55 protein-coding genes (1 of these 55 running past the window's edge) are annotated in these 57,671 nt (G+C 74.8%); 45 read left to right on the forward strand and 10 right to left on the reverse strand.

Annotation, left to right across the window (positions count from 1 at the left end; all coding sequences use genetic code 11):
- A partial coding sequence (locus BM242_RS16640) for an AAA family ATPase (protein WP_093839648.1) occupies positions 1-904 on the forward strand: 904 nt, incomplete at its 5' end.
- A gap of 157 nt (positions 905-1,061) precedes the next feature.
- On the opposite strand, the gene BM242_RS16645 is transcribed toward BM242_RS16640, so the two are convergent.
- Positions 1,062-1,877, reverse strand: coding sequence for a DUF2470 domain-containing protein (locus BM242_RS16645; RefSeq protein ID WP_245834189.1), 816 nt, complete (start codon positions 1,875-1,877; stop codon positions 1,062-1,064).
- Positions 1,878-1,932: 55 nt separating this feature from the next.
- Between BM242_RS16645 and rpsD the strand changes: the two genes are divergently transcribed.
- From rpsD to nusB, 15 genes are all read left to right on the forward strand, one after another.
- On the forward strand, positions 1,933-2,547 hold the full coding sequence (gene rpsD, locus BM242_RS16650; protein WP_093839649.1) for a 30S ribosomal protein S4: 615 nt from the start codon (positions 1,933-1,935) through the stop codon (positions 2,545-2,547).
- A 271-nt stretch (positions 2,548-2,818) separates the two neighbouring features.
- A complete protein-coding gene (locus BM242_RS16655) occupies positions 2,819-3,247 on the forward strand; it encodes a DUF948 domain-containing protein (protein ID WP_093839650.1) in 429 nt (142 codons plus the stop codon).
- Between the two features lie 7 nt (positions 3,248-3,254).
- On the forward strand, positions 3,255-3,623 hold the full coding sequence (locus tag BM242_RS16660; RefSeq protein ID WP_093839651.1) for a DUF6167 family protein: 369 nt from the start codon (positions 3,255-3,257) through the stop codon (positions 3,621-3,623).
- Complete coding sequence (gene alaS / locus BM242_RS16665) at positions 3,623-6,292, forward strand: alanine--tRNA ligase (protein ID WP_093839652.1); 2,670 nt, start codon at positions 3,623-3,625, stop codon at positions 6,290-6,292. The genes BM242_RS16660 and alaS overlap by 1 nt, the downstream gene beginning before the upstream one ends.
- Positions 6,292-6,756, forward strand: a complete 465-nt coding sequence (gene ruvX, locus BM242_RS16670; RefSeq protein ID WP_093839653.1) for a Holliday junction resolvase RuvX — start codon at positions 6,292-6,294, stop codon at positions 6,754-6,756. The genes alaS and ruvX overlap by 1 nt, the downstream gene beginning before the upstream one ends.
- Before the next feature lie 125 nt (positions 6,757-6,881).
- Complete coding sequence (gene mltG / locus BM242_RS16675; RefSeq protein WP_093839654.1) at positions 6,882-8,792, forward strand: endolytic transglycosylase MltG; 1,911 nt, start codon at positions 6,882-6,884, stop codon at positions 8,790-8,792.
- Positions 8,770-9,660, forward strand: coding sequence for a shikimate dehydrogenase (locus tag BM242_RS16680; protein WP_093839655.1), 891 nt, complete (start codon positions 8,770-8,772; stop codon positions 9,658-9,660). Before mltG ends, BM242_RS16680 begins: the two co-directional genes overlap by 23 nt.
- Before the next feature lie 125 nt (positions 9,661-9,785).
- Entirely contained in the window at positions 9,786-10,970 is a 1,185-nt protein-coding gene (gene aroC, locus BM242_RS16685; protein ID WP_093839656.1) for a chorismate synthase, read from the forward strand.
- Positions 10,967-11,509, forward strand: a complete 543-nt coding sequence (locus BM242_RS16690) for a shikimate kinase (protein ID WP_093839657.1) — start codon at positions 10,967-10,969, stop codon at positions 11,507-11,509. Before aroC ends, BM242_RS16690 begins: the two co-directional genes overlap by 4 nt.
- Entirely contained in the window at positions 11,506-12,630 is a 1,125-nt protein-coding gene (gene aroB, locus BM242_RS16695) for a 3-dehydroquinate synthase (protein WP_245834191.1), read from the forward strand. The genes BM242_RS16690 and aroB overlap by 4 nt, the downstream gene beginning before the upstream one ends.
- Positions 12,627-13,112, forward strand: a complete 486-nt coding sequence (gene aroQ / locus BM242_RS16700; RefSeq protein ID WP_093839658.1) for a type II 3-dehydroquinate dehydratase — start codon at positions 12,627-12,629, stop codon at positions 13,110-13,112. The genes aroB and aroQ overlap by 4 nt, the downstream gene beginning before the upstream one ends.
- Before the next feature lie 242 nt (positions 13,113-13,354).
- Complete coding sequence (locus tag BM242_RS16705; RefSeq protein WP_245834193.1) at positions 13,355-14,044, forward strand: AAA family ATPase; 690 nt, start codon at positions 13,355-13,357, stop codon at positions 14,042-14,044.
- A 95-nt stretch (positions 14,045-14,139) separates the two neighbouring features.
- Positions 14,140-15,261 (forward strand): aminopeptidase P family protein, encoded by a 1,122-nt coding sequence (locus BM242_RS16710; RefSeq protein WP_093839826.1) that lies wholly within the window; start codon positions 14,140-14,142, stop codon positions 15,259-15,261.
- A 71-nt stretch (positions 15,262-15,332) separates the two neighbouring features.
- Entirely contained in the window at positions 15,333-15,899 is a 567-nt protein-coding gene (efp, locus tag BM242_RS16715; protein ID WP_093839660.1) for an elongation factor P, read from the forward strand.
- The gene (nusB, locus tag BM242_RS16720; protein WP_093839661.1) at positions 15,900-16,325 is read left to right on the forward strand and encodes a transcription antitermination factor NusB; all 426 of its coding nucleotides are present in this window, start codon (positions 15,900-15,902) and stop codon (positions 16,323-16,325) included.
- A gap of 102 nt (positions 16,326-16,427) precedes the next feature.
- On the opposite strand, the gene bldD is transcribed toward nusB, so the two are convergent.
- Complete coding sequence (gene bldD / locus BM242_RS16725; protein ID WP_093839662.1) at positions 16,428-16,928, reverse strand: transcriptional regulator BldD; 501 nt, start codon at positions 16,926-16,928, stop codon at positions 16,428-16,430.
- Between the two features lie 277 nt (positions 16,929-17,205).
- On the opposite strand from bldD, the gene pyrR reads away from it, so the two are divergent.
- The 14 genes from pyrR (at position 17,206) to BM242_RS16795 (ending at position 34,105) form a co-directional block, all read left to right on the forward strand.
- Positions 17,206-17,784 carry a bifunctional pyr operon transcriptional regulator/uracil phosphoribosyltransferase PyrR gene (gene pyrR, locus BM242_RS16730; RefSeq protein WP_093839663.1) on the forward strand — a complete coding sequence of 193 codons (579 nt, stop codon included), beginning with the start codon at positions 17,206-17,208 and terminating at the stop codon, positions 17,782-17,784.
- Between the two features lie 120 nt (positions 17,785-17,904).
- Positions 17,905-18,915 carry an aspartate carbamoyltransferase catalytic subunit gene (locus BM242_RS16735; protein ID WP_093839664.1) on the forward strand — a complete coding sequence of 337 codons (1,011 nt, stop codon included), beginning with the start codon at positions 17,905-17,907 and terminating at the stop codon, positions 18,913-18,915.
- A gap of 1 nt (position 18,916) precedes the next feature.
- Entirely contained in the window at positions 18,917-20,242 is a 1,326-nt protein-coding gene (locus BM242_RS16740; RefSeq protein ID WP_093839665.1) for a dihydroorotase, read from the forward strand.
- Positions 20,239-20,898 (forward strand): PH-like domain-containing protein, encoded by a 660-nt coding sequence (locus BM242_RS16745; RefSeq protein WP_245834195.1) that lies wholly within the window; start codon positions 20,239-20,241, stop codon positions 20,896-20,898. Before BM242_RS16740 ends, BM242_RS16745 begins: the two co-directional genes overlap by 4 nt.
- Positions 20,895-22,058, forward strand: coding sequence for a glutamine-hydrolyzing carbamoyl-phosphate synthase small subunit (carA, locus tag BM242_RS16750; protein ID WP_093839666.1), 1,164 nt, complete (start codon positions 20,895-20,897; stop codon positions 22,056-22,058). The genes BM242_RS16745 and carA overlap by 4 nt, the downstream gene beginning before the upstream one ends.
- Positions 22,042-25,371 (forward strand): carbamoyl-phosphate synthase large subunit, encoded by a 3,330-nt coding sequence (carB, locus tag BM242_RS16755; RefSeq protein ID WP_093839667.1) that lies wholly within the window; start codon positions 22,042-22,044, stop codon positions 25,369-25,371. Before carA ends, carB begins: the two co-directional genes overlap by 17 nt.
- 137 nt (positions 25,372-25,508) lie before the next feature.
- A complete protein-coding gene (locus BM242_RS16760) occupies positions 25,509-26,654 on the forward strand; it encodes a quinone-dependent dihydroorotate dehydrogenase (RefSeq protein ID WP_093839668.1) in 1,146 nt (381 codons plus the stop codon).
- Positions 26,651-27,550 carry an orotidine-5'-phosphate decarboxylase gene (gene pyrF, locus BM242_RS16765; RefSeq protein WP_093839669.1) on the forward strand — a complete coding sequence of 300 codons (900 nt, stop codon included), beginning with the start codon at positions 26,651-26,653 and terminating at the stop codon, positions 27,548-27,550. Before BM242_RS16760 ends, pyrF begins: the two co-directional genes overlap by 4 nt.
- A 309-nt stretch (positions 27,551-27,859) precedes the next feature.
- A complete protein-coding gene (locus tag BM242_RS16770; RefSeq protein WP_093839670.1) occupies positions 27,860-28,183 on the forward strand; it encodes an integration host factor in 324 nt (107 codons plus the stop codon).
- 37 nt (positions 28,184-28,220) lie between these two features.
- Positions 28,221-28,814: a guanylate kinase gene (gene gmk, locus BM242_RS16775; protein ID WP_093839671.1), complete on the forward strand. Its 594-nt coding sequence runs from the start codon at positions 28,221-28,223 to the stop codon at positions 28,812-28,814.
- Between the two features lie 128 nt (positions 28,815-28,942).
- The gene (gene rpoZ / locus BM242_RS16780; RefSeq protein ID WP_093839672.1) at positions 28,943-29,215 is read left to right on the forward strand and encodes a DNA-directed RNA polymerase subunit omega; all 273 of its coding nucleotides are present in this window, start codon (positions 28,943-28,945) and stop codon (positions 29,213-29,215) included.
- Between the two features lie 6 nt (positions 29,216-29,221).
- Positions 29,222-30,484: a bifunctional phosphopantothenoylcysteine decarboxylase/phosphopantothenate--cysteine ligase CoaBC gene (coaBC, locus tag BM242_RS16785; protein ID WP_245834197.1), complete on the forward strand. Its 1,263-nt coding sequence runs from the start codon at positions 29,222-29,224 to the stop codon at positions 30,482-30,484.
- Positions 30,485-30,675: 191 nt separating this feature from the next.
- Positions 30,676-31,884, forward strand: a complete 1,209-nt coding sequence (gene metK / locus BM242_RS16790) for a methionine adenosyltransferase (RefSeq protein ID WP_093839674.1) — start codon at positions 30,676-30,678, stop codon at positions 31,882-31,884.
- An 85-nt stretch (positions 31,885-31,969) separates the two neighbouring features.
- Complete coding sequence (locus BM242_RS16795; protein ID WP_093839675.1) at positions 31,970-34,105, forward strand: primosomal protein N'; 2,136 nt, start codon at positions 31,970-31,972, stop codon at positions 34,103-34,105.
- A 115-nt stretch (positions 34,106-34,220) separates the two neighbouring features.
- On the opposite strand, the gene BM242_RS16800 is transcribed toward BM242_RS16795, so the two are convergent.
- Positions 34,221-34,679: a hypothetical protein gene (locus tag BM242_RS16800; RefSeq protein WP_093839676.1), complete on the reverse strand. Its 459-nt coding sequence runs from the start codon at positions 34,677-34,679 to the stop codon at positions 34,221-34,223.
- A 352-nt stretch (positions 34,680-35,031) separates the two neighbouring features.
- On the opposite strand from BM242_RS16800, the gene fmt reads away from it, so the two are divergent.
- The 12 genes from fmt (at position 35,032) to BM242_RS16860 (ending at position 50,076) form a co-directional block, all read left to right on the forward strand.
- Complete coding sequence (fmt, locus tag BM242_RS16805; RefSeq protein WP_093839677.1) at positions 35,032-35,964, forward strand: methionyl-tRNA formyltransferase; 933 nt, start codon at positions 35,032-35,034, stop codon at positions 35,962-35,964.
- A 206-nt stretch (positions 35,965-36,170) separates the two neighbouring features.
- Positions 36,171-37,664 (forward strand): RsmB/NOP family class I SAM-dependent RNA methyltransferase, encoded by a 1,494-nt coding sequence (locus BM242_RS16810; RefSeq protein WP_093839678.1) that lies wholly within the window; start codon positions 36,171-36,173, stop codon positions 37,662-37,664.
- Positions 37,665-37,754: 90 nt separating this feature from the next.
- Positions 37,755-38,426, forward strand: coding sequence for a ribulose-phosphate 3-epimerase (rpe, locus tag BM242_RS16815; RefSeq protein ID WP_093839679.1), 672 nt, complete (start codon positions 37,755-37,757; stop codon positions 38,424-38,426).
- Positions 38,427-38,747: 321 nt separating this feature from the next.
- Complete coding sequence (locus tag BM242_RS16820; RefSeq protein WP_175541457.1) at positions 38,748-39,734, forward strand: sugar-binding transcriptional regulator; 987 nt, start codon at positions 38,748-38,750, stop codon at positions 39,732-39,734.
- A gap of 184 nt (positions 39,735-39,918) precedes the next feature.
- The gene (locus BM242_RS16825; protein ID WP_093839681.1) at positions 39,919-41,355 is read left to right on the forward strand and encodes a GuaB1 family IMP dehydrogenase-related protein; all 1,437 of its coding nucleotides are present in this window, start codon (positions 39,919-39,921) and stop codon (positions 41,353-41,355) included.
- Between the two features lie 43 nt (positions 41,356-41,398).
- The gene (locus BM242_RS16830) at positions 41,399-42,112 is read left to right on the forward strand and encodes a class I SAM-dependent methyltransferase (RefSeq protein WP_093839682.1); all 714 of its coding nucleotides are present in this window, start codon (positions 41,399-41,401) and stop codon (positions 42,110-42,112) included.
- Positions 42,113-42,157: 45 nt separating this feature from the next.
- Positions 42,158-42,637: an Lrp/AsnC family transcriptional regulator gene (locus tag BM242_RS16835; RefSeq protein WP_093839683.1), complete on the forward strand. Its 480-nt coding sequence runs from the start codon at positions 42,158-42,160 to the stop codon at positions 42,635-42,637.
- 199 nt (positions 42,638-42,836) lie between these two features.
- On the forward strand, positions 42,837-43,655 hold the full coding sequence (locus tag BM242_RS16840) for a carbon-nitrogen hydrolase family protein (protein ID WP_093839684.1): 819 nt from the start codon (positions 42,837-42,839) through the stop codon (positions 43,653-43,655).
- Between the two features lie 49 nt (positions 43,656-43,704).
- Positions 43,705-45,429, forward strand: coding sequence for a flavin monoamine oxidase family protein (locus BM242_RS16845; RefSeq protein ID WP_093839685.1), 1,725 nt, complete (start codon positions 43,705-43,707; stop codon positions 45,427-45,429).
- 178 nt (positions 45,430-45,607) lie between these two features.
- On the forward strand, positions 45,608-46,771 hold the full coding sequence (locus BM242_RS16850) for a MalY/PatB family protein (RefSeq protein ID WP_425443877.1): 1,164 nt from the start codon (positions 45,608-45,610) through the stop codon (positions 46,769-46,771).
- A gap of 316 nt (positions 46,772-47,087) precedes the next feature.
- Entirely contained in the window at positions 47,088-49,025 is a 1,938-nt protein-coding gene (locus BM242_RS16855) for an ABC transporter ATP-binding protein (protein ID WP_093839687.1), read from the forward strand.
- 130 nt (positions 49,026-49,155) lie between these two features.
- Positions 49,156-50,076, forward strand: coding sequence for an alpha/beta hydrolase (locus tag BM242_RS16860; protein ID WP_093839688.1), 921 nt, complete (start codon positions 49,156-49,158; stop codon positions 50,074-50,076).
- Here BM242_RS16860 and BM242_RS16865 read toward each other — a convergent pair.
- Both BM242_RS16865 and BM242_RS16870 read right to left on the reverse strand, forming a co-directional pair.
- Positions 50,053-50,703 (reverse strand): TetR/AcrR family transcriptional regulator, encoded by a 651-nt coding sequence (locus tag BM242_RS16865; protein ID WP_093839689.1) that lies wholly within the window; start codon positions 50,701-50,703, stop codon positions 50,053-50,055. The genes BM242_RS16860 and BM242_RS16865 overlap by 24 nt on opposite strands.
- Positions 50,704-50,798: 95 nt before the next feature.
- Positions 50,799-51,200, reverse strand: a complete 402-nt coding sequence (locus tag BM242_RS16870) for an NUDIX hydrolase (protein WP_093839690.1) — start codon at positions 51,198-51,200, stop codon at positions 50,799-50,801.
- A gap of 150 nt (positions 51,201-51,350) precedes the next feature.
- Between BM242_RS16870 and BM242_RS16875 the strand changes: the two genes are divergently transcribed.
- Entirely contained in the window at positions 51,351-52,073 is a 723-nt protein-coding gene (locus BM242_RS16875; protein ID WP_093839691.1) for a hypothetical protein, read from the forward strand.
- 49 nt (positions 52,074-52,122) lie between these two features.
- Here the strand turns inward: BM242_RS16875 and BM242_RS16880 are convergent, their stop codons facing one another.
- Positions 52,123-52,515, reverse strand: coding sequence for a VOC family protein (locus BM242_RS16880; RefSeq protein WP_093839692.1), 393 nt, complete (start codon positions 52,513-52,515; stop codon positions 52,123-52,125).
- A gap of 55 nt (positions 52,516-52,570) precedes the next feature.
- The gene (locus tag BM242_RS16885; RefSeq protein ID WP_093839693.1) at positions 52,571-53,653 is read right to left on the reverse strand and encodes a DUF2332 domain-containing protein; all 1,083 of its coding nucleotides are present in this window, start codon (positions 53,651-53,653) and stop codon (positions 52,571-52,573) included.
- 98 nt (positions 53,654-53,751) lie between these two features.
- Between BM242_RS16885 and BM242_RS16890 the strand changes: the two genes are divergently transcribed.
- A complete protein-coding gene (locus BM242_RS16890) occupies positions 53,752-54,414 on the forward strand; it encodes a ThuA domain-containing protein (RefSeq protein ID WP_093839694.1) in 663 nt (220 codons plus the stop codon).
- 19 nt (positions 54,415-54,433) lie between these two features.
- On the opposite strand, the gene BM242_RS16895 is transcribed toward BM242_RS16890, so the two are convergent.
- From BM242_RS16895 to BM242_RS16905, 3 genes are read right to left on the reverse strand one after another with little or no spacing between them, the layout of a single operon-like run.
- Positions 54,434-54,889, reverse strand: coding sequence for a PPC domain-containing DNA-binding protein (locus BM242_RS16895; protein ID WP_093839695.1), 456 nt, complete (start codon positions 54,887-54,889; stop codon positions 54,434-54,436).
- Positions 54,886-55,467: a hydrogenase maturation protease gene (locus BM242_RS16900; RefSeq protein ID WP_093839696.1), complete on the reverse strand. Its 582-nt coding sequence runs from the start codon at positions 55,465-55,467 to the stop codon at positions 54,886-54,888. Before BM242_RS16900 ends, BM242_RS16895 begins: the two co-directional genes overlap by 4 nt.
- The gene (locus BM242_RS16905) at positions 55,464-57,212 is read right to left on the reverse strand and encodes an enoyl-CoA hydratase-related protein (protein ID WP_093839697.1); all 1,749 of its coding nucleotides are present in this window, start codon (positions 57,210-57,212) and stop codon (positions 55,464-55,466) included. Before BM242_RS16905 ends, BM242_RS16900 begins: the two co-directional genes overlap by 4 nt.
- Before the next feature lie 268 nt (positions 57,213-57,480).
- Here BM242_RS16905 and hypB point away from each other — a divergent pair, with 268 nt between their 5' ends.
- Positions 57,481-57,671, forward strand: partial view of a hydrogenase nickel incorporation protein HypB gene (gene hypB / locus BM242_RS16910; protein ID WP_093839698.1) — the 5' end (the start) only. It continues 643 nt past the right edge of the window; the window shows 191 of its 834 coding nt (coding positions 1-191); the start codon lies at positions 57,481-57,483; its stop codon lies beyond the right edge, outside the window.

Here is a 57,671-nt window from a genome sequence, read left to right on the forward strand (position 1 = left end):
CGCCACCACCGAGAATCCCTACTTCTCGGTGATCTCCCCGCTGCTCTCCCGTTCCCTGCTGCTCACCCTGGAGCCGCTCACCGACGAGGACATCCGCGCCCTGCTGCACCGGGCGGTGGCCGAGGAGCGCGGTCTGGGCGGAGCGGTCTCCCTTCCCCCGGACACCGAGGCCCATCTGCTGCGGCTGGCGGGCGGCGACGCCCGCCGCGCGCTGACCGCCCTGGAGGCGGCGGCCGGCGCCACCCTGGACCGGGGCGGTACGGAGATCGGGCTGGCCACCCTGGAGGAGACGGTCGACCGCGCCGCCGTCACCTACGACCGGGCGGGCGACCAGCACTACGACGTGGCCAGCGCGCTGATCAAGTCCATCCGCGGCTCGGACGCCGATGCCGCGCTGCACTACCTGGCCCGGATGGTCGAGGCCGGGGAGGATCCGCGGTTCATCGCCCGGCGGCTGATGATCTCGGCCAGCGAGGACATCGGGCTGGCCGATCCCACCGCGCTGCCGACGGCGGTGGCTGCGGCCCAGGCGGTGGCGATGATCGGCTATCCGGAGGCCCGGATCGTGCTCGGGCAGGCGGTGCTCGCCCTGGCGCTGGCACCCAAGTCCAACGCCGCCTATCTGGCCATCGACGAGGCGCTCGCCGATGTCCGGGCCGGGCTGGCCGGGCCGGTGCCGGCGCATCTGCGGGACAGCCACTACCGGGGCGCGCAGCAACTGGGCCACGGCCAGGGCTATCGGTATCCGCACGATCTGCCCGGCGGCATCGCCGCCCAGCAGTACGCGCCGGACGCGGTGCACGGCAAGCGGTACTACCGGCCCACCGGTCGGGGCGCCGAGGCCCGCTATGCCGAGGTGGTGCAGCGGGTCCGGGAGCGCCTGGCCGGCGGCGACCGGGACTGATCCGCGGAGCCGCCGGGCCGGGCCCGCCGGGTCGGCGACGGCGTCCGCCGGGTGCGGGTGTGCGCTGCTTCCGGGTGGCCGCCCTCTCCCGGTGGCGGCCGCCGTCCCCGGCCCGGCGGGGGAGCGCCGCTGCTCTGCCGCCGGGGCGGTCCGGCGGCTATGACAGGGCGGTGGTGAAGAGGTGATGCATGGCGTGGCGCAGCGCGGTGGTGTCGGCCACCGGGGCGGCGAAGTCGAAGCGGGCGTCGAAACCGGAGTCCCCGGCCCAGAACCGGACCCGCAGTCCGAAGCGGTCCAGCGCCACCGGGGCCATCCGCTCCCACCGGCCGCGGCGCCGGCCGTCCAGCAGCACGCACAGCCGCGCAAGCCGGTCGCCGTGCGCCGCGGCGAGGTGCTGGAGCAGCTCGGCCTCGTGCGGCGCCAGCGGATCGGCGACCGCGGCGGCGAACTCCTCCGGCTCCACCGCCGACTCCCCCCACAGATCGTGCACATGGCCCTCGCCCGCCTCCAGGCGCAGCACCACGCCCGTGGTGTCCGGCGCCGCGTCCAGCAGCCGCAGGGCGGCGGCCCGCTCCCGGTCCGGCACGGCGGTCAGCCAGCCCGCCAGGGCGGCCCGGCCGCGCACCCGGTGCGGTACGGCGACCGGGGCCACGTCGGTGAGGTTGAGCACCCCGGCCGGCTCGCCCCCGGGGCCGGCGCGCAGTGCCCGGGCGGCCGGGGAGTCCCCGGCGACCAGCAGCAGCACCCGGCCCGCCGGGTCCACGGCGCGGGTCTCGCACCGGGTCTCCGGGAAGTCCTCCGGCCCGCCGAGGCCGTCCGGGCCCGTCGGCTCCCCGGCGCCCGGAATCACCAGTACGCCCGAGGCGTTCGACTCCGCGAGGGTGCGCAGACGCTCGGCGGCGGACGGACGCTGCTCGTCGTCGCCGTCCAGGGGGCGCGGCCGGCCCGGAACAGGGACCCCAGGTCGATCCATGCATCCTCCTCGGATAAGGTAAGCCTTGCCTAACTTACACGGAGGTCTCCCGCACGTGAACCAGTCGCGTCCCAAGGTCAAGCAGAGCCGCGCGCTCGGCATCGCGCTGACGCCCAAGGCCGTCAAGTACTTCGAGAAGCGTCCCTTCCCGCCGGGCGTGCACGGCCGGGGCCGCAAGCAGACCAGTGACTACAAGGTCCGGCTGCTGGAGAAGCAGCGGCTGCGGGCCCAGTACGACATCAGCGAACGCCAGCTCGCCCGCGCCTACGAGCGCGCCCGCAAGGCCAAGGAGGGCAAGACGGGCGAGCACCTGATCGTCGAGCTGGAGCGCCGCCTCGACGCCCTGGTGCTGCGTTCCGGTCTGGCCCGCACCGTCTACCAGGCCCGCCAGATGGTGGTGCACGGCCATATCGAGGTCAACGGCCGCAAGGTCGACCGCCCCTCCTGCCGGGTCCGCCCCGGCGATGTGGTGCGGGTCCGCGAGCGCAGCCGGGAGAAGCACCCCTTCCAGGTGGCCCGTGAGGGCGGCTGGGCGGGTGACGGAGCGGCGCCGCGCTATCTGGAGGTCAATCTCCCGGCGCTGGCCTTCCGCCTCGACCGCGACCCGCAGCGCCGCGAGATTCCGGTGATCTGCGACGAGCAGCTCGTGGTGGAGTACTACGCCCGCTGACCCGGCGCACCGAGTGCACCGACCGCACTGCACCGCACCCCACGGCCGCCGGCCCCGGACCGCCACCACCGCCCGGGGAACCGGCGGCCCGGCGCGTTCCGCCCGGCGCGCCGGGCCGGGCGCCGGAATACGGTTCGGCCCGGGCCTTCGGGCGCGATAGGGTCGTGGTCTGCCGTCCCTTCGTCCGCGGGCTCTGCCCGGTGAGCGGCGGCCGACCCCACGAACCCTTGATCTGCCCAAGATCATGTCGTCTCAGGGAAGCGGTGCAGCGTTGTCCGGTGGAGAAGTGGCCGGTCTCCTGGTGGCCGTGTTCTGGGCCATCCTGGTGTCGTTCCTCGCCGTGGTGCTGGTGAGGCTGGCCCAGGTGCTCAGGGCGGCGAGCCGACTGGTGACCGGCGTGACCGAGCGGGCCGTACCGCTGCTCGCCGAGGCGTCCGACACCGTGCGGTCCGCCCGGAGCCAGCTCGACAAGGTGGACGCCATCGCCACCGATGTGCAGGAGGTCACGGCCAACGCCTCGGCTCTGGCCGGCACCGTCTCGTCCGCCTTCGGCACCCCGCTGGTCAAGGTCGCCGCCTTCGGCTACGGCGTCCGCCGCGCCCTGGCCCGCCGCCGCGGCGCCCGCGGCGCCGATCCCGGCGCCGCCCGTCCGCGCACCACCGTGCTGATCGCCCGGCCGCGCCGGGGCGGAAAGGACTGAGGCCGCCATGTTCCGACGCGTCTTCTGGTTCGGCGCGGGAGCCGCCGCCGGCGTCTGGGCCACCACCCGGGTCCAGCGCACGCTGCGGGAGCTGAGCGCCGATTCGCTCGCCCTGCGCGCGGCCGGCCGGGCCGTCGACACCGGCCGCCGGCTGCGGGACTTCGCCCAGGAGGTGCGCGGCGGCATGGCGGAGCGCGAGGCCGAACTGCACGACGCGCTGGGCCTGGCCGCCCCGCCCCCGCCCGGGCTCCCGCGCCCGGCAGCGGCCCGGCGCCCGGCGCCGGGCATCCCCGCCCCGTCCGGCCGCGGCCCCGGGGCCGCGGCCACCGACCGGAACACCCCGACTGCCCCGAACCCCCGAAAAGAGGACCACTGATGGAGTCGGCCGAAATCCGCCGCCGCTGGCTGAGCTTCTTCGAGAAGCGGGGGCACACCGTCGTCCCGTCGGCGTCGCTGATCGCCGACGACCCCACCCTGCTGCTGGTCCCCGCCGGCATGGTGCCGTTCAAGCCCTACTTCCTGGGTGAGGCCGCCCCGCCCGCGCCCCGCCTGACCAGCGTCCAGAAGTGCGTGCGCACCCCGGACATCGAGGAGGTCGGCAAGACCACCCGGCACGGCACCTTCTTCCAGATGTGCGGCAACTTCTCCTTCGGCGACTACTTCAAGGAAGGTGCCATCAAGCTCGCCTGGGAGCTGCTCACCGCCCCGGCCGCGGACGGCGGTTACGGCCTGGACCCCGAGCGGCTGTGGATCACCGTCTACGAGAAGGACGACGAGGCGGAGCGCATCTGGCGGGATGTCATCGGGGTGCCCGCGGTGCGGATCCAGCGCCTGGGCATGGGCCCCAACTTCTGGTCCATGGGCGTGCCCGGCCCGTGCGGCCCCTGCTCGGAGATCAACTACGACCGCGGCCCCGAGTTCGGTCCCGAGGGCGGCCCGGCCGTCAACGACGAGCGCTATGTGGAGATCTGGAACCTGGTCTTCATGCAGTACGAGCGCGGTCCGGGCCATGGCAAGGAGGACTTCGAGATCACCGGGGACCTGCCGGCCAAGAACATCGACACCGGTCTCGGCCTGGAACGCCTCGCCATGATCCTCCAGGGCGTGCGCAACATGTACGAGACCGACACCCTGCGGGTGGTCATGGACCAGGCCACCGGGCTGACCGGGGTGCGCTACGGGGACGCCGAGGCCGGCGACATCTCGCTGCGGGTGGTCGCCGACCATATGCGGACCGCGGTGATGCTGATCGGCGACGGCGTCACGCCGGGCAACGAGGGACGCGGCTATGTGCTGCGCCGCATCATGCGCCGGGCCATCCGCAACATGCGCATTCTGGGCGCCACCGGTCCGGTGACCGGCCGCCTGGTGGACACCGTGATCGACACCATGGGCAAGCAGTACCCGGAGCTGATCACCGACCGCAGCCGGATCCAGACCGTGGCCCAGGCCGAGGAGGCCGCCTTCCTCAAGACCCTCAAGGCCGGCACCAACATCCTGGACTCCGCGGTCACCGAGACCAAGGCCGCCGGCTCCACCGTGCTGCCGGGCGACAAGGCGTTCCTGCTCCACGACACCTGGGGCTTCCCCATCGACCTCACCCTGGAGATGGCCGCCGAACAGGGCCTGTCCGTGGACGAGGCGGGCTTCCGCCGGCTGATGCGCGAGCAGCGGGAACGCGCCAAGGCGGACGCCAAGGCCAAGAAGACCGGCCATGCCGACATGTCCGCCTACCGTTCGGTGGCCGACACCGCGGGGCCCACCGAGTTCACCGGCTACACCGGCACCGAGGGCGAGGCCACCGTGGCCGGCCTGCTGGTGGACGGCGTCTCCTCGCCCGCCGCCACCGAGGGCGACGAGGTCGAGGTGGTGCTGGACCGTACCCCCTTCTACGCCGAGGGCGGCGGCCAGCTGGCCGACACCGGCCGGATCAGGCTGGACAACGGCGCCGTGATCGAGGTGCGGGACGTCCAGCAGCCGGTCCCCGGGGTCAGCGTGCACAAGGGCGTGGTGCAGGTCGGCGAGGTGACCGTGGGCGCCCCCTGCCACGCGGTCATCGATGTGCAGCGCCGCCGCTCCATCGCCCGCGCGCACAGCGCCACCCACCTCACCCACCAGGCGCTGCGCGACGCGCTCGGCCCGACCGCCGCCCAGGCCGGCTCGGAGAACGCGCCCGGCCGCTTCCGCTTCGACTTCGGCTCGCCGTCCGCCGTGCCGGGCTCGGTACTGGCCGATGTGGAGCAGAAGATCAACGAGGTGCTGGCCCGCGATCTCGATGTCTCGGCCGAGATCATGTCGCTGGACGAGGCACGGAAGCAGGGCGCCATCGCCGAGTTCGGCGAGAAGTACGGCGAACGCGTCCGGGTGGTCACCATCGGTGACTACTCCAAGGAGCTGTGCGGCGGCACCCATGTACACAACACCGCCCAGCTCGGGCTGGTCAAGCTGCTGGGGGAGTCCTCCATCGGTTCCGGGGTGCGCCGGGTGGAGGCCCTGGTGGGCACCGACGCCTACCGCTTCCTGGCCCGCGAGCACACCGTCGTCTCACAGCTCACGGAGCTGCTCAAGGGCCGCCCGGAGGAGCTGCCGGAGCGGATCTCCGGCATGCTCACCCGGCTGAAGGAGGCGGAGAAGGAGATCGAGCGGTTCCGCGCCGAGAAGGTGCTCCAGGCCGCCGCCGGGCTGGCCCGGGAGGCGAAGGACGTGCGCGGGGTGGCGCTGGCCTCCGGCCGGGTTCCGGACGGCACCACCGCCGAGGACCTGCGCAGGCTGGTGCTGGACGTGCGCGGCCGGATCCCGGGCGAGCGGGCCGCCGTGGTGGCGCTGTTCACGGTGGTCAAGGGCCGTCCGCTGACCGTGATCGCGACCAATGAGGCGGCCCGTGAGCGCGGCATCCGGGCCGGTGAGCTGGTCCGCGCCGCGGCCGGGGCGCTGGGCGGAGGAGGCGGCGGGAAGCCGGACATCGCCCAGGGCGGCGGCCAGGACCCGGCCGCGGTCGACGACGCGCTCGCCGCGGTCGAGCGCCTGGTGTCGGAAGCCGTCTGATGCGACGGGGCCGGCGGCTCTCCGTCGATGTGGGGGAGGCCCGGATCGGGGTCGCGTCGAGCGACCCCGACGGGCTGCTGGCCACGCCGGTGGAGACGGTCCCGGGCCGTGACGTCCCGGCCGCCCACCGGCGGCTGGCCGCCCTGGTGACCGAGTACGAGCCGCTGGAGGTGGTGGTCGGGCTGCCGCGTTCGCTCAGCGGGCGGGAGGGTCCGGCCGCCGGACGGGTGCGGGTCTTCGCCCAGGAGCTGGCCCGGCGGATCGCGCCGGTGCCGGTGCGGCTGGTCGACGAGCGGCTGTCCACGGTGACCGCGGCGCAGCGCATGCGCGACTCGGGCGTTCCGGCCAGAAAGGGGCGCGGCCGGATCGACCAGGCCGCGGCGGTGGTGATTCTCGAAGCGGCACTGGAGACTGAACGGGTGTCCGGCAGTCCTCCGGGGCAGTGCGTCGAAGTGGTTGTCTGATCGCAATACGGTAACGTTCCTGCGCAAGATGACAGTCATTCGAACATCAGCGGCTGCGCGGTAGTGTTCGAACTCCCGGTCCGAAGGTGCGGGACCGACGGAGACCCGGCGTCGCAAGGGGATCGATGAGTGAGTATGGCCGGGGCCATGGCTCCGAACCGTGGCACCCGCAGGACCCGCTCTACGGAGACGGGTCCTGGGCGGAAGGCCGCAGCGATGCCTACGGGGATTCCTACGGCGCCTCCTACGACGGGTCCTACCGCGGCTCCTACCCGGACGGCTCCTACCCGGACGCCTACGGCGGGGCGCAGCAGGGGTCCTGGGAGACCTACGGCGGCGGGCCGCAGCACCAGCAGCACCAGCCGTACTACGACGGCGGGCGGTACCAGCAGGACCACCAGCAGTACCCGCAGCAGCACCAGCAGTATCCCCAGCACCAGGAGCAGTACCCGCAGCACCGGCAGGCGGCGGACGGCCGGGGCTGGCCGGGGCAGGGCTACCAGGGCGACTGGGACGGGTCCGGCACCGGTCAGCACCCCGCCGGCCCCTACGGCGGCGGCCAGGGCCACCAGGACCCGTACGCCGCCGGGGGACAGCAGGGCTACCCGCCGCCGCGCCCGCAGCAGCCGCACGACCGGCAGCCGCCCGCCCGGGAGCACACCGGCGGCTACGGCTTCCCCGACGGCGGCCGTCCCGATGTCCGCCCCGGTCCCGGCCCGGATCCCGAGACCGGCTGGGACCCCGGCCCCGACCAGGGCGAGGCCGAGTTCTTCGCCTCGCGGGACGACGATGACGAGGACCGGGGCAGCGGCCGGACGGCCCGCCGCGGCCGGGGCGCCGCCCGCCGGGGCCGCGACGGCCTCCGCGCCGACGGTGCCGACGCCGACGCCGACGGCGACCGCGGCTTCGGGCCGCCCGGCGACGACGACGAGGACTGGGAGCCGCGCTCCCGCCGGGGCCGGGACGGCGCACGTCCGGCGAAACGCCGCGGCGGCCTGGCCTGCCTGGTGGTGGCCGTGGTGCTGCTCGGCAGCCTGCTGGCCGCCGGCTACTACGCCAAACAGTTCTACGACGACCGCTTCGGGCCGCCCCCGGACTACGCGGGCGAGGGCCACGGCGAGGTCCAGGTGGAGATCCCCGAGGGCACCATCGTTTCCCAGATGGGCAACATCCTGAAGGAAGCCGGCGTGGTGAAGAGCGTGGCCGCCTTCACCCGGGCGGCCGAGGGCGAGGTCATCCAGCCGGGCTTCTACGTGCTGCGGCTGGAGATGTCGGCCGAGTCCGCCGTCGCGCTGATGACCGACCCGGCCGCGCTGAACACCCTGATCGTGCCCGAGGGCATGCGGGCCGAGGCCATCTACGCCCTGATCGACGAGAAGCTCGGCCTGGAGGCGGGCACCACGGCGCAGGTCGCGGCCGGCGGCGACTGGCCGCTGCCCGAGTGGGCCCAGGGCCGCCCGGACGTCAAGGACCCGCTGGAGGGCTTCCTCTTCCCCGCCCGCTACGACGTCGGCGAGGGCGTCACCCCGGAAGCGCTGCTGTCCGAGATGGTCGGCCGCGCCACCGCCAAGTACAGCGAGTACGGACTGGAGGAGAAAGCCGCCGGCCTGGGGCTGGAATCCGCCTACGACCTGGTGACGGTCGCCAGCCTGGTGCAGGCCGAGGGGCTGACCTCGGAGGACTTCCAGCAGATGTCCGAGGTGATCTACAACCGGCTCCAGCCGGACAACGACATCACCAACCGGAAGCTGGAGTTCGACTCCACCTTCAACTACCTGCGCGGCCAGAGCGAGCTGAAGATCAGCGAGGAAGAGATCCACAACGAGCAGGACCCGTACAACACCTATGTGCACGCCGGTCTGCCGCCCGGACCGATCGGCAGCCCCGGCGACGCCGCGCTCGACGCGTCCCTCAACCCCACCGCCGAGGGCTGGATGTTCTTCATCTCGATAGACGGCACGACCACCTTCACCAAGACCCTGGAAGAGCACGAGCGACTGCGGGAAGAGCTGAATGAGCAGCTTGGCATCGAGTGAGCCGACCGGTCCGGCCGACGCGTCCGGCCCGCCTCCGCCCGCCCGGACCAGGGCGGCGGTGCTGGGCTCGCCCATCGCCCACTCCCTGTCCCCGGTCCTGCACCGGGCCGCCTATCAGGCGCTCGGTCTGCGGCAGTGGACCTACGGGCGCTACGAGACCGACGAGCGGACCCTGCCCGGCTTCCTGGCGGGCCTGGGCCCCGAATGGGCCGGGCTCTCGCTGACCATGCCGCTCAAGCGCGCGGTGATCCCGCTGGTGGACGCCATCAGCCCGACCGCCGCCTCGGTGGAGGCGGTGAACACCGTGGTGTTCGCCGAGGACGGGCGGAAGCTCGGCGACAACACCGATATCCCCGGCATGGTGGCCGCACTGCGCGAGCGCGGCGTGGAGAAGACCGACCACGCCGCCGTGCTGGGCGCCGGCGCCACCGCCTCCTCGGCACTGGCCGCGCTGGCCCGGATCTGCGGCGGCGAGGTCACCGCCTATGTCCGCACCCCGGCCCGGGCCGCCGAGATGCGCGGCTGGGGCGAACGGCTCGGCGCCGGCGTGCGGGACGCCCCCTGGGACGCCGCGGCCGAGGCGCTGCGCGCCCCGCTGGTGATCGCCACCACCCCGGCCGGCGCCACCGACGCGCTCGCCGCCGCCGTGCCGGACCGGCCCGGAGTGCTCTTCGACGTGCTCTACGACCCCTGGCCCACCCCGCTGGCCGCCGCCTGGGCGGACCGCGGCGGCCGGGTGGTCAGCGGCCTGGACCTGCTGATCCATCAGGCGGTGCTCCAGGTCGAGCAGATGACCGGCCGCGCCCCCGCGCCGCTGGCCGCCATGCGGGCGGCCGGCGAGGCGGCGCTGGCCGGCCGTCCCGGCTGACCGCCGCCGGACGTCCGCAGGCTGGGATGGGGCCGGGCACCACCGGGGGGCGTGGCAGGATCGGGGACGGCACGGGGGCGGCCCGACTGCCCCTTGCCTGCCCCTCCGACGACTAAGGAGAACCGTTGAGCAGGTTGCGCTGGCTGACCGCGGGGGAGTCGCACGGCCCCGCACTTGTCGCAACGCTGGAGGGGCTGCCCTCCGGTGTCCCGGTCACCACCGACCTCGTGGCCGACGAACTGGCGCGGCGGCGGCTCGGCTACGGCCGCGGCGCCCGGATGAAGTTCGAACGCGACGAGGTCACCTTCCTCGGCGGCGTGCGGCACGGCCGCACCCTCGGCTCACCGGTGGCCGTCATGATCGGCAACACCGAGTGGCCCAAGTGGGAAAAGGTCATGGCCGCCGACCCGGTGGACCCGGCCGAGCTGGCCGAGCTGGCCCGCAACGCCGCCCTGACCCGCCCCCGCCCGGGCCACGCCGACCTGGCCGGCATGCAGAAGCACGGCTTCGACGACGCCCGCCCGGTGCTGGAACGCGCCTCCGCCCGGGAGACCGCCGCCCGCGTCGCCCTGGGCACGGTGGCCCGCTCCTACCTGCGCGAGACCACCGGCATCGAGATCCTCTCCCATGTGGTGGAGCTCGGCGGCGCCAGGGCCCCGCACGGCCTGGTCCCCGCCCCCGGCGACCTGGCCGCGCTGGACGCCGACCCGGTGCGCTGTCTGGACGCCGACGCCTCCAAGGCGATGGTCGCCGAGATCGACCAGGCCCACAAGGACGGCGACACCCTCGGCGGCGTGGTGGAGGTGGTCGCGCACGGCGTGCCGGTCGGCCTCGGCTCCCATGTGCACTGGGACCGCCGCCTCGACGCCCGGCTGGCCGCCGCCCTGATGGGCATCCAGGCCATCAAGGGAGTCGAACTGGGCGACGGCTTCGCGCTCGCCCGGGTGCCCGGCTCCCGGGCGCACGACGAGATCGTCACCACGCCGGACGGCATCGGCCGGGCCACCGGGCGCTCCGGCGGCACCGAGGGCGGCATCTCCACCGGCGGACTGCTGCGTGTCCGGGCCGCCATGAAGCCCATCGCCACCGTGCCCCGCGCGCTGGCCACCGTGGACACCGCCACCGGCGAACCGGCCCGCGCCCACCACCAGCGCTCCGACGTCTGCGCGGTGCCCGCGGCCGGGATCGTCGCCGAGGCCATGGTGGCGCTGGTGCTGGCCGACGCGGTGGCCGAGAAGTTCGGCGGCGACAGCGTCGCCGAGACCCGGCGCAACGTCCGGGGCTACCTGGACGGTCTGGAGATCCGGTGACCGCCGCCGCAGCCCCCGGCCGCGCCGCCGCCGGACCCGCGGTGATCCTGGTGGGCCCGCCCGGCTCCGGAAAGACCACCGTCGGCACCCTGCTCGCCCGGCGGCTCGGCCTGGCCTTCCGGGACACCGACGCCGATGTGGAACGGACGGCCGGCAAGCCGATTCCGGACATCTTCCTGGCCGACGGCGAGGAGGCGTTCCGCGAGCTGGAGGCCGCCGCGGTGCGCACCGCCCTCGCCGAGCACCCCGGGGTGCTCTCCCTCGGCGGCGGCGCGGTGCTGCGCCCGGCCACCCGGGCCCTGCTGGCCGGGCAGCCGGTGGTCTTCCTGGACGTGGAGCTGGCCGACGCGGTCCGCCGGGTCGGGCTGGACGTCCCCCGCCCGCTGCTCGCGGTCAACCCGCGGCAGCAGTGGCGCACCCTGATGGAACAGCGCCGGCCGCTCTACACCGAGGTGGCCCGGGCCGTGGTGGCCACCTCCGGCCGCACCCCCGAGGAGGCCGCCGAGGCCGTGCTGGACGCATTGGAGCTCAAGCAGTGACCATTCCCCCCTCTTCCGGCACCCCGTCCGGCCAGGCCGCTCCGGTCCGGGTCGCGGTCGGCGGCAGTGCCGGCAGCGCGCCCTACGAGGTGCTGATCGGCCGCCGGCTGCTGGGCGAACTCCCCGCGCTGACGGGCACCGACGCCCGCCGGGTCGCCGTCATCCATCCCGAGGCGCTGGCCGAGACCGGCCGGGTGCTGCGCGAGGATCTGGCGCAGCAGGGCTACGAGGCCATCGCCGTGCAGGTGCCCGACGCCGAGGACGCCAAGACCGCCGAGGTCGCCGCCTACTGCTGGTCCGCGCTGGGCCGCTCCGGCTTCACCCGCACCGATGTCATCGTGGGCGTCGGCGGCGGCGCCACCACCGACCTGGCCGGTTTCGTGGCCGCGAGCTGGCTGCGCGGGGTGCGCTGGATCGCCGTCCCCACCACCGTGCTGGGCATGGTGGACGCCGCGGTCGGCGGCAAGACGGGCATCAACACCGCAGAGGGCAAGAACCTGGTCGGCGCCTTCCACCCGCCGGCCGGGGTGCTCTGCGACCTGGCCGCGCTGGAGTCCCTGCCGGTCAACGACTATGTCTCGGGACTGGCCGAGGTGATCAAGGCCGGCTTCATCGCCGACCCGGCGATCCTGGACCTGGTCGAGTCCGACCCCGAGGCCGCCCGCTCCCCGCGGGGCCCGCACACCGCCGAGCTGATCGAGCGCTCGGTGCGGGTCAAGGCCGAGGTGGTCTCGGACGACCTCAAGGAGGCCGGCCGCCGGGAGATCCTCAACTACGGCCACACCCTGGGCCATGCCATCGAGAAGAACGAGCGCTACCGCTGGCGGCACGGTGCCGCGGTCTCCGTCGGCATGGTCTTCGCGGCCGAACTGGGCCGGATCGCGGGCCGGCTGGACGACGCCACCGCCGACCGGCACCGCAGGGTGCTCCAGGCGGTCGGCCTGCCGGTCACCTACCGCGGCGACCAGTGGCCCCGGCTGCTGGAGACCATGAAGGTGGACAAGAAGACCCGCGGCGACCGGCTGCGCTTCATCGTGCTGGACGGCCTGGCCCGCCCCGCGGTGCTGGAGGCCCCGGATCCGTCCCTGCTGCTGGCCGCGCACGCGGAGATCGCCGCGTGAGCGGCGGGCGCCGGGAACCCCGCCGGCGGGTCCTGGTCCTCAACGGGCCGAACCTGGGCCGGCTGGGCTCCCGCGAGCCCGATGTCTACGGTGCCACCTCCTACGCCGGACTGGTGGCGCGCTGCACCGCCCTGGGGGAGGAACTGGGCATGGCGGTGGAGGTGCGGGAGACCAACGACGAGGGCGAGCTGGTGCGCTGGCTGCACGAGGCCGCCGACGCCCGCCTCCCGGTGGTGCTGAATCCCGGCGCCTTCACCCATTACTCCTACGCCATGCGGGATGCCGCCGCGCAGCGCACCGCACCCCTGATCGAGGTGCACATCTCCAATCCGCACGCCCGGGAGGAGTTCCGCCACACCTCGGTGGTGGCGGCGGTGGCCAGCGGCACGGTCGCGGGCTTCGGCATCGACTCCTACCTGCTCGCCCTGCGGGCGCTCGCCGCGGAGCCGGCCGGGTCCGGCGCCGCCGCCGGCCGCCCCTGACCGCCACCGGCCGTACCGGGCCGTGCGGTGCCCGGCCGCGCGGCCCGGTACCGTGTGACCGGTACGGACCCGTGACCCTCCGGGCAGGGCCGCCGGGAGGCCCTCCCGCCGGCCTCCCGGACGGGCCCGCGGCGGCCCGCACCGCGCCCCCCGGGGCCCGGCGGCCCCGGGCGGCGGCCTGCACGGCTTTCGTGACACCTCGTGACACCTCGTGACACCTCATGACAACGGAGTGGCAGCGGATGCATCAGCCCGGCGGAGTCCCCGTTCCGCCCCCCGCACCGCCGGACGGCAGCACCACCGGGAACATCCCGCTGCCGCCCGGCGGGATGCGCCCGATGACCGTCCAGGGCGCCGCCCCGGTGGACGCCTCGCGCGCCGGGGTGGCGGTCCTGCTGATCGGCCCGGCCGGCGCCGGCAAGACCACCGTGGCCCGCCACTGGGCGGACCGGCGCCGGGTGCCCACCGCGCACATCAGCCTGGACGACGTCCGCGAGTGGGTGCGGGCCGGTTTCGCCGATCCCCGGGCCGGCTGGAACGAGAACTCCGAGGCCCAGTACCGGCTGGCCCGCCGCACCTGCGGCTTCTCCGCCCGCAACTTCCTGGCCAACGGCATCTCCTGCATCCTGGACGACGCGGTCTTCCCGGACCGCCCCGCGGTCGGCCTGGGCGGCTGGAAGCGGCATGTCGGGCCCGGGCTGATCCCGGTGGTGCTGCTGCCCGGCCTGGACGTGGTGCTCCAGCGCAATGCCGAGCGCAGCGGCACCCGGCGGCTGGCCGACGAGGAGGTGGCCGCCATCCACGGCCGGATGGCCGGCTGGTACAGCTCCGGTCTGCCGATCATCGACAACTCCCGGCTGGATGTGCCCGCCACCGCCCGGCTGCTGGACGAGGCGGTGGCCCGCTCCCTCACCAACCCCCCGCAGTGGTGAGCCGCCCGCCGGGCCGGGGCCGCCGACACCCCGAGCGGACCCGCTGAACGGGACAACCGGCGGCCCGGCTGCGTACCCTCGGCCCCATGGCCACCATCTCGGAAGCTCACGCGGTGCGGCGCGCCCGGCTGCGCGCCCGCCGCGCGGCGGCGGGCGACGCGGCCCTGCTGGTCTCCCGGCCCGCGAACGTCTGGTACCTGACCGGGGCCGCGCCGTCCGGCGCGGTGCTGCTGGTGCTGCCCGGGCAGTCCGCGCCGGACGCCGATGTGCTGGTGGTGCCGCCCCGGGGGGCGCTGGCCGGCGGAGCGCCGCCGGAGGCGGACGACGCCCTGCGGCTGCTGCCGCTCACCGACGACAGCGACCCGGCCCTGGTCGCGGCCGGGCTGGCGGCCGACGCCGGGGTGACCTCGCTGGAGGTGGAGGAGCACCATCTCACCGTGGCCCGGCACCGGGAGCTGGCGGCCCGCGCCGCCGGTCTGAAACTGGGCGACCTGGACTGTGCGGTGGAGCACCAGCGGCTGGTCAAGGACGAGGAGGAGATCGCGGCGCTGCGCACCGCCGCCGAGATCACCGACCGGGCGCTGGGCGAACTGCTGGAGTCCATTCTGGTCGGCCGCACCGAACGCCATCTGGCCCTGGAACTGGAGCGGCGGCTGATCGACCACGGCGCCGAGGGCGCGGCCTTCCCCACGTCGGTGGCCACCGGCAGCCATGCCGGCGTCCCGGGCCACCGTCCCACCGACCGCCGGGTGGAGGAGGGCGATTTCCTGACCGTGCGGATGGGCGCCCGCTACCGCGGCTACCGCTGCCAGATCGGCCGCACCTTCGTCATCGGCTCCCGGCCCGCGGACTGGCAGATCGACCTCTACGACCTGGTGTTCACGGCTCAGCGGGCGGCCCGGGAGGCGCTGGCGCCGGGCACCGAGTACCGGGCGGTGGACCAGGCCGCCCGCTCGGTGCTGGACGCGGCCGGGCACGGCGCCGCGCTGGGGCCGGTGACCGGGCACGGGGTGGGGCTGGAAATCGGGGAGGACCCTCGGCTGTCCCCGGTGGCCATGGGTAGACTCGACCCTTGTGTGCCGGTCACCGTCGAGCCGGGGGTCCACCTCCCGGGCCGGGGCGGTGTCCGCATCGATGACACCCTCGTCGTCCGGCCGTCCACGGACGGCGGACCCGAGCTACTCACCATCACGACCAAGGAGCTCCTCGCCCTTTAGCCCGTCTCCGGCGGGCGGACGGGCGCCGGGGCTCGCGTCGATCCGAAGCTGCTTCAGGAGAATCCGCGACCGTGGCCACCACGAACGACCTCAAGAACGGCATGGTGCTCAAGCTCGACTCGGGCCAGCTCTGGTCCGTTGTCGAGTTCCAGCACGTCAAGCCCGGCAAGGGCGGAGCCTTCGTCCGCACCAAGCTGAAGAACGTGCTCTCCGGCAAGGTGGTCGACAAGACCTTCAACGCCGGCACCAAGGTCGAGACCGCCACCGTCGACCGGCGTGACATGCAGTTCTCCTACAAGGACGGGGAATACTTCGTCTTCATGGACATGGAGACCTACGACCAGCTGCATGTCGACCCGGCGGTCGTCGGCGATGCCGCCAACTACCTGCTGGAGGGCTTCGAGGCCACGGTCGCCATCCACGAGGGCAACCCGCTCTTCGTGGAGCTTCCCGCCGCCGTGGAGCTGACCGTCGCGCACACCGAGCCCGGCCTGCAGGGCGACCGCTCCACCGGGGGCACCAAGCCGGCCACCCTGGAGACGGACTTCGAGATCCAGGTGCCGCTGTTCATCACCACCGGCGAGAAGATCAAGGTGGACACCCGCTCGGGGGACTACCTCGGCCGGGTGAGCGGCTAAGTGGCGGCACGCAGCAAGGCCCGCGCCCGCGCCGTGCAGATCCTCTTCGAGGCGGACCAGCGCGACAGCCGCCCCGGGACGGTGCTCGCGGAGTGGATGAGCCACGCCCGGGAGGACGAGCGCCATCCCCGGGTCACCGAGTACACCGCGAAGCTGGTCGAGGGCTATGCGGAGCATGCCGAGCGGATCGACGAGCTGATCGCCGCCTATGCGGTCGGCTGGCCCCTGGACCGGATGCCGGGCGTGGACCGCTCCATCCTGCGGATGGCCGCCTACGAACTGCTCTGGGAGGACGACACCCCGGACGCGGTGGTGCTGGACGAGGCCGTGCAGCTTGCCCGCGAGTACTCCACCGACGACTCCCCGGGCTTCGTCAACGGGCTGCTGGGCCGCCTGAAGGACCTCAAGCCCACGCTGCGGCGCTGACCGCGCCGCCCGGGCGACCGCCGAAGGGGCGGGCCGGAGACCGTGTGCGGTCCACCGGCCCGCCCCTTCGGCGCCGGGCGGCCGGGACGCCGCCGACGGGTTTCAGCCCTCCTCGGTCTGCACCGCGCGGCGGGCATCCGCGCCGAGCACGCCCCAGCCGATGAGCTGCTCGGTGAGCACCGACGGCGACTGGTCGTAGATCACGGCCAGGGTGCGCAGGTCGTCCTGACGGATCGACAGCACCTTGCCGTTGTAGTCGCCGCGCTGGCTCTGGATGGTGGCCACATAACGCTGCAGCGGCCCCGCCTTCTCGGACGGCACCTGGACCAGCCGCTCCAGGTCCAGAACGAGCTTGGGCGGGGGCTCGGCGGCGCCCGCGGGTGTCGACCCGGGAAGCAGCTCCTGGACCGGCACACCGTAGAACTCCGCCAGCTCCGCGAGACGCTGCACGGTGACCGCGCGGTCACCGCGCTCGTAGGAGCCGACCACGACCGCTTTCCACCGGCCCTGGGACTTCTCCTCCACGCCATGGAGCGACAACCCCTGCTGGGTACGGATCGCCCGGAGCTTGGCTCCGAGCTGTTTGGCGTATTCGCTGGACATGTGACTCCCCGGACGGCTCTGCTGTTACTCACTGTGAGGTTACGCAGCGTGATGAAAACCGTCAAGCCGAAACCTGCGATACGTCTCTGACCAGGGGTGATGGCGCCGTCACCGGTCCCCTCGCCGGTATCGGGAGGGGCCCCAGTGGCGTAATGCGACGCTGGGGTATGCTCGGGAACCGACCGCACCGGGCCGGCCCGCGGCCGTGCCCGGAAGGCCCACCCCCAGACGTCCTTTAAAGCCCGTCCCGTGAGGCGGGGAAGGAGGTCCCATCCGCATGGACGACAACGCCGGCGCATCCCACGCCCGCACCGTACTGGAGGGCCCGGACATCGCCCGGGCGCTCACCCGCATCGCGCACGAGATCGTCGAACGCACCAAGGGCGCCGACGATGTCCTGCTGCTCGGCATTCCCACCCGCGGCGTCCATCTGGCCCGCCGCCTCGCCGCCCGGCTCGGCGACATCGCCGGCCCCGCCATGCCGGCCGGCTCCCTGGACATCACCATGTACCGGGACGATCTGCGGCTGAGACCGGCCCGCGCGCTGGCCCGCACCGAGATTCCCGGCGAATCCATCGACGGCCGGCTCGTCGTCCTGGTCGACGACGTGCTCTTCTCCGGGCGCACCATCCGCGCCGCCCTCGACGCGCTGGGCGACCTCGGCCGCCCCCGCGCCGTACAGCTCGCGGTCCTCGTCGACCGCGGCCACCGCGAGCTGCCCATCCGCGCCGACTACGTGGGCAAGAACATCCCCACCTCGCTGCGCGAGGCGGTGCGGGTCAAGCTCGCCGAGGAGGACGGCCGGGACGGCGTGCTGCTCGGCCTGCGCGAGTCCGCCCCCACCCCGGACCGCTAGCCCGCGCCCCCGGCGGCCCGCACCCGGCGCCCCGCCGGAACCCGCGCCTGCCCGCACCCGCTCCCCGCACCCGTACCGGGCCGCAACGCCCGGGCACCCGAAGGCCCACAGAAGGCAACGATGAAGCGCCACCTGATCTCGGCCGCCGACCTGACCCGCGACGACGCCGTACTGATCCTCGACACCGCCGAGGAGCTCGCCCGGCTCTCCGACCGGCCGATAAAGAAGCTCCCCACCCTGCGCGGGCGCACCGTGGTGACCCTCTTCTTCGAGGACTCCACCCGCACCCGGATCTCCTTCGAGGCCGCCGCCAAGCGGCTCTCCGCCGATGTCATCAACTTCTCCGCCAAGGGCTCCTCGGTCTCCAAGGGCGAGTCCCTGAAGGACACCGCGCAGACCCTGGAGGCGATGGGCGCCGACGCGGTGATCATCCGGCACGGCGCCTCCGGCGCGCCCTACCGGCTGGCCACCTCCGGCTGGATCGACGCCGCCGTGATCAACGCCGGGGACGGCACCCACCAGCACCCCACCCAGGCACTGCTGGACGCCTTCACCGTGCGCCGCCGGCTGCTCGGCCCGGACGGCGGCCTCGGCCGCGACCTGTCCGGCCGCCGCATCACCATCACCGGCGACATCCTGCACAGCCGGGTCGCCCGCTCCAACGTCGACCTGCTGTCCACCCTGGGCGCCGAGGTCACCCTGGTCGGCCCGCCCACCCTGTTCCCGGTCGGCGCGGAGGGCTGGCCCTGCGAGATCTCCTACGACCTCGACGCCGTGCTGCCCAAGAGCGACGCGGTGATGATGCTGCGCGTGCAGCGGGAACGCATGGGCGGCGCCTTCTTCCCCACCGAGCGCGAATACGCCCGCCGCTACGGTTTGGACGGCGCCCGGATGGCCCGGATGCCGGCCCACGCCGTGGTGATGCACCCCGGCCCCATGAACCGCGGCATGGAGATCACCGCCGAGGTCGCCGACTCGCCCCGCTGCACCGCGGTCGAGCAGGTCACCGCCGGGGTCTCCGTGCGGATGGCCGTGCTCTACCTGCTGCTCGGCGGGGCGCAGCCGCCCGCCGGGCAGACCCCCGCCGCCGAGCCGCGGGGCGCCCGCCCCCGCACCGAGGAGAACCACTGACATGAGCAAGACGCTGATCCGCGGCGCCCGGGTCCTGGGCGGGGCACCGCAGGAGGTACTGATCGAGAACGGGGTCGTCACCGCGCTCGGCACCGTTGCCGAGGCCGGCGGCGCCACCGTGATCGAGGCGGCCGGCCGGATCCTGCTGCCCGGGCTGGTGGATCTGCACACCCATCTGCGCGAGCCCGGCCGCGAGGACTCCGAGACCGTGCGCACCGGTACCCGGGCCGCCGCCCGCGGCGGCTACACCGCCGTGCACGCCATGGCCAACACCTTCCCGGTGGCCGACACCGCGGGCGTGGTGGAGCAGGTGTGGCGGCTCGGCCGGGAGGCCGGCTACTGCGACGTCCAGCCGGTCGGCGCGGTCACCGTCGGCCTGGAGGGCAAGCAGCTCGCCGAACTCGGCGCCATGCACGACTCGGCCGCCGGCGTCACGGTCTTCTCCGACGACGGCAAGTGCGTGGACGACGCGGTGATCATGCGCCGTGCCCTGGAGTATGTGAAGGCCTTCGACGGGGTGATCGCCCAGCACGCCCAGGAGCCCCGGCTCACCGAGGGCGCCCAGATGAACGAGGGCACCGTCTCGGCCGAACTCGGCCTGGCCGGCTGGCCGGCGGTGGCCGAGGAGTCGGTCATCGCCCGCGATGTGCTGCTCGCCGCCCATGTCGGCTCCCGGGTGCACATCTGCCACCTCTCCACGGCCGGCTCGGTGGAGATCGTCCGCTGGGCCAAGTCCCGGGGCATGCCGGTCACCGCCGAGGTCACCCCGCACCACCTGCTGCTCACCGACGAACTGGTGCGCAGCTACGACCCGGTCTACAAGGTCAATCCGCCGCTGCGCACCGAGGCGGACGTGCGGGCGCTGCGCGAGGCGCTGGCCGACGGCACCATCGATGTGGTGGCCACCGACCACGCCCCGCACCCGCAGGAGGACAAGGACTGCGAGTGGGCCGCGGCGGCCATGGGGATGCTCGGCCTGGAGACGGCGCTGTCCGTGGTGCAGCACGCCATGGTGGACACCGGGCTGCTGGACTGGGCCGGGGTGGCCGAGCGGATGTCCTTCCGGCCCGCCCGGATCGGCCGGCTGACCGGCCAGGGCCGCCCGGTCGCGGTCGGCGAGCCCGCCAACCTGGTGCTCTGGGACCCGGACCACCGGGCGCCGGTGGAGCCCGCCGGCTTCGCCTCGCGCAGCCGCAACACCCCCTACCGGGGCCGGGAACTGCCGGGCCGGGTCACCCACACCCTGCTGCGCGGCCGGGCCACCGTCGCCGACGGCGCCCTGACGGACGCCCCGGCGGACACGCCGGCGGACGGGGCGCGGGCATGAGCGCCGGGTTCCTGGCCGCCCCCGAGGCCCCGGCCGTCGACTGGCCCGGATATCTGAGCTGGATGGCCGTGCTGGCCCTGCTGCTGGTCCTGGTCTACTGGCTGATGCGGCAGGGCTGGCGCCGGCGCGGCCTGCTCCAGTCCGGCCTGCCGGCCCTGCCGGCCGCACCGGACCCGGACCCGGACCCGGCGGCCGGCCTCCCGGACGGCGGCACCCTGCGCCTGGCCGGGCGCTACCACGGCACCACCACCGCCGGGCAGTGGCTGGACCGGATCGTGGCCCACGGCCTGGGCGTGCGCAGCCGCGCCGAACTGACCCTCACCCGCGACGGCGTGCGGGTGGAGCGCTCTGGCGCACCGGACTTCTTCATCCCGGCCGGCCGGCTGCGCGGCGCCCGGCTGGACAAGGCGATCGCCGGCAAGGTGCTCACCGACAACGCCCTGCTGGTGATCGTCTGGGAGCACGGCGGCCGGCTGCTGGACTCCGGTTTCCGCTCCGACCGCGCCGCGGAGCACCCCGCCTGGGTGGACGCGCTGAGCGCCCTGGCCGGCCGCGCGGCCGGCACCGCACCCGGCGGTCACCCCGCCCCGGCCGCCGCCGGCGGCGCCGGCGGCACCGGCTCAGCAGAACAGCAACACCAGGAAGGCACACCATGACCACCGCTGCGACGACCCCTGCCGGGGGCCGCGGGCGCGTCCCCGCCGTTCTGGTCCTGGAGGACGGCCGCACCTTCCGCGGCCAGTCCTACGGGGCCGTGGGCGAGACCTCCGGCGAGGCCGTGTTCTCCACCGGCATGACCGGCTACCAGGAGACCCTGACCGACCCCTCCTACCACCGCCAGGTGGTGGTGATGACCGCCCCGCACATCGGCAACACCGGCGTCAATGACGAGGACCCGGAGTCCCGCCGCATCTGGGTGGCCGGCTATGTGGTGCGCGACCCCTCCCGGGTGTCCTCCAACTGGCGCGCCCGGCGCGGCCTGGAGGAGGAGCTGACCGCCCAGGGCGTGGTCGGCATCAGCGGCATCGACACCCGCGCCCTCACCCGCCATCTGCGGGAGCGCGGTGCCATGCGGGTCGGCATCTTCTCCGGCCCGGCGCTTGCCCGCCCGGAGGAACTGCTGGCCAAGGTGCGGGCCGTGCCGCCGATGAAGGGCGCCGACCTGGCCGCCGAGGTGGCCACCGGCGAGCCCTATGTGGTCCCGGCCATCGGCGCCCGGCGGTTCACCGTCGCCGCCGTGGACCTGGGCATCAAGGGCATGACCCCGCACCGGATGGCCGAGCGCGGCATCGAGGTCCATGTGCTGCCCGCCACCGCCACCGCCGGCGACATCGAGGCGGTGCGCCCCGACGGAGTGTTCTTCTCCAACGGCCCCGGCGACCCGGCCGCCGCCGACCACCCGGTGGAGCTGATGCGCGGCGTGCTGGAGCGGCGGACACCGCTGTTCGGCATCTGCTTCGGCAACCAGATCCTCGGCCGCGCCCTGGGATTCGGCACCTACAAGCTGAAGTACGGCCACCGCGGCATCAACCAGCCGGTGCAGGACCGCACCACCGGCAAGGTCGAGGTCACCGCGCACAACCACGGCTTCGCGGTGGACGCCCCGCTGGACGGCGCCACCGACACCCCCTACGGGCGGGCCGAGGTCAGCCACGTCTGCCTCAACGACAACGTGGTGGAGGGGCTGCGGCTGCTGGACCGGCCCGCGTTCAGCGTGCAGTACCACCCCGAGGCGGCGGCCGGGCCGCACGACGCCGCCTACCTGTTCGACCGCTTCGTCTCACTGATGGAGGCCCACCGTGCCGAAGCGCACTGACATCCAGTCCGTACTGGTGATCGGTTCGGGCCCGATCGTCATCGGCCAGGCCGCCGAGTTCGACTACTCCGGCACCCAGGCCTGCCGGGTGCTCAAGGCCGAGGGCCTGCGGGTGATCCTGGTCAACTCCAATCCGGCGACCATCATGACCGACCCGGAGATGGCCGACGCCACCTATGTGGAGCCCATCACCCCGGAGTTCGTCGAGAAGATCATCGCCAAGGAGCGGCCGGATGCGCTGCTGCCCACCCTGGGCGGCCAGACCGCGCTCAACACCGCCATCGCCCTGCACGAGGCCGGCACCCTGGAGCAGTACGGCGTCGAGCTGATCGGCGCCAATGTGGCCGCCATCCACAAGGGCGAGGACCGCGACCAGTTCAAGGAGGTCGTGGAGCGGGTCCGGCGGAAGACCGGCCACGGCGAGTCCGCCCGCTCGGTGATCTGCCACTCCATGGCCGAGGTGCTGGCCGGGGTGGAGACCCTCGGCGGCTACCCCGTGGTGGTCCGGCCGTCCTTCACCATGGGCGGCGCCGGCTCCGGCTTCGCCCACGACGAGGAGGAACTGCGCCGCATCGCCGGCCAGGGCCTGGCGCTCTCCCCGACCACCGAGGTGCTCCTGGAGGAGTCCATCCTCGGCTGGAAGGAATACGAGCTGGAGCTGATGCGCGACAAGCACGACAACGTGGTCGTGGTCTGCTCCATCGAGAACCTCGACCCGATGGGCGTGCACACCGGCGACTCCATCACCGTCGCCCCGGCCATGACCCTCACCGACCGCGAGTACCAGGTCCTGCGGGACATCGGCATCGCGGTGATCCGCGAGGTCGGGGTGGACACCGGAGGCTGCAACATCCAGTTCGCGGTCGACCCGGACAACGGCCGGGTGGTGGTCATCGAGATGAACCCCCGGGTGTCCCGCTCCTCGGCGCTCGCCTCCAAGGCCACCGGCTTCCCGATCGCCAAGATCGCCGCCAAGCTGGCCATCGGCTACACCCTGGACGAGATCCCCAACGACATCACCGAGCAGACCCCGGCCTCCTTCGAGCCCACCCTGGACTATGTGGTGGTCAAGGTGCCGCGGTTCGCCTTCGAGAAGTTCCCGGCCGCCGACCCGGGCCTGACCACCACCATGAAATCGGTGGGCGAGGCCATGGCCATCGGCCGCAACTTCACCGAGGCGCTCAACAAGGCGCTGCGCTCGCTGGAGAAGCCGGGCTCCCAGTTCTCCTTCACCGGCGAGCCGGGCGGGCCCGACGGGCCGGCCGGGAAGGAGGCGCTGCTGCGCGCCGCCGCCACCCCCACGGACGGCCGGCTCAACACCGTGATGCAGGCCATCCGGGCCGGGGCCACCGCCGCGGAGGTCTTCGACGCCACCCGGATCGATCCGTGGTTCACCGACCAGCTCTTCCTGATCCACGAGGTGGCCCAGGAGATCGCCGCCGCCGACCGGCTCACCCCGGAACTGCTGGAGCACGCCAAGCGGCACGGCTTCTCCGACCTCCAGATCGGCGAGATCCGGGGCCTGCGCGAGGAGGTCATCCGGGAGGTCCGGCACGCCCTCGGCGTCCGGCCCGTCTACAAGACGGTGGACACCTGCGCGGCCGAATTCGCCGCCCGCACCCCGTACTTCTACTCCTCCTACGACGAGGAGACCGAGGTCGCGCCGCGCCGCAGGCCGGCCGTGATCATCCTCGGCTCCGGGCCCAACCGCATCGGCCAGGGCATCGAGTTCGACTACTCCTGCGTGCACGCCTCGTTCGCGCTGCACGAGGCCGGCTACGAGACCGTGATGGTCAACTGCAACCCGGAGACCGTCTCCACCGACTACGACACCTCCGACCGGCTCTACTTCGAGCCGCTCACCCTGGAGGACGTGCTGGAGATCGTGCACGCCGAGCGGGCCGCGGGACCGGTCGCCGGGGTGCTGGTCCAGCTCGGCGGCCAGACCCCGCTGGGCCTGGCGCAGGGCCTGAAGGACAACGGCGTACCGGTCGTCGGCACCCCGCCGGAGGCCATCCACGCCGCCGAGGAACGCGGCGCCTTCGGCCGGGTGCTGGCCGAGGCCGGGCTGCCCGCGCCCAAGTACGGCACCGCCTTCTCCTTCGAGGAGGCCAAGCGGATCGCCGCCGGGATCGGCTACCCGGTGATGGCCCGGCCCAGCTATGTACTGGGCGGGCGCGGCATGCAGATCGTCTACGACGAGCCGGCCCTCGCCGAGTATCTGGAGCGGCACGCCGGGCTGATCTCCGACCACCCGGTGCTGATCGACCGCTTCCTGGACGACGCCATCGAGATCGACGTGGACGCCCTCTACGACGGCCACGAGCTCTACCTCGGCGGCGTGATGGAGCACATCGAGGAGGCCGGCATCCACTCCGGCGACTCGGCCTGCGCGCTGCCGCCCATCACCCTGGGCGGCTACGACATCAAGCGGCTGCGCACCTGCACCGAGGCGATCGCCCGGGGGGTGGGCGTGCGCGGGCTGATCAACATCCAGTTCGCCATCGCCGGGGACATCCTCTACGTGCTGGAGGCCAACCCGCGGGCCTCCCGCACGGTGCCGTTCACCTCCAAGGCCACCGCCGTGCCGCTGGCCAAGGCCGCCGCCCGGATCTCGCTCGGCGCCTCCATCGCCGAACTGCGCGCCGAAGGGCTGCTGCCCGCGCACGGTGACGGCGGCGACATGCCGCTGGACGCGCCGATCTCGGTCAAGGAGGCGGTACTGCCCTGGAGCCGGTTCCGCGACCTCCAGGGCCGGGGCGTGGACACCGTGCTGGGCCCGGAGATGCGCTCCACGGGCGAGGTGATGGGCATCGACGCGGTCTTCGGCACCGCCTACGCCAAGTCCCAGGCCGCGGCCTACGGGGCGCTGCCCACCAAGGGCCGGGCCTTCGTCTCGCTGCGCAACCGGGACAAGCGGGCGATGATCCTGCCCGCCCGGGTGCTGGCCGAGCACGGCTTCGAACTGCTGGCCACCTCCGGCACCGCCGAGGTGCTGCGCCGCAACGGCATCAAGGCCACGGTGGTGCGCAAGCACAGCGAGGGGCCGGGGCCGGGCGGCGAGCCCACCATCGTGGACCTGATCCACCAGGGCCGGGTGGACCTGATCGTCAACACCCCGCACGGCACCGGCGGACGGCTGGACGGCTACGACATCCGGACCGCCGCGGTCGCCCGGGGGGTGCCCTGCCTGACCACGGTGCAGGCGCTGGCCGCCGCGACCCAGGCCATCGACGCCCTGGTGCGCGGCGAGGTGGGGGTGCGCTCCCTCCAGGAGCACGCCGCCTTCCTCACCGAGGCCCGGCACGCCTGAGCGGGGCTCCGCCCCTCCCGCCGCGCCCGGTCCGGCCCCGGGCGCGGGGAACGGGCCGGGCCGGGCGCGGCCCGGCGACAGACAACGGCAGCGGCGCCCCCGGCGGGCGCCGCGCACACAGAAAGCAGCACCGCGCCATGCATCCTGCGCAGCACCGGGCCTACCGGTTGCTCTTCCGGCTGGCCTTCGCCCGGATGGACCCGGAGCGGGCCCACCGGCTGGCCTTCTCCTGGATCCGGGCGGCGGCCCGGGTGCCCGGTGTGCGGGACGCCGCCGCCCGGGTGCTCGGCCCCCGCGACGACGCCCTGCGGATCACCGCCCTCGGCATGGACCTGCCCGGCCCCTTCGGCCTGGCCGCCGGCTTCGACAAGAACGCGGCCGGCCTCGACGGCCTGGCCATGCTGGGCTTCGACCACATCGAGATCGGTACCGTCACCGGGCAGGCGCAGCCGGGCAATCCGCCCCGGCGGCTGTTCCGGCTGGTGGCCGACCGCGCGCTGATCAACCGGATGGGCTTCAACAACGAGGGCTCGGCGGCGGTGGCCGAGCGGCTGCGCCGCCGCCGCGCCGGCCGGCCGCCGTTCCCCGGCGCCGTGGTCGGCGTCAACATCGGCCGGACCAAGGCCGTCCCCGAGCGGGACGCGGTCGCCGACTACGTCACCTCGGCCGAGCGGCTGGCCCCGTACGCCGACTACCTGGTGGTCAATGTCAGCTCGCCCAACACCCCAGGGCTGCGCGACCTCCAGGCCACCGAGCGGCTGCGCCCGCTGCTCACCGCGGTGCGCGGGGCCGCCGCCCGGGCCGTCCCCGAGCGGCGGGTCCCGCTGCTGGTCAAGATCGCCCCGGATCTGGCGGACGAGGACATCGACGCGGTCGCCGATCTGGCCGTGGAACTCGGCCTGGACGGCATCATCGCCACCAACACCACCATCGGCCGGGACGGGCTGTCCGCGCCGGCCGAGGAGATCGCCCGCATCGGGCCCGGCGGCCTTTCCGGCGCCCCGCTCAAGCGGCGCTCGCTGGCCGTGCTGCGCCGGCTGTACGCCCGGGTGGGCGACCGGCTGGTGCTGATCGGGGTGGGCGGTGTCGAGGACGCCGAGGACGCCTGGCAGCGGGTGCTGGCCGGGGCCACCCTGGTCCAGGGCTACAGCGCCTTCGTCTACCGCGGCCCGTTCTGGCCGCGGGCGGTCCGCAAGGGCCTGGCGGCCAGGCTGCGCACCAGCCCCTATCCCACCCTCGCCGACGCCGTCGGCGCCGGCGTCCGGAAGGCGGAATCCCGATGACCGGCACCCCCGGCGCCGCCGCCGAGCCGTTCGGCATCCGGCTGCGGCGGGCGATGGACACCCGTGGCCCGCTCTGCGTGGGCATCGACCCGCACGCCTCGCTGCTGGCCGAGTGGGGCCTGGACGACGATGTGGCCGGCCTGGAGCGCTTCACCCGCACCGTGGTGGAGTCGCTGGCCGACCGGGTGGCGGTGTTCAAGCCGCAGGCCGCCTTCTTCGAGCGCTTCGGCTCCCGGGGCCTTGCGGTGCTGGAACACGCCATCGCCGACGCCCGCGCGGCCGGCGCGCTGGTGCTGACCGACGCCAAACGCGGTGACATCGGCTCCACCATGGCCGCCTACGCCGATGCCTTTCTCACCCCCGGCAGCCCGCTGTGCTCCGACGCCGTGACGCTGAGCCCGTATCTGGGCTTCGGGTCGCTGCGGCCCGCCCTGGACGCGGCGCGGCGCCACGGCGGCGGGGTGTTCGTCCTCGCCCTGACCTCCAATCCGGAGGGCGCCGAGGTGCAGCGGGCCACCGCCGCGGACGGGCGCCCGGTGGCCCAGGTGATCCTGGACCGGCTCGCCGAGGAGAACCGGGGCGCCGGGGTGCTGGGTTCCTTCGGCGCGGTGGTCGGCGCCACCCTGGCCGAGACGGGGGTGGATCTGGCGACGGGCGGGCCGCTGCTGGCGCCGGGGCTGGGTGCCCAGGGCGCGCGGGCCGCGGACCTGCCGCGGCTGTTCGGCGCCGCCCTGCCCCGGGTGCTGCCCTCGGTCAGCCGCGGGGTGCTGCGGCGCGGCCCTTCGGCGGACGGGCTGCGGCGGGCCGTGCGGGAGGAGACGGAACGGCTGGCGGCGGTGCTGCCCGGCCCGGTCCGGGCCCCCGGGGAACCCGGGGAACGGGTGTCGGAACGGTGAGCCGGACGCCGCTGCGGGGCCGCGCGGGGGTATGCCCGCCGCGGACCGGGCCCCGCCTGCTCGCCGGACGGACGGATTCCAGACGGATACCCGACGGAAAACCCCCGTGTTTTTATCCTGGAATGTCCTTTTCGATCGAGGCTGACCAGGAGTTTTCGGCTGATCTCGCTGACTGTGGCGCGTTGGGCCGCTAGTCTCCGACGAGAGCGGAGTTGCAGGGCGCGTTGCATGTTGCTCCGCCCGGTGCGGGGCCGTTAGGTTCCTCACCTAATCCGTATCCGACAGTTCGACACCTGAGGTGACGTAGGCGTGGCTCTTCCGCCCCTTACCCCTGAACAGCGCGCTGCCGCGCTCGAAAAGGCCGCCGCGGCTCGCCGGGAGCGCGCCGAGGTCAAGAATCGGCTCAAGCACTCCGGCGCCTCGCTCCACGAGGTCATCAAGCAGGGCCAGGAGAACGATGTCATCGGCAAGATGAAAGTCTCCGCCCTGCTCGAGTCCATGCCCGGTGTGGGCAAGGTCCGGGCCAAGCAGATCATGGAGCGGATCGGCATCTCCGAGAGCCGGCGAGTCCGAGGACTCGGCTCCAACCAGATCGCGGCCCTTGAGCGTGAATTCGGGGCCGGCTCGTCCTGAATTTCTCGGCGCGGCGGGTAGCCGGGATAATCACCGCATGAGTGGTGCATCCCGGGGGGCGGCCCCCGCAACACCGGCCGGTCGTCCGCGGCTGACCGTGCTCTCCGGCCCCTCCGGGGTCGGCAAGAGCACGGTCGTCGCGCACCTCCGCAAGGCCCATCCCGAGGTCTGGCTCTCGGTGTCGGCCACCACGCGGAGACCACGCCCGGGCGAGCGGCACGGTGTGCAGTACTTCTTTGTCGAGGACGAGGAGTTCGACAAGCTCATCGCCAACGGGGAGCTGCTGGAGTGGGCCGAGTTCGCGGGCCACCGCTACGGCACTCCCCGTCGGCCTGTCCTGGACCGGCTGGAGGCCGGCGAGCCGGTGCTGCTGGAGATCGACCTCCAGGGTGCCCGGCAGGTGCGCGAGGCCATGCCGGACGCCCGGCTGGTCTTCCTCGCGCCGCCGTCCTGGGACGAGCTGGTGCGCCGGCTCACCGGGCGCGGCACCGAGCCTCCCGAGATCATCCGCCGCCGGCTGGACGCCGCCCGGATCGAGCTGGCCGCCGAGGCGGAGTTCGACATCACCCTGGTCAACACCTCGGTCGAGGCCGTGGTGAGCGAACTGCTAGCCTTGATGCGTCTGTCCTGACCTGCTCCGGTCCGTCCCCGCCCGCCCCGGCGCGACCGCCGGGCCGCACGCAGTACACGCAGGTCACGCAGCACACGTACCGCACGACATCACGCAACTCACCACGCAACCCATCACGGAGGCAGCGCGTGTCCTCTTCCATCGCCCCGCCGGAGGGCATCATCAACCCTCCGATCGACGAGCTGCTTGAGGCCACCGACTCGAAGTACAGCCTGGTGATCTACGCCGCCAAGCGGGCCCGCCAGATCAACGCGTACTACTCGCAGCTCGGCGAGGGCCTCCTGGAGTATGTCGGCCCGCTGGTGGACACCCATGTGCACGAGAAGCCGCTGTCCATCTCGCTGCGCGAGATCAACGCCGGTCTGCTGACCGCCGAGGCCATCGACGGCCCGACCGAGTAACGGCCCGTGGCAGAGCCAGCGGCCTCACCGGACGGGCCCGTGCCCCGGGAACGCCCCGAGGTGGTGCTCGGCGTGAGCGGCGGCATCGCCGCCTACAAGGCCTGCGAACTGCTGCGGCGGTTCACCGAGTCCGGGCACGCGGTCACCGTGGTGCCCACCGCCGCCGCCCTGCACTTCGTCGGCGAGGCCACCTGGTCGGCGCTGTCCGGCCGGCCGGCCGCCACCGAGGTGTGGGAATCCGTCCACCAGGTGCCGCACGTGCGCATCGGCCGGCGCGCCGATCTGGTGGTGGTGGCCCCCGCCACCGCCGACGTGCTGGCCCGGGCGGCCCACGGCCTGGCCGCCGATCTGCTCACCAACACCCTGCTCACCGCCCGGTGCCCGGTGGTCTACGCGCCCGCCATGCACACCGAGATGTGGGAGCATCCGGCCACCCGGGAGAACGTCGCCACCCTGCGCCGCCGCGGGGCGGTGGTGGTCGAGCCCGCGGTGGGGCGGCTGACCGGCGCGGACACCGGAAAGGGCCGGCTCCCCGAGCCGGAGGCCCTGTTCGAGCTCTGCCGCCGGGTGCTGGCCCGCGGCCCGCGCGCCCTGGAGCCGGACCTGGCCGGACGTCATGTGGTGATCAGCGCGGGCGGCACCCGGGAGCCGCTGGACCCGGTCCGCTATCTGGGCAACCGCTCCTCGGGCAAGCAGGGATACGCCCTGGCCCGGACCGCGCTGGCCCGCGGCGCCCGGGTCACCCTGATCGCCGCCAACGCCGCGCTGCCCGATCCGGCCGGCGCCGAGGTGGTCCCGGTGGGCACCGCCGAGGAACTGCGCCAGGCCGTCACCAAGGCGGCGTCCGGCGCCGACGCGGTGGTGATGGCCGCGGCCGTGGCCGATTTCCGGCCCGCGGCCCGCTCCGGCAGCAAGATCAAGAAGCGGGAGGGCCAGGAGCCGGAGCCGGTCCGGCTGGTCCGCAACCCCGACATCCTGGCCGCGCTGTCCGCCGCGCGCGGTGCCCCGGGGCAGCTCGTCGTCGGCTTCGCCGCGGAGACCGACGATGTGCTCGCCAACGGCCGTGCCAAGCTGGCCCGCAAGGGCTGCGACCTGCTGGTGGTGAACCGGGTGGGGGAGGGGCTGGCATTCGGGACCGAGGAGAACGAAGCCGTGATCCTGGACGCCCGGGGGCCGGAGACGGTGGTGCCGCGCGGCCCCAAGGACGAGCTGGCCGACCGGGTCTGGGACGCCGTGGTGGCCCGCTGGAGCGGCGCACCACCCCGCTGACCTCGGCACCGGCCGGGCACCGGCCCCGGACGGGTGCCCGGCCGGAAGCGGTGCGCGCCCAGTAACTGGACAGACCCTGCCCGCGTCCGTGTCCGGACCGATATGCTGGCCGGGAACGGCCGTCGTGCCGAACGCCGTGGCCGTGCATTCCTCTTCGTCAGTCAGCAGCCGCTGCAAACCCAGGGAGCGCCGTGTCCCGCCGCCTGTTCACCTCGGAATCCGTGACCGAGGGCCACCCGGACAAGATCGCCGATCAGATCAGCGACACCATTCTCGACGCCCTCCTCAAGGAGGACCCGGCCTCCCGGGTCGCCGTGGAGACCCTGATCACCACCGGCCTGGTGCATGTCGCGGGCGAGGTCACCACCAAGGCCTACGCGGACATCGCGGGCCTGGTGCGCGGCAAGATCCTGGACATCGGCTACGACTCCTCCAAGAAGGGCTTCGACGGCGCGTCCTGCGGTGTCTCGGTGTCCATCGGCGCCCAGTCCCCGGACATCGCCCAGGGCGTGGACACCGCCTACGAGGCCCGGGTCGAGGGCGATGACGACGAGCTGGACCGGCAGGGCGCCGGCGACCAGGGCCTGATGTTCGGCTACGCCTGCGACGACACCCCCGAGCTGATGCCGCTGCCGATCATCCTCGCCCACCGGCTGGCCGCCCGGCTGACCGAGGCCCGGAAGAACGGCACCATCCCCTACCTGCGGCCGGACGGCAAGACCCAGGTCACCATCGAGTACGACGGCGACCGGCCGGTGCGGCTGGACACCGTGGTGGTCTCCAGCCAGCACGCCTCCGACATCGACCTGGAGTCGCTGCTCACCCCGGACATCCGGGAGTTCGTGGTGGAGCCGGAGCTGGCCGCGCTGGCGGAGCAGGGCCTGGAGCTGACCACCGAGGGCTACCGGCTGCTGGTCAACCCCACCGGACGGTTCGAGATCGGCGGCCCGATGGGCGACGCCGGACTCACCGGCCGGAAGATCATCATCGACACCTACGGCGGCATGGCGCGGCACGGCGGCGGCGCCTTCTCCGGCAAGGACCCCTCCAAGGTGGACCGCTCGGCCGCCTACGCCATGCGCTGGGTCGCCAAGAACGTGGTCGCCGCCGGGCTGGCCCGCCGCTGCGAGGTGCAGGTCGCCTACGCCATCGGCAAGGCCGAGCCGGTGGGACTGTTCGTGGAGACCTTCGGCACCGCCGCCGTCGGACCGGACCGGATCGAGAAGGCCATCGGGGACGTCTTCGACCTCCGCCCGGCCGCCATCATCCGGGACCTGGATCTGCTGCGGCCGATCTACGCCCAGACCGCCGCCTACGGCCACTTCGGCCGGGAACTGCCGGACTTCACCTGGGAGACCACCGACCGGGTGGACGCCCTGCGCCGCGCCGCCGGCCGCTGAGCCCGGCCGCCCGTGCGCTGATCCGCCGCCGCCGGGCCTCCGGGCCCGGCGGCGGAGCGCTGTCGGCCCGGTCTGGTGTACTGGGCTGGTGAGCAGCGCTGGGAAGGGGGACGCGGGGGCGGGCGCCGAGCAGCTCCCGCTGATCCGGGCGGCCCGCGGGCGGGCCGCGCCCCGCGCCCGGCCGCGCACCTGGCGCGGTGCCCCCCTCGCCGAGCGGCTGCCGGTGGCCCGGGTGCTGGTCGACAAGGGCCAGCTCCATCTCGACCGCTACTTCGACTACGCCGTGCCCGCGGCCATGGACGACCGGGCCCGGCCCGGTGTCCGGGTCCGGGTCCGGTTCGGTGCCGGGGAGCGCGGCGGGCGCCGCGAGGGCGGCCGGCTGATCAACGGCTTCCTGGTCGAACGCGTCGCGGAGAGCGACTTTCCCGGGGTGCTGGCCCCGATCGCCCAGGTGCTCTCCACCGAGCAGGTGCTCGGGCCGGGGCTGCTGCGGCTGTGCCGCTCGGTCGCCGACCGCTATGCCGGCTCGCTCGCCGATGTGGTGCAGCTCGCCGTGCCGCCGCGGGTGGCACGGGTGGAGGAGGAGCCCGCGGCGGCGCCGCTGCCGCCGCCCGCCGCGCCCGGGCCGGGCGGCTGGCACCGCTACCCCGAGGGCCCCGCCTTCCTGCACGCCCTCGCCGCCGGCGGCACACCGCGCGCCGTATGGTCCGCGCTGCCCGGCCCCGGCTGGCCGGAGGAACTGGCCAGGGCCCTGGCCACGGCACTGGCGGCCGGGCGCGGTGCCCTGGCGGTGCTGCCCGACGGGCGGGCCGCCGCCCGGGTGGACGCCGCGCTCACCGCGCTGACCGGCCCGGGACGGCATGTGCTGCTCACCGCCGAATCCGGCCCGGAGATCCGCTACCGCCGCTGGCTGGCGGTCAGCCGTGGCGCGGTGCGGGCCGTGATCGGCACCCGCGCCGCCATGTTCGCGCCGGTCCGCGAGCTGGGCCTGGCGGCCGTCTGGGACGACGGCGACTCCTCGCACCGGGACGACCACGCCCCCCAGCCGCACGCCCGGGACGTGCTGCTGCTGCGCGCCGCCCAGGAGCGCGCCGCCTTTCTGTGCGGCGGACACGCCTGCACGGCGGAGGCCGCGCAGTTGGTGGAGGCCGGCTGGGCCCGGCCGCTGGCCGCCGCCCGGGAGACGGTGCGGGCGGTGGCGCCGCGGGTCCGTACCGTCACCGAGACCGATGAGAGCCGGGACGAGGCCGCCCGCGCCGCCCGGCTGCCCACCCTGGCCTGGCAGGCCATCCGGGACGGTCTGGCCCTGGGGCCGGTGCTGGTCCAGGTGCCCCGCCGCGGCTATGTGCCGCGGCTGGCGTGCGAGGACTGCCGCTCGCCGGCCCGCTGCGCCCGCTGCGGCGGCCCGCTGGCCGCGCCGGGACCGGGCGGGACACCGGAATGCGGCTGGTGCGGGGAGGCCGCGCCGCAGTGGCACTGCCCGGTCTGCGGCGGCCTCCGGCTGCGGGCCAGGGTGGTCGGCGCCCGGCGCACCGCCGAGGAACTCGGCCGGGCCTTTCCTTCGGTGACGGTGCGCACCTCCGGCCGGGACCAGATCCTGGCCGGCGTGCCCGACCGGCCGTTGCTGGTGGTCAGCACCCCGGGCGCCGAGCCGCTGGTGACGGGGGGGCCGGGCTATGCCGCGGCGGTGCTGCTGGACGGCTGGGCCCTGCTGGGCCGGCCCGATCTGCGGGCCGGCGAGGAGGCGCTGCGGCGCTGGCTCAACGCCGCGGCGCTGGTCCGCCCGGCGCCGGACGGCGGCCGGGTGGTGGTGCTGGCCGAGCCGGCCGAGCGGGCCGTGCAGGCGCTGGTCCGCTGGGACCCGGCCGGATACGTCGTCCGGGAGCTCGCCGACCGTGCGGCGCTGGGGCTGCCGCCGGCCCATCGGATGGCCTCGGTGGCCGGGCCGGAGGAGGCGGTGCGCGCGCTGCTCGGCACGGTGGCGCTGCCGCGGGACGCCGTGGTGCTGGGCCCGGTGGCCCTGCCGCCCGCCCCGGGGGGCACAGCCCGCCGCCCGGGCGGGCCGGCTCCGGGCGAGGTGTGGCACCGGGCGCTGATCCGGGTGCCGCTGGGCGGCGGCGCGCCGCTCGCCGCGGCCCTGAAGTCCGCCCAGGCCACCCGCCTGGCCCACGGCGATCCGGCCACCGCCCGGGTCCGCATCGACCCCGCCGACATCGGCTGACTCCTTCCGCGAAGCGGCCCGTCGCCGCCCGCGGCGTCCGGCAGCCGCGCCGCCGGCCGGCCGGGTGCGGGGCGTCACCGGTGCGGCCGGGCACCGTGGTGGCCGTGCCGCGGGGTCAGCCGCTGCGGGGGGCGGGGAGGACTCCCGCTCTGGCCGGGTCCGGGGCCGGACGGGCCTGGGGAACGGCGGAGGGCTCGCCGGGCGCCGGCTCCGCGGACGGCGCCGGCGGGGTGCGGCGGGAGCCGTAGCGGCGGTGCACCGCCTGCTTGGTCACCCCGAGCGCGGAGCCCACCGCGTCCCAGGAGAAGCCCAGTGAGCGGTCGAAGTCCACGGCCGCGGTGACCAGCGCCTCCACACTCTCCCTCAGCTCCTGGGCCAGCCGCACGGTCGGCGCCGGGGCCCGGCCGTAGACCACGAAGCCGCTGGCCGAGGAGGTGCGGCGCGGGCGGTAGACATTGCCCAACTGGGTGCTCAGTGTGCGCAGTGCGTCCACTTGGCGGCGCACCCTTTCGATGTCCCGCACCAGCATGTGCAGACTGGCCCGTGCCTGGGCGTCGGGGGAGTGGTCGGCCATGATCAGCCTCTCGAACCGGAGAGAGCGGGGCCGTGGCCCGGCCCCCGGGCGGTCAATCCGCCTTGACCAACGTCCGACCGCCGCCGGTGGTCACGGCGGGAGGCGCATCAACTCCCCCGCAAGGCGCGCGCCCTGGGCGCGCCACCGCGCCGGGGACCGTCCGGCCGTAGACTGTTGCGTCCGCGCCGGGGCACCGGACGCCGGGGCACCGGACGCCGGACACGGGCACCGGCCCCGCGATCAGGACCCGGAAACCGGTACAGACCAGTACAGAACAGTACGGATCAGTACAGAACAGTACGGACCAGTACGGACCAGTACAACAGACCAGTACAGAGGTGACTGCCGCACCATGAGGCTCGTCTTCGCAGGTACCCCCGAGGTGGCCGTGCCGTCGCTGGACGCCCTGCTGTCCGCCGGCCGGCACCGGGTCGTGGCCGTGGTGACCCGGCCGGACGCGCCGGCGGGCCGCGGCAGGCGGCTGGCGGCCAGCCCGGTCGCGGAACGCGCCGCGGAGGCGGGCATCGAGGTGCTGAAGCCGGAGACCCCGCGCGACCCGGCCTTCCAGGACCGGCTGCGGGAGCTGGCCCCCGACTGCTGCCCGGTGGTGGCCTTCGGCGGCCTGCTGCCCCGGGCGGCGCTGGACATCCCGCCGCACGGCTGGGTCAATCTGCATTTCTCCCTGCTGCCGGCCTGGCGCGGCGCCGCGCCCGTGCAGCATGCCGTGATGGCCGGCGACGAGATCACCGGCGCCAGCACCTTCCGGATCGAGAAGGGGCTGGACTCCGGGCCGGTCTACGGCACGGTGACGGAGCGGATCCGTCCCACCGACACCAGCGGTGACCTGCTCACCCGCCTGGCCTTCGCCGGCGCCGGGCTGCTCGCCGCCACCGTGGACGGCATCGCCGACGGCAGCCTGGAGCCGGTGCCGCAGCCCGCCGAGGGCGTCACCATGGCGCCGAAGCTCACCGTGGAGGACGCCCGGGTGGACTGGAAGGCCCCCGCCCTGCGGGTGGACCGGGTGGTGCGCGGCTGCTCGCCGGCGCCCGGCGCCTGGACCGTGGTCCGCGGCGAGCGGCTCAAGCTGCGCCAGGTCGCGCCGGTCCCCGGCCGCACCGGGCTGGCGCCCGGTGAACTCGCGGTCGGCAAGCACCAGGTGTACGCCGGCACCGGCTCGCACGCGGTGGAGCTGCTCTGGGTGCAGCCGCAGGGCAGGAAGCCGATGGCCGCGGCCGACTGGGCGCGCGGCGCCCGGATCTCCTCCGGCGAGCGCCTGGGCGACTGATGCCCTGACCCGACGCCGCCGTGTTTCCCGGCGGCCCTGCGGGCGGGCGGCCCCGTGACGGCCGGGCGTACCGTCGTACCCGGGGCCCCGGCCGTTCCCTTCCGGGCCGGGCCCGCCACGGCCCGGGCGGGACACCCGCGTCCCGGCCCCCGCGCGCCCGCCGTCGCACCCCGCAACCGTATCCCCGTACCGCCGGAGCACCGATCGTGAGCACTCGGCCGCGCCGACCCGCCGCCCCCGCCCCGTCCGCCTCCTCGCAGCGCCGCTACCGGCGGCCCCGCAAGGATCCCGTGCGGCTGGTCGCGCACCAGGCGCTGCGCGCCGTGCAGGAGCGCGACGCCTACGCCAACCTGGTGCTGCCGCCGCTGCTGGCCAAGGCCCGCCGGGCGGGCGAGCTCGACGCGCGGGACGCCGCCCTGGCCACCGAGCTGGTCTACGGCGCCCTGCGCCATCAGGGCACCTACCGGGCGGTGCTGGCCGCCTGCGTGGACCGCCCGCTGGACCGGGTGGACCCGCCGGTGCTGGATGTGCTGGTGCTGGGCACGCACCAGGTGCTGGGCACCCGGATCCCCAGCCACGCGGCGGTCTCCACCGCCGTGGAGCTGGCCCGCTCGGTGCTCGGCGACGGCCGGGCCAAGTTCGTCAACGCGGTGCTGCGCAAGGTGGCCCGGCACGGCCTGGAGGAGTGGCTGGCGCAGATCGCCCCGGAGTGGGAGCGGGACCCGGAGGGGTATCTGAGCGTGGTGCACTCCCATCCGCGGTGGGTGGTCTCCGCGCTGTGGGACGCGCTCGGCGGTGACCGGGCCGGGATCGAGGCCCTGCTGGCCGCCGACAACCAGCGGCCCGGGGTGACGCTGGCCGCCCGGCCGGGCCGGACCACCGCCGGGGAACTGCTGCGCGGCGGCAGCGGCGGCGCCGGTGCCGGCGCGGCGGACGGGGAGGGGGAGGGGGAGCTGGCGGCGGGCCGCTGGTCCCCGTACGCGGTGCGACTGGCGCACGGCGGCGACCCGGCGGCGCTGGCCGCGGTGCGCGACGGCCGGGCCGGAGTGCAGGACGAGGGCAGCCAGCTCACCGCGCTGGCGCTCGCCGCCGCCCCGCTGGGCGGCGGGCCGGACGCCCGCTGGCTCGATCTGTGCGCGGGTCCCGGCGGCAAGGCCGCCCTGCTGGCCGGGCTGGCCGCGGAGCGCGGGGCACTGCTGGTGGCCGCCGAGAAGCAGCCGCACCGGGCCCGGCTGGTGGCCCGTGCGCTGGCCGGCACCCCCGGCCCGTACCAGGTGATCACCGCGGACGGCACCCGGCCGCCGTGGCGGCCGGGAACCTTCGACCGGGTGCTGGCCGATGTGCCGTGCACCGGACTGGGCGCGCTGCGCCGCCGTCCGGAGGCGCGCTGGCGGCGCCGGCCGCAGGATCTGGCGCGGCTCGGCCCGCTGCAGCGGGAGCTGCTGCGCCGGGCGCTGGAGTCGGCCCGGCCGGGCGGGGTGGTCGCCTATGTGACCTGCTCACCGCATCTGGCGGAGACCCGGGCGGTGGTGGCGGACGTGCTGCACCGGCCGCCGGCCGGGCTGGCGGCGGAACCGCTGGACGCCCGGCCGCTGCTGCCGGGCGTGCCGGGGCTGGGCGACGGCCCGGGCGTCCAGCTCTGGCCGCATCTGCACGGCACCGACGCCATGCATCTCACGCTGCTGCGCCGCACCCGCTGACCCGCGCGCGGCCGTCCGTCCCCTGCGCCCGGGCGCCGGGGCGGGCCGAGCGGGGCCGGTGAGCGGCGGGGATGCTGAAATACTGAGCGCATGGCACAGATCAATCCCAGCATTCTCGCGGCCGACTTCGCCCGCCTGGCGGCCGAGGCGGAGGCGGTCGAGGGCGCCGACTGGCTCCATGTGGACGTCATGGACAACCACTTCGTGCCCAACCTCACCCTGGGCGTGCCGGTGGTCGAGTCGCTGCGCAAGGCCACCGGCATACCGCTGGACTGCCATCTGATGATCGAGAATCCGGACCGCTGGGCTCCGCAGTATGTGGAGGCGGGCGCCGGGTCGGTCACCTTCCACGCGGAGGCCGCCGCCGCCCCGGTGCGGCTGGCCCGGGAGATCCGTGCCAAGGGGGCGCGCGCCGCCCTGGCGCTCAATCCCGCCACCCCCGTCGAGCCCTACGAGGACCTGCTGCCCGAGCTCGACATGCTGCTGCTGATGACGGTCGAGCCCGGCTTCGGCGGCCAGAAGTTCCTGGATCTGGTGCTGCCCAAGATCCGCCGCGCGCGGCGGCTGATCGAGCGCCACGGGCTGAGGCTGTGGCTCCAGGTCGACGGCGGGGTCTCGGCGGAGACCATCGAGCGCTGTGCCGAGGCCGGCGCCGATGTGTTCGTGGCCGGTTCCGCGGTCTACGGCGCGGAGGATCCGGCCGCCGCGGTGGCCGCGCTGCGCAAGCAGGCGGAGGCCGCCGCCGCCCGGCGCGCCGCATGACCGGCGAAGGCGGCGCAATGTGACGCGGGTCACGCCGACGGTGCCGCGGCCGGGCCGGGGACGCGGGGTGAAAGCCGCATCCGGGGACGGAAGGGCGCGCGGCACGCCACGGGGGCGTGAAGCGTCGCGGGCCCGCCGGCGGCAGCCGGGTGAAGAACCGGCGACATCCTGGTCAATGCGGTCATCCGGCCGGGTGCACCGTGCACATGACGGATCACGCTCCCCGTGGATCTGCGAGGATGAACAGGCAGGACACAGCGGGACGGCAACGGGGAAGACAGAGAGGTGAGTGCGGTGGCCGCGGGACGGTCAGCCACGAGAATGGGCCCCGCCGAGCTGATGCAGGCGGCGGCCATGGCCCGCCGCTTCTACCTGGAGGGGAAATCCAAGATCCAGATCGCCGACGAGTTCGGTGTGAGCCGCTTCAAGGTCGCCCGGGTGCTCGAGTCCGCTGTCGAGCACGACCTGGTGCGCATCGAGATCCGGGTGCCCGCCGAGCTCGACGCCGAGCGCTCCGACGCGCTGCGCGCCCGGTACGGGCTGCGCCATGTGGTGGTCGCCGAGTCGCCGGCCGACGCGCCCGCCAATGCGCACGACGCCGACCACCTGGGCGAGGTCGCCGCCGATCTGATGAGCGAGCTGGTCAACGAGGGGGACGTGCTGGGCCTGGCCTGGGGCCGCTCCACCATTCACATGGCCGCCGCCCTGAAGGAGCTGCCGCCGTGCACCGTGGTGCAGCTCACCGGGGTCTACGACGTGGGCACCGCGGAGCGCGGCTCGGTGGAGGCGGTGCGCCGGGCCGCGGCGGTCTCCGGCGGCGAGGCCCATCCGATCTACGCGCCGATGCTGCTGCCCGACGCCCAGACCGCCGCCGCGCTGCGCGGCCAGACCGGCATCGCGCACGCCTTCGAGTACTTCGACAAGGTGACCGTCGCCGCGGTGTCCATCGGCTCCTGGGAGGCCGGCATCTCCACCGTGCACGACATGCTCAGCGACGAGGAACGGTCGCACTACGCCTCCCTCGGGGCCGCCGCCGAGATGTCCGCGCACCTGTTTGACCTGGAGGGCCGGACCATCGGCCGGGATCTGGGCGAACGGTGCATCACCGTGGAGGCCGAGCGGCTGCGCCGGATTCCCGAGGTGGTGGCCATCGCGGGCGGGCGGCGCAAGGGGGACGCCATCGCCGCCGTGCTCCGCTCCGGGCTGGTCACCAGCCTGGTCACGGACACCGCCGCCGCCGACTATCTGATGCGGGTCCCGCCCGGCCGGCGGCCGGCCCTGGACCGGGTCGATCCCGCGGACCACTGACCGCCGCCGACCGGACTGCCGGCCGGACCGCCGGCCGGACCATGCGGCGGACCGGTTCCCGGGCCGATCGGGGACAATGGGCACAGGAGCCGCCTGCCGCCGCCCGGTGCCCGTGCGCGTCCCGGCGCGGCCGGTGCTGACTCCCACCCGCATGATCCGTACAACCGCAGGTGAGAGAGCCAGCATGCGATTTCTCCATGATGTCCGGCCGCCCTACGACCTGACCTATGACGACGTCTTCATGGTGCCGTCCCGTTCGGCGGTCGCCTCCCGGCAGGACGTCGATCTGGCCGGACCGGACGCCTCCGGCACCACCATCCCCGTGGTGGTGGCCAATATGACCGCGATCGCCGGCCGCCGGATGGCCGAGACGGTCGCCCGCCGCGGCGGCCTGGTGGTGATCCCGCAGGACATCCCGATCGATGTGGTCACCGAGGTCATCGGCTGGGTCAAGCGGCGCCATCTCGTGCTGGACACCCCGATCACCCTGGCCCCCGCCCAGACCGTGGCGGACGCCCTGGCGCTGCTGCCCAAGCGGGCACACGGCGCCGGGGTGGTGGTCTCCGACGGCCGCCCGGTCGGCATCGTCACCGAGACCGACCTCACCGGCGTGGACCGCTTCACCCAGCTCTCCCAGGTGATGTCCGCGGACCTGATGCTGCTGGACGCCGCCATGGACCCGCGCGAGGCCTTCCACCGGCTGGACGCCGCCCACCGCAAGATCGCCCCGGCGGTGGACGCGGACGGCCGGCTGGCCGGCATCCTCAGCCGCAAGGGGGCCCTGCGCGCCACCCTCTACACCCCCGCCGTGGACGACCGGGGCCGGCTGCGGGTCGCCGCCGCCGTCGGCGTCAACGGCGATGTGGCCGGCCGGGCCGAGGCGCTGCTGGCCGGCGGCGCCGACGTGCTGGTGGTGGACACCGCGCACGGCCACCAGGAGACGATGGTCGCCGCGCTGCGCGCGGTGCGCGCCCTGGATCCGCGGGTCCCGGTGGTGGCCGGCAATGTGGTCTCCGCGCAGGGCGTGCGGGATCTGATCGAGGCCGGCGCCGACATCGTCAAGGTCGGCGTCGGACCGGGCGCCATGTGCACCACCCGGATGATGACCGGCGTCGGCCGCCCCCAGTTCTCCGCGGTGCTGGAGTGCGCCGAGGAGGCCCGCCGGCACGGCAAGCACGTCTGGGCGGACGGCGGGGTGCGGCATCCGCGCGATGTGGCCCTGGCGCTGGCCGCGGGCGCGTCCAATGTGATGATCGGTTCCTGGTTCGCCGGGACCCATGAGTCCCCGGGCGATCTCCAGCAGTCCGCGGACGGGCGGCTGTACAAGGAGAGCTTCGGCATGGCCTCGGCCCGCGCGGTGCGCAACCGCACGGCCGAGGAGTCGTCCTACGACCGGGCGCGCAAGGGGCTGTTCGAGGAGGGCATCTCCACCTCCCGGATGTACATCGACCCGGTCCGCCCGGGGGTGGAGGACCTGATCGACGCCATCGTCTCGGGCGTGCGCTCGGCCTGCACCTACGCCGGCGCCGGCGATCTGACCGAGTTCGCGGCGCGGGCCGTGGTCGGGGTGCAGAGCGCGGCCGGCTACGCCGAGGGCAAGCCGCTGCACGCGAGCTGGTGACGCGGGGTTCCCCGGCCGCCGCCGGGCGTGGTCGGATGGGCGCATGACGAGCTCACCGCGGGTCCGGCCGGGTCACTCTGGCACCGGGCCGGGACCGATCACGCCCGACGGCTGCGCCGTGGAGATGTATCTGCGGATGCCGCCGGGGAACGAGCCGGAGGTGATCCGCGGCGCGCTGCCGCCCGGCGCCTCCGTGCTGGAACTGGGCTGCGGCGTCGGCCGGGTGACCCACCCCCTGGTGGCCCACGGCTTCCGGGTCACGGCGGTGGACGAGTCCCCGGAGATGCTGGCGCATGTCCGCGGCGCCCGCACCATCTGCTCGCCCATCGAGGAGCTGACCGGGCACGGGCCGACGGCCGGGGAGCGGTTCGACTGCGTGCTGCTCGGCTCCTTCCTGGTCAACACCGCCGAGCCGGCCACCCGCCGCGCCCTGCTGGAGGTCTGCCGCCGCCATGTGGCGGACGACGGCTGCGTGCTGATCCAGCGGGAGGGCGAGAACTGGTACCGCGACGTCCCCCGCGAGTCACGGCTCGGCGACGCCCTGGTGCGGGTGGTCTCGGCCGAGCCGGCCGGCCCGGAGCTGTACTCGGTGCATGTCGAGTACGTCTTCCCGGACGCCGTGTGGACCCAGACCTTCCGCACCCGGCGGCTGGACGACGCCGCCTTCGAAGCGGCGCTGGCCGAGGCCGGGCTGGCGCCGGCGGGCCGGCTGACCGAGGACCGGATCTGGGTGCGCGCCAGGCCCGTCACGGCCTGAGCAGGGCGGCCCGCCCCGCCGTGCCCGGCGTGGTTCACTTCCCCTGTGCACCTCAGTGAACTGGACGAACGTATCGTGCGCGCGCTCGCCGAGGACGCCCGCCGCTCCTATGCGGACATCGGCGCCGAGGTCGGCCTGTCCGCCCCGGCGGTCAAGCGCCGGGTGGACCGGCTGCGGGAGCAGGGCGCGATCACCGGCTTCACGGTGCGGATCGCGCCGGCCGCCCTGGGCTGGCGGATCGAAGGGCTGATCGAGCTCTACTGCCGTTCCAAGACCTCGCCCGAGGACATCCGCCGGGGCCTGTCCCGCTACCCCGAGGTGGTCTCCGCCTCCACGGTCACCGGTGAGGCGGACGCCGTCGCCCAGGTCCTCGCCGCCGACATGCACCACTTCGAGACCGTGCTGGAGCGCATCGCCGGGGAGCCGTTCGTGGAACGCACCAAGTCGGTCCTGGTGCTGTCCCCGCTGCTGCGCCGCTTCTCCGCGGATGCGGCCCCCGGCGAGCGCGGCCCGGAAGGCCGGTGACGGTCCCCGCGCAACGAATCGCCGGGGCGGGGCCGGAACGCGCAAGGAATCGTGCCCCGACGCGCAAGGGACGGGCCTTGTCGGCCGGCCCGGGCGGCCGTACCGTCGAGGCGTCCCCCTCCGAAGCCCTGAAGGCAATGAACCCGTACGTCCGGCTGCTCCGGATACGTCCGGTCACGTCCAGACCTGCGAGGTTTCCATGACGCCGCTGCGCATCGCCGTGCTCCAGGGCCCGGCCGGGCTGCCGTCCCGTCCCGCCGCCGCTCTGGCCGCCCTGGACGGCACCGCCCGGCGGGCCGCCGCCGAGGGCGCCCGGCTGCTGGTCACCCCGGAACTCTCCCTGACCGGCTACGCCCTGGACGGCGCCCGCGCGGTGGCCCGGCTCGCCCAGCCCGCCGACGGCCCCTGGGCGCGGGCGGCCGGCGAGATCGCCGCCCGGCACGGCATCGCCGTGGTGTACGGCTGGCCGGAGCGCGGCCCCGCCGGCGTGCACAACAGCGTGCAGCTCATCGGCCCGGACGGCAGCCGTCGCGCCGTCTACCGCAAGACCCATCTCTACGGCGCATTCGAGACCGCCGCCTTCGTGCCCGGCACCGAGCAGCTCGTCCAGACCGAGCTGGACGGCCTCCGCCTCGGCCTGCTGATCTGCTACGACATGGAGTTCCCGGAGACGGTGCGGGCCCATGCGCTGGCCGGCACCGACCTGCTGCTGGTGCCCACCGCGCTGATGCGGCCCCACGAGGCGGTGGCCCGCACCCTGGTCCCGGCCCGCGCCCTGGAGAGCCAGCTCTACCTCGCCTATGCCAACCGCTGCGGCCCCGAGGGCGGACACCACTTCACCGGGCTGAGCTGCCTGGCCGCCCCCGACGGCACCGTGCCCGCCCGGGCCGGCACCGGGCCGGAACTGCTCACCGCCGAGGTCGATCCGGAGCGGCTGCGCATCTCGCGCGCCGCCAATCCGTATCTGCGCGACCGCCGCCCCGAACTCTACGGCGCCCTCACCCGGCCCCGGCGCTGAGCCGGCGCCCGTTCCCGTTCCCGTTCCCGTCAGCCAGGAGAACCGCCCGATGACGTCCACGCTGCCCACCGCGGCGCACGACGAGCACCGGCCCGCCGCCGCCCCGGATCTGCCCCCGGTCACCATGTTCGGCCCGGACTTCCCCTTCGCCTACGACGACTATCTGCGCCACCCGGCCGGCCTCGGCCAGATCCCGGCCACCGAGCACGGCACCGAGGTGGCCGTCATCGGGGGCGGCCTGTCGGGCATCGTCACCGCCTACGAACTGATGAAGACCGGTCTGCGGCCGGTGCTCTACGAGGCGGACCGGATCGGCGGACGGCTGCGCACCGAGACCTTCGAGGGCTGCGACCCGTCGCTGATCGCGGAAATGGGCGCGATGCGCTTCCCGCCGTCCTCCACCGCCCTGCGGCACTACATCGATCTGGCCGGACTGACCACCCGGCCGTTCCCCAATCCGCTGGCCCCGGCGACCCCGTCCACCGTGGTGGACCTCAAGGGCCGCAGCCACTACGCCCGCACCCCGGACGATCTGCCGGAGGTCTTCCGCCGGGTGGCCCGGGCCTGGACCGCCTGCCTGGAGGAGGGCGCGCGCTTCTCCGACATGCAGCGGGCCATCCGCGAGCGGGACGTGCCGCGGATCCGGCAGATCTGGTCCGCCCTGGTGGAGAAGCTGGACAACCAGACCTTCTACGGCTTCCTGTGCGCCTCCGAGGCCTTCTCCTCCTTCCGGGACCGGGAGCTCTTCGGCCAGGTCGGCTTCGGCACCGGAGGCTGGGACACCGACTTCCCCAACTCCGTCCTGGAGATCCTGCGGGTGGTCTGCACCGGCGCGGACGACGACCACCGGCTGATCGTGGGCGGCAGCCGGCAGCTTCCCCGGCGGCTGTGGGAGCGGGCGCCGGAGAAGACCGTGCACTGGCCGCGGGGCACCTCGCTGAGCGGTCTGCACGGCGGCACCCCGCGGCCCGCGGTCACCCGGCTGGCCCGCACCGCGGACGGCCGGATCGCCGTCACGGACGCCTCCGGCGCCGTCCGCGACTACCGGGCCGCGGTGTTCACCGCCCAGTCCTGGCTGCTGCTGTCCAAGATCGACTGCGCCGACGAACTGCTGCCCATCGACCACTGGACCGCGGTGGAGCGCACCCACTACATGGAGTCCGCCAAACTCTTCGTCCCGGTGGACCGGCCCTTCTGGCGGGACGAGGCGGTGGACGCGCACGGGCGGCCCACCGGGCGCGACGTGATGTCCATGACGCTCACCGACCGGATGACCCGCGGCACCTATCTGCTGGAGGACGGCCCGGACCGCCCGGCCGTCATGTGCCTGTCCTACACCTGGTGCGACGACAGCCTGAAGTGGCTGCCGCTGAGCGCCGGGGAACGGATGGAGGTGATGCTCAGGTCGCTGGGCGAGATCTATCCGGACGTGGACATCCGCAGGCACCTCATCGGCGGGCCGGTGACCGTCTCCTGGGAGAACGAGCCCTGGTTCATGGGCGCCTTCAAGGCCAATCTGCCCGGCCACTACCGCTACCAGCGGCGGCTGTTCACCCACTTCATGCAGGACCGGCTGCCGGCCGGCAAGCGCGGGCTGTTCCTGGCCGGGGACGACATCTCCTGGACCGCGGGCTGGGCCGAGGGCGCGGTGCAGACCGCGCTGAACGCGGTCTGGGGCGTGCTGCACCACTTCGGCGGGGCGACCGACCCGGCCAACCCCGGCCCGGGCGATGTCTTCGACGCCATCGCCCCGGTCGAACTGCCGGAGGACTGAGGGCCGCCCGGGCGGCGGCGGTCCGCGCTCTGCGGTCCGCGCTCTGCGGCCGGGCGTCCGGGGAGGGAAGGCCCCCTGGCCGTCCGCCGCGCGGTCCGCGACGATGGGCGGGCCGGAGCGGGCGCCGCGCACCGACCCTCATTCCGCCCGGCACCGGAGGCCGCCCGTGACTTCTTCCCTGCCAGATTCCCCCGACGGTTCCGTCCCGGACCCCAATCCGCTGTTCCGGCTCACCGAGGAGCAGCTCCGCCGGCGTACCGGCGCCAAGTGGCAGCGCCACCCGCCCGATGTGCTGCCGCTGTGGATCGCCGAGATGGATGTGCCGCTGCCCGGCCCGGTCGCCCGGGCGCTGACCGAGGCCGTGGCCCTGGGCGACACCGGCTATGCCACCGGCATCGGCTACGCGGAGGCGGTGGACGCCTTCGCGGTCAAGCGCTGGAACTGGCCGGTCCCCGCCGAGCGCACCGCGATGGTGGCCGACATCATGACCGGGCTGGTGGAGCTGGTCCGGCTGGTGGCCGGGCCCGGGGACACCGTGGTGGTCAGCCCGCCGGTCTATCCGCCGTTCTACGGCTTTCTGCGCAACGCCGGACTGCGCGTCGCCGAGGCCCCGCTGGACCCGGCCGGGCGGCTGGACGCGGCGGCCCTGGCCGCGGCGTTCCGGCGCGGCCCGGCCGCCTATGTGCTGTGCAGCCCGCACAATCCGACCGGCACCGTGCACACCGCGGGGGAACTCGCCGAGCTGGCCCGGCTCGCCGGGCGGTACGGGGTGCGGGTGATCGCGGACGAGGTGCACGCCCCGCTGGTGCTGCCCGGAGCGCGGTTCGTGCCCTACCTCACGGTGCCCGGCGCGGAGACCGCCTTCAGCCTGGTCTCCGCCTCCAAGGCATGGCAACTGGCCGGGGCCAAGGCGGCGCTGGCGGTGGCCGGCCCGGGCGCGGCCGGCGATCTGGCCCGGCTGCCGGAAGAGGTGAGCCATGGCCCGAGCCACCTCGGAGTGATCGCCCATATCGCGGCCTTCCGGCACTGCGACGACTGGCTGGACACCCTGCTGGCCGGGCTGGACGGCAACCGCGGGCTGCTCGCCGGGCTGCTGGCCGAGCACCTGCCGCGGGTGCGCTGCCGGCCGCCGGAGGGCGGCTATCTCGCCTGGCTGGACTGCCGGGAGCTGGAGCTGGGCGAGGACCCCGCCGGGGTCTTCCTGGACCGCGGCCGGGTGGCCGTCACCGCCGGCCGGTACTTCGGCACCGGCGGTGCCGGCCATGTCCGGCTGGCCTTCGCCACCCCGCCGCCGCTGCTGGCCGAGGCCGTCCGCCGGCTGGGCCGCGCGGCGGGCGGCTGACCGCCGCACGCGCGGCCTCCCGGCCCCGCGGTCCGCCGCCCCCGCAGCCGTCCGAGCCATGGATCTGCAAAGCCGTCAAAGCCATGTATCCACGTATCTACATGTCCAGGTGTCCATCTGTCTCCTTGTTGTTCTCTCAACCCGCGATCGGACTTCTTCGCCGCTCTGCTGATCGGTATCGGTCACAAGTGTCCGCAGGGGGAGAGAACCGAACAGAAGTAGGCAGGATGACGCATATCCCGTTCACGCACGTGAAGCCGCTGTGACAGTCGTACGCTGGTCGGTTGCCGCTGCCGACCGAGCACGGAAGGAGCCCATGCACCACGACGCCCCTCGGTGGAACCCGCCTCCCAAGGACGCGAGCCACCCGCAGCCCTCAGCACAGGTCCGTCGTATCCTGCGTCTTTTCCGTCCCCACCATGGCCGGCTGGGTCTCGTGGCCCTGCTGGTCGGCGCGTCGTCCCTGGTCGGCGTCGCCTCCCCGTTCCTGCTCCGCGAGATCATCGACACCGCGCTGCCCGCCCGGCGCACCGGACTGCTCGCCCTGCTGGCCCTGGGCATGATCGGTGCCGCGGTGCTCAGCAGCATCTTCAGTGTGCTCCAGACCCTGCTCTCCACCCGGGTCGGCCAGGATGTGATGCACGAGCTGCGCACCCGGGTCTACAGCAAACTCCAGCAGATGCCACTGGCATTCTTCACCCGCACCCGCACCGGTGAGGTGCAGTCGCGGATTGCCGGGGACATCGGCGGCATGCAGGCCACCGTCACCTCCACCGCGACCTCCCTGGTGTCGAACATCACCGCCGTGGTGGCCACCGTGGTCGCCATGCTGGCCCTGGACTGGCGCCTCACCCTGGTCTCCCTGGCCCTGCTGCCCTGCTTCGTCTGGGTGGCCCGCCGGGTGGGCCGGGAGCGCAAACGCATCGTGGCCCAGCGGCAGAAGCAGATGGCCGGAATGGCCGCGCTGGTCACCGAGTCGCTGTCGGTGAGCGGCATTCTGCTGGGCCGCACCATGGGCCGGGCCGATTCCCTCACCCGCACCTTCACCGATGAATCGTCACGCCTGGTGGAGCTGGAGGTCCGCTCCAGCATGGCCGGCCGCTGGCGGATGGCCACCATCGGCATGATCATGGGCGCCCTGCCGCCGCTGCTGTACTGGGCGGCCGGGGTGATGCTCCAGTTCGGCGGGCAGGCGCCGTCCATCGGCACCCTGGTCGCCTTTGTCACCCTCCAGCAGGGCCTGCTCCGCCCGGCCGTGGGGCTGCTCTCCACCGGAGTGGAGGTCCAGGCGTCGCTCGCCCTGTTCCAGCGCATTTTCGAATACCTGGACCTGCGGGTGGACATCACCGAACGGGCCGACCCGGAGCGGATCGACCGCGCCAAGGGCGTGATCCGCTTCGAGAACGTCTCCTTCGCCTATGAACCCGGCGGCCGACCGGTGCTCAGCAATATCGATCTGACCGTGCCGGCCGGCGGCAGCCTGGCGCTGGTGGGCGCCACCGGCGCGGGCAAGAGCACGCTGGGCTATCTGGTGCCGCGGATATACGACGCCACCTCCGGCCGGGTCACCCTGGACGGCGTCGACGTGCGGGATCTGGACTTCGACTCCCTGGCCCGGGCGATCGGCGTGGTCTCCCAGGAGACCTATCTGTTCCACGCCACGGTCGCGGACAATCTGCGGTTCGCCAAGCCCGACGCCACCGACGAGGAGATCGAGGAGGCGGCCCGCGCGGCCCAGATCCACGACCACATCGCCGCACTGCCGGACGGTTACCAGACGCTGGTGGGGGAGCGCGGCTACCGCTTCTCCGGCGGGGAGAAGCAGCGGCTGGCGATCGCCCGGACCATTCTGCGGGACCCGCCCGTGCTGATTCTGGACGAGGCCACCAGCGCCCTGGACACCCGCACCGAGGAGGCGGTGCAGCGCGCCCTGGACGCGCTGTCGGCCGGCCGTACCACCATCACCATCGCCCACCGGCTGTCCACCATCCGGGACGCGGACCAGATCGTGGTGCTGCACGAGGGCCGGATCGCGGAACGCGGCAGCCATGGTGAACTGCTGGCCCTGGACGGCCGCTATGCCGCCCTGGTCCGCCGGGACGCCCGGGTGACCGCACCGGCCCCGGCCGCCACCGCCGCACCGTCCGCATCGCCTGCCCCGTCCGCATCGGCTCCGGAGACCGCTCCGCTGCCGGCCGCCGCTCCGGCGGTGGCCCGCACCCCGGCGTCCGCGCCGCTGGACGCCGCCCGCTGAGAACCGCCCGCCCGGCCAGGCTCCTGCCGGGCGGGACGGCCCGGCGCCCGGGCAGGCCCCGACCCAGAAAACTAAACGAACGGTCGTGCTAATATCTCGCCCCGTCACCGACCCCGCGAGGAGACCGGACATGCACCGCACGGCCACCGCAGTCATCCGCTTCGTGCTCAACACCGCCTCCCGGGCCGCCCCGCGCCCGGCCGGCGCCCTGGCCTTCGCCCTGTTCCGCCGGGCCGGCGCCCGGGCCGGGCTCCGCCCGGCCGAGGCCGCGCTGATGCGCACCGCCCGCACCGAAACCCTCGACCTGGACGGCACACCGGTGCGCGTCCACCGGTGGGGGAGCGGTGAGCGGCCGGTCCTGCTGCTGCACGGCTGGCGCTCCCGGGCGTCCCGCTGGCAGCCGCTGGCCGAGGCCCTGCTGGCCGCCGGCTACAGCCCGGTCGCCTTCGACGCACCCGGCCACGGCGACTCCGGCGGCCGGGGCAGCACCATCCTGGAGTACCGGGCGGCGGTGCGCCGGCTGCGGGCGGCGGCCGGCCGGCCCTTCGAGGCCCTGATCGGCCACTCCTTCGGCGGACTGGCCGCCTTCGCCGCACTGCGCGACCCGGACACCGCCCGGCGGCTGGTCACCGTCTCCGGCATCAGCCGGTTCGGCTTCCTGACCGAGGGATTCGGTGCCCAGCTCGGCCTGCGGCCCCGGCTGGAGACGGAACTGCGGCGCCGCGTGGAGCGGTTCCTGGCCCGGCGGGGCGAGGAGGGGGACGTCTGGTCGCGCTTCTCCGCCTCCCACCGGCCCGCGGGAATCACCGTGCCGATCATGGTGATCCACGACGAGGACGACGGCGTGGTGCCGGTGGACCAGGCCCGGCACGTGATGCGCAGCTATCCCGGGCAGGCCGATCTGCTGCTCACCCGAGGACTGGGGCACGCCCGCATCCTGTCCGACCCCGGGGTGGTGGACGCCGTGGTGGACTTCCTCACCGCCACCGCCACCGCCACCGCCACGGCACCGGCCGACAGCGGCGTTTCAGCCGACCAGCGTGCCGGGTAGCGCGCCCGGATCGGTCGCGGCGGCCCGCAGCCGGGCCAGCATGCCGGCCGCCGCCCGGTCGTAGCCGGCGTCGTCGCCGCTCAGCACCGACTGCACATTCGCCGTCTCCAGCAGGGCGATCAGCTCGAAGGCGAGCTGCTCCACATCGGTGTCCGGGCGCAGTTCCCCGAGGCCGCGCGCCTCCGCGAGGGTGCGCCGCACATAGTCGGTCCACTCGGCGCGCCGGGCGGCCACCGCGTCGTGCACCGCGCCCTGTCGGGCGCCGAACTCCACCGCCGAGGAGAAGAAGAAGCAGCCGCCGGGAAAGACCCGCTGCCGGGAGTAGGCCAGCCAGTTGCGGCTCAGCGCGCACACCCGGCCCAGCCCGGCCGGAAGCTCCTCCGCCGGGTGCACCACATGCCGCACATAGACCGCGGTGGCCGCCCGCACGGTGGCGAGCTGGAGCTCCTCCTTGGAGCCGAACAGGGCGAACACCCCGCTCTTGCTCAGCCCCAGCTCCGTGGCGACCCGGCCGATGGACAGCCCTTCCAGCCCCTCCACCGAGGCGATCTCCATGGTCCGGGCGAGCACCAGGCGCCGGGTCTGCCGGCCGCGCTCCAGCCGTCCGTCGGTCCGTGTCCCGGTCACCCGGCACCGTCCTTCCTGGCCTGCGCCTGCCGCCCGTCCGGCCCGCTCCCGCCGGGAGGGCCATGGTACTGGCCCGGCGCCCGCCCGGCCCCGCGCTAACGCAGCAGGCCGGCCGCCCTGAGGTCGTCGAAGACCACCCGGTCCACCGGCGCGGTGCGGTCCCGGTCGGAGTAGCCCAGCCAGGCCAGCTCCTCGATCTCGCTGCTCGCCGCCAGGGTCCCCCGGTACTCGGCGGTGTAGCAGGCCATCCGGACCACGGCGTCCGCGCCGTGCCCGTCCGCGGCGGCCCGGTAGGTGCCGACATGGGCCAGGGTGCCGGGCAGCAACGCCACCGACACCTCCTCGCGGACCTCACGCACCAGGGTCTCGGTGTCGCTCTCGCCCGGATGGCGCTTGCCGCCGGGAATGTAGAACAGTTCCCTGCCGCGGGTCCGGGTGCCCAGAATCCGGCCCCCGGCCAGACACACCCAGGCCACCGTGTCGATCAGCCGCGCCACCCGCCGCCTCCTCCGCCTTCTCCGCCTTCTCCGCCCGGTCCCCGGACCGGCCACCGATTGTCGCACCGGGGCCCGGCGGACCGGGATGTGCCCCCGTCAGCTCTGGCCGGGGCGCCGTGCCGGTGGTCTCATGGGGTGGCGAGGTGTGCGATGGACGACGGCGGCGAGTGGCCCCCGGTGCGGCCACAGGGCAGCCCGCTGTGGCTGCATCCGGACGACGACCTGGCCCCCAACCGGCCCGGCGAGACACTGCGCGGGGCCGGGGAGGCCGCGCCCGGCGGCCTGCGGCGGGGGCTGGACCGGCTGCTCGGCCGGGCCGCCGCCGCGGCGGCCCGGCGGGACCGGCTCACCGGGGAGATGGTGCTGGGCGCGGCCCTGGACGGGCTGGCGCCGGGCGGCTGGCGGACCCTGCACTCGATCCTGCTGCCCGGGCACGAGATCCTGGCCCATCTGGCCATCGGGCCCGGCGGCGTGTTCGGCTTCTACACCGCCTGCCACCCCCGGGCCCGGCTGTGGGCCGGATCCGATGCCGCCGCCCCGGCCGGCTCTCCGGACGGCCCCGGGGACGGGCCGCCGGAGCTGGTCCGCATCGGCCGGCGCCGCGAGGAGCCGTACCTGCGCTTCGCCCGGCGGCTGGCCCGCCGGGCCGCCCTGGCACTGTCCGCCGGCTGCGGCACCCCCGTCCCGGTGGCACCGGTGCTGGCCCTGGTCGCCGCCGGGGAGGTGCGGGTCTCCCCGGAGCTGCGGGACGTGGAGGTGGTGCGGGAGGACGACATCCGGGTCTTCGGCGGCCGGGGCGGGGTGCTCAAGCCCGAGACCGTGGAAACCCTCTACGGCGTGGCCCGGGACCGCCGCACCTGGCTCAGGGCCTGAGCGCCCGGCGCCCGTGACCGGCGGACGTCCCTCCGCGCTCGGCGCAGCCTCAGCGCACGCCCAGCCGGACGTACGGCGGCTGGCCGGGCGGCGGGAAGACGCAGAACTCGTTCCCCTCCGGGTCGGCCAGGGTGTCCCAGCCGACCTCCTCGTCCCGGGCCCGGACCATGGTGGCGCCCAGCGCCAGCAGCTCCTCGGCCTCGCCCCAGACGTCCAGATGGATGCGGCCGGGGTCCGGCCGCGGCGTGCCGTCCGCCGGGCTGATCCAGATCAGCGGGCCGCGGCCGGCCGGATCATGGATCGGGACCGGCCACGTCGCGGGCCACTCCTCGCCGTGGTGCGGCGTATGGCGCTCATAGCCGAGAACCGCGCACCACCAGTCGGCGAGCCGCTGGTGGTCCGCCGCGTCCAGGACCAGATCCTTGAACCGTGCCGGTGCCATGCCGCGAGCGTATGCCGCCCGCGGCCGGCCCACACCCCCGGCCGCCGCGGCCGGCTCAGCGGACCGGGACCGGGGTCCAGGCGGGCAGGCCGTGCGGGGCGGCCTCGGCCGGGTAGGCCGTCTCCCCGGCGTCCCGCCGTACCGACAGCAGAAAGCCGCGCAGGGGCCGCACCCGGCGCGGCTCGAAGGCGATGTGCGCGAACCCCGCCTCCTTTGTCGCCGCCGCGGCCAGCCGCTCCAGCTCCGCCTCCACCCGCCGCCACTCCTCGTCCGGCACGTACTGCCGCATCACCGAGTGCCACACCACGGTCAGCGTGCCGGGCTCCAGCCGCACCGCGGACAGGAAGTCCGCCGCGCCGGTCCGCTCCACCACGGCCGGCACCCCGGCGGCGATCCGCAGCGCGCCGGACAGCCGTGCGGCGCGCTCGGTCTGGTCCGGCCAGACATAGGCGCGCAGCGCCAGCGCGCCCTGGAAGGACAGCGGATCGACCGGGTCCGGGTCGCAGCCGCGCCGCTCCACCACGGTGAGCGCCGGGTGCCGGGCGGCGCCCTCGGACAGCCACCCGGGCACCGGGCCCCGCCAGGCGCCGTCCAGGCGCACCGGGGAGCCGGCCGGTCCCCAGGCGTGTCCCGGGGCGGTGCAGCGGAAGCGGTCCGCACGGAGATTGAGCCCGGCGCTGGCGCCGAGCTCCAGCAGCCGCACCGGGCGCTCCTCGCCGCCCAGCGCGTGCAGCACCCCGGCGATCAGCAGATTCGCCCGTCCGGGTTCGTTGGTCTGCGGCGGCCGGGCCAGCCACCGCCGGATCCGCCCGGGGTGGCCGGCCACCGCCTCGCGCAGCGCCGGCCAGGCGTCCTCCGGGCGCTGTGGCGCGGTGCCGCCGGCGCTGGGGTAGTACCGGGCCAGCCCGGGGGCGTGCCCGGCGAGCACCAGCCCGTGCACCGCGCCCATCAACCGCAGCGGGACCGCGTCCCGCACCCGCGACCCCTCGTGGCCGGCCAGCACCCGGGCGCACGGACCGCCGGTGGCGATGTCGTCCGCGATCCGGTCCAGCAGCCCGCCGTAGAGCGGGGACCCGAGGTGCCGGCAGGCGTCCGCCTGCTGCCGGGTGTTCTGCACCAGTTGACCCGGACCGCCCATCACGTCCTCCTCACCACCGCGGGATCCGCCGGAACACGGGATCCCGGCCCCGGGCCGCACCGCGGGACCGGGCCGCAGGTCCGCCTACGATGCCCGCCATGAACACTCCGCGGATCATTGTCTTCAGCCGTACCACCGGATACCGGCACGACTCCATCCCGGACGGCATCGCGGCGCTGCGCGCCCTCGGCGGCGCCCACGGCTTCGAGGTGACGGCCACCGAGGACCCGGCCGCGTTCGCCGCCGGCCTGCCGGGCTGCCGGGTGGCGGTCTTCCTCTCCACCAGCGGCACCGTGCTGGACGAGGCCGGGCGCGCCGCGCTGCGGGCCCACCTGGCCGCCGGCGGCGGCTTCGCCGGTGTGCACGCCGCCGCGGCCACCGAGTACGACTGGCCCTGGTACGGGGAGCTGATCGGGGCCCGCTTCGCCCGGCATCCGGAGCTCCAGCCGGGCACCGTGCGGGTGGCGGACCACGGCCACCCGGCCACCGCGCATCTCGGCGAACGCTGGGAACTCACCGACGAATGGTACGACTTCGAGGACAATCCGCGCGGCGCGGTGCGGGTGCTGGCGACCGCCGACGAGTCCAGCTACCGGGACGGGCGGATGGGCGGCGACCATCCGCTGGTGTGGTGCCACGAGAACACCGGCGGGCGGTCGTTCTTCACCGCCCTCGGCCACACCGCCGAGTGCTACGCCGACCCGGTGTTCCGCGCGCATCTGGCCGGCGGGGTGCTGTGGGCCGCCGGGCACGGGGCCTGAGCCGCCGGTCACCGGCCGCTCAGCCGGTGCGGCTCTCCCGGTGCGCCAGGTCGATCAGGGCCAGGCCCGCGTCCGGCCGGTACGTCTTGCGCAGGGTGGCCGGGCTGCTGCGCACCACCAGTTCCACGGTCGGCCAGACCCAGCCCTCCAGCAGATGGCCGCCGCGCGTGGTGCCGTCCCGCAGCCCCAGCACCGCGTGCAGATGCGGCACCGGTCCCTCGTCGCCGACGGCGACGTCCCCGACCAGGGAGAGCAGTTCGCACTGCTCGTCCACCCGGATCGGCCGGTACTCGCGGGCCTCGCGGTCGTACCAGCCCACCACGGCGCGCTCGAAGGCGCCGACGGCGGTCACCTGGGCGGCCCCGATCTCCCGGGTACGGGCGAAACCGGTCAGCGCGCCCACCGTCTCCTCGCCCGGCGACAGCACCAGCACATGGGCCGCCGCGGGCGGTTCCTCCACCTGAAGCCATCTCATGCGCCGCCGGGTACCCGCCCGGCCGCCGGCTCACCCGCCCGGACCGGTCCGGCCGCCGGGAGCAGTCCGGGCAGCAGCGACAGCACCAGCCCGGCGGCCTCCGGCACGGCGCGCGCCACCGGCTCGCTCAGCTCCACCCGGACATCCGGCTCCGCACCGGTCATCCGGACCAGCGGCTCGCAGCCGACCAGCAGCACCCGGGGCAGCGGACCCGCCGGGGCCGCGGCCAGCCGGCGGGCCAGCGCCAGCACCCGCACCGGGTCCATGGCATGGGTCTGGAGGCCCGCGGCGGTGTCGTCCGGGATCTGTGGCTCCAGCACGGTGAGGGTGCCCGGGGCCTCGCCCCGGACCACCGCGTCCACCAGGATCACGGCGGCGCAGCCGGCGGTGATCCGGTAGGCCAGGTCCATGCCGCGGATGCCGAAGTCCGCCACCTGTACATGGTCCGGCAGCGGGCGGCGCAGCAGCTCCGCGGCGACCGCCGGGCCGAAGCCGTCGTCGGCCAGGAAGACATTGCCGATGCCCGCCACCAGCACCGCGGGACCGGGCGCGGGCCCGGCACCGGGCGCCCCGGTCACCGCTTCTCCGGGACGCGGCCGGGAAGGGACACCGCGGGTGTCCCGCCGGGCGGTTCCGGGGGCGGGGCGAGCGGGTCCGCCGGGGCCCGGTCCGCGCCCTCCCGGCGGACGAAGGCGGCCCGCAGCGCGTGGTACGGCGCGGCCGGGTCGTCGAAGGCCGCCCGCATGCGGAGGAGTTCGGCCTCCCGGTAGCGGGCCAGCGGCCGGGCCGCCTCGTCACGCTCCCGGGCCGCCTTCTTCTCCGCGATGCGGGCCTGGAGCCGGCCGGACCGGGCCAGCCCCGCGGCCAGCCGGGCGGCCTCGCCGGCGAACGCCTCCGGCGGCGCGTCGATCACCCGGTCCACCAGCCCCAGCCGGGCGGCGCGGGCCGCGCCCACCGGCAGCGCCCGGCCGGTCAGCCGCCCGGCCTCCGCCCGCCCCGCCCGCCGGGGCAGGGTGTAGGTCCAGAACTCCGAGCCGTACAGGCCCATCCGCCGGTAATGCGGATTGAGCACCGAGCCGGACCGGCACCACACCTCGTCGGCGGCCAGCGCCAGCATCGCCCCGCCGGCCGCGGCATTGCCCGGCAGGGCCGCCACCACCAGCCGGTCGGTGGTGGTGAGGACCGCCTCCACCAGGTCGTTCATGGCCCGGATGGCGGACCAGGACTCGGCCGCCGGATCGGCGGCGGCCTCGATGGCGTCCAGATCGATGCCGTTGGAGAAGAAGTCCCGGCGCGGGCCCAGCACCAGCACCCGCACCGGGCGGGAGACCGCGTGCCGCCAGGCGCGCAGCAGCCGGCGGCAGCGGCCGGTGTCCATCGCCCCGCCCGGGAAGGCGAAGGTGAGGAATCCGGCCGGTCCCTCCTCCCGGTAGTGGATCTCGCTCCAGGCCCGGCCGTCCGGCACCGGCCCGGCCCCGGCGGGGATCTCCGGCAGACCGCGGGGCAGCCGCCCGGCGAGCGCCAGCGCCCGGACCGCGGGCAGCCGCACCGGCCGCCGCTCACCGGGCCGCCGGACCGGCCGCAGCCGCGGAATCCACACCGCGCCGTCCGCCGTGGCCCGGCAGACCGCGCCGTCCCGGGTGGCGATCAGCTCGCCCGGCCGTCCCCGCAGGCGCGGCTCCCGGTGCCCGCCGTGCAGATACCACTCCGCGCCGGCCAGGGTGTCGCGCACCCCGGGCCGGGAATCGGCGGCGCGCAGCCTGCGCAGCACCGTCCCGGTGCCGTCCGCGGCCCAGTCGATGCGCCGCCCGGCCTGGCGCAGCAGCGGGCGCAGCGGCCCGGGCGGCCCCGGGGCGGGCCGTTCACCGGCCGTGAACCGGCCGAGGGCGGTGCGCAGCGCGCGCAGCGCGGCGTCCGCGACCTCGCCCCGGTACAGGTCGCTCTTGCCGGCGCCGGGCGGCACCGGGAACCGCTCCGCGGCCCACACCGGCCCGGCGTCCAGGCCGGCCACCGCCTGCAGCACCGTCACCCCCCACTCGGTGACGCCGTCCTGGAGGGCCCGGTCCAGCGCGGACGGGCCCCGGTCGCCGGGCGGGCCGGGATGCACCACCAGGCAGGGCACCGCGGACCACACCTCGGGCGGGATCACCTCGGTGAGCATCGGGGCGATCACCAGCTCCGGACGGTGCGCCCGCACCGCCTCCCGCATTCCCCGGGCACCCGGCGCGGTGTGCACCGCCACCCGGTGGCCCCGGTCGTCCAGTTCCGTGAAGACCCGCTGGGTCAGGCTGTTGAAGGCGCTGGCGATGAGCAGGATCCGCATGGGTTGCCTCCCGGTTCCGGCGGCGGACGGGAGCGATCCTGACCCGGCGGGCGGCACGGCCGTCCCGGGCGCGCGCAACCGCCGGCCGGAGTTGCGCCGCACGGGGGAACCGGCGGTACGGCGGCGTCCGGTCGCCGGGGATGCCCGCCGGGGTGTGCCTAGCGTGGGGCCGCATGCCCGGACCTCCGGCCGCCGCCCTCCCGGCCTCCCGCGGTCCGGCGGCGGCCACCGCCCGGCCACCGCAAGCACCGTACGAAGGGACCGTGTGATGTGCCGGACCGTCGATCTCCAGCAGGCCGTTCTGGCCAAGAACGATGACCTGGCCGGCCGGCTGCGCGAGGATCTCGCCGCGCGCGGCGTGACCGCCGTCAATCTGCTGTCCAGCCCGGGCAGCGGCAAGACCGAGCTGCTGCGGGCGGTGCTCGCCGCGGCGGTGGCCCGCGGGGTGCCGGCCGCCGC

It is taken from the genome of Streptomyces aidingensis (assembly GCF_900112355.1).
Taxonomy (GTDB): Bacteria; Actinomycetota; Actinomycetes; order Streptomycetales; family Streptomycetaceae; genus Streptomyces; species Streptomyces aidingensis.

Coding starts and splice junctions, on each gene's coding strand:
- BM242_RS16845 (WP_093839685.1), top strand. CDS start 43,705: ATGACGTCCACGCTGCCCACCGCGGCGCACGACGAGCACCGGCCCGCC.
- BM242_RS16735 (WP_093839664.1), top strand. CDS start 17,905: ATGAAGCGCCACCTGATCTCGGCCGCCGACCTGACCCGCGACGACGCC.
- pyrF (WP_093839669.1), top strand. CDS start 26,651: ATGACCGGCACCCCCGGCGCCGCCGCCGAGCCGTTCGGCATCCGGCTG.
- BM242_RS16740 (WP_093839665.1), top strand. CDS start 18,917: ATGAGCAAGACGCTGATCCGCGGCGCCCGGGTCCTGGGCGGGGCACCG.
- BM242_RS16745 (WP_245834195.1), top strand. CDS start 20,239: ATGAGCGCCGGGTTCCTGGCCGCCCCCGAGGCCCCGGCCGTCGACTGG.
- BM242_RS16680 (WP_093839655.1), top strand. CDS start 8,770: ATGAGCAGCTTGGCATCGAGTGAGCCGACCGGTCCGGCCGACGCGTCC.
- BM242_RS16860 (WP_093839688.1), top strand. CDS start 49,156: ATGCACCGCACGGCCACCGCAGTCATCCGCTTCGTGCTCAACACCGCC.
- BM242_RS16885 (WP_093839693.1), bottom strand. CDS start 53,653: ATGGGCGGTCCGGGTCAACTGGTGCAGAACACCCGGCAGCAGGCGGAC.
- gmk (WP_093839671.1), top strand. CDS start 28,221: ATGAGTGGTGCATCCCGGGGGGCGGCCCCCGCAACACCGGCCGGTCGT.
- BM242_RS16800 (WP_093839676.1), bottom strand. CDS start 34,679: ATGGCCGACCACTCCCCCGACGCCCAGGCACGGGCCAGTCTGCACATG.
- pyrR (WP_093839663.1), top strand. CDS start 17,206: ATGGACGACAACGCCGGCGCATCCCACGCCCGCACCGTACTGGAGGGC.
- bldD (WP_093839662.1), bottom strand. CDS start 16,928: ATGTCCAGCGAATACGCCAAACAGCTCGGAGCCAAGCTCCGGGCGATC.
- BM242_RS16760 (WP_093839668.1), top strand. CDS start 25,509: ATGCATCCTGCGCAGCACCGGGCCTACCGGTTGCTCTTCCGGCTGGCC.
- BM242_RS16645 (WP_245834189.1), bottom strand. CDS start 1,877: ATGGATCGACCTGGGGTCCCTGTTCCGGGCCGGCCGCGCCCCCTGGAC.
- rpe (WP_093839679.1), top strand. CDS start 37,755: ATGGCACAGATCAATCCCAGCATTCTCGCGGCCGACTTCGCCCGCCTG.
- alaS (WP_093839652.1), top strand. CDS start 3,623: ATGGAGTCGGCCGAAATCCGCCGCCGCTGGCTGAGCTTCTTCGAGAAG.
- BM242_RS16890 (WP_093839694.1), top strand. CDS start 53,752: ATGAACACTCCGCGGATCATTGTCTTCAGCCGTACCACCGGATACCGG.
- BM242_RS16905 (WP_093839697.1), bottom strand. CDS start 57,212: ATGCGGATCCTGCTCATCGCCAGCGCCTTCAACAGCCTGACCCAGCGG.
- BM242_RS16660 (WP_093839651.1), top strand. CDS start 3,255: ATGTTCCGACGCGTCTTCTGGTTCGGCGCGGGAGCCGCCGCCGGCGTC.
- BM242_RS16855 (WP_093839687.1), top strand. CDS start 47,088: ATGCACCACGACGCCCCTCGGTGGAACCCGCCTCCCAAGGACGCGAGC.
- BM242_RS16880 (WP_093839692.1), bottom strand. CDS start 52,515: ATGGCACCGGCACGGTTCAAGGATCTGGTCCTGGACGCGGCGGACCAC.
- BM242_RS16825 (WP_093839681.1), top strand. CDS start 39,919: ATGCGATTTCTCCATGATGTCCGGCCGCCCTACGACCTGACCTATGAC.
- BM242_RS16875 (WP_093839691.1), top strand. CDS start 51,351: ATGGACGACGGCGGCGAGTGGCCCCCGGTGCGGCCACAGGGCAGCCCG.
- carA (WP_093839666.1), top strand. CDS start 20,895: ATGACCACCGCTGCGACGACCCCTGCCGGGGGCCGCGGGCGCGTCCCC.
- BM242_RS16705 (WP_245834193.1), top strand. CDS start 13,355: ATGCATCAGCCCGGCGGAGTCCCCGTTCCGCCCCCCGCACCGCCGGAC.
- fmt (WP_093839677.1), top strand. CDS start 35,032: ATGAGGCTCGTCTTCGCAGGTACCCCCGAGGTGGCCGTGCCGTCGCTG.
- BM242_RS16840 (WP_093839684.1), top strand. CDS start 42,837: ATGACGCCGCTGCGCATCGCCGTGCTCCAGGGCCCGGCCGGGCTGCCG.
- BM242_RS16830 (WP_093839682.1), top strand. CDS start 41,399: ATGACGAGCTCACCGCGGGTCCGGCCGGGTCACTCTGGCACCGGGCCG.
- mltG (WP_093839654.1), top strand. CDS start 6,882: ATGAGTGAGTATGGCCGGGGCCATGGCTCCGAACCGTGGCACCCGCAG.
- ruvX (WP_093839653.1), top strand. CDS start 6,292: ATGCGACGGGGCCGGCGGCTCTCCGTCGATGTGGGGGAGGCCCGGATC.
- BM242_RS16820 (WP_175541457.1), top strand. CDS start 38,748: ATGGGCCCCGCCGAGCTGATGCAGGCGGCGGCCATGGCCCGCCGCTTC.
- BM242_RS16895 (WP_093839695.1), bottom strand. CDS start 54,889: ATGAGATGGCTTCAGGTGGAGGAACCGCCCGCGGCGGCCCATGTGCTG.